The 57,403-nt window shown below is 57.9% G+C and carries 52 protein-coding genes and 1 tRNA gene (2 of these 53 running past the window's edge); 33 read left to right on the forward strand and 20 right to left on the reverse strand.

Annotated elements, in window-relative coordinates; all coding sequences use genetic code 11:
* A protein-coding gene (locus CFT68_RS10465; RefSeq protein WP_088843363.1) for a YheT family hydrolase crosses the window boundary here: on the forward strand, positions 1-868 show its 3' portion. Its footprint begins 119 nt before the window's first position; only the last 868 of its 987 coding nucleotides appear in the window; its start codon lies off the left edge, out of view; it ends in the stop codon at positions 866-868.
* 92 nt (positions 869-960) lie between these two features.
* Here the strand turns inward: CFT68_RS10465 and rsmG are convergent, their stop codons facing one another.
* The 3 genes from rsmG to CFT68_RS10480 form a co-directional block, all read right to left on the reverse strand.
* Positions 961-1,593, reverse strand: coding sequence for a 16S rRNA (guanine(527)-N(7))-methyltransferase RsmG (rsmG, locus tag CFT68_RS10470; RefSeq protein WP_088843364.1), 633 nt, complete (start codon positions 1,591-1,593; stop codon positions 961-963).
* Between the two features lie 141 nt (positions 1,594-1,734).
* Positions 1,735-2,352, reverse strand: a complete 618-nt coding sequence (locus CFT68_RS10475; RefSeq protein WP_088843365.1) for an RNA polymerase sigma factor — start codon at positions 2,350-2,352, stop codon at positions 1,735-1,737.
* Positions 2,343-3,464, reverse strand: coding sequence for a glycosyltransferase (locus CFT68_RS10480; RefSeq protein ID WP_170934763.1), 1,122 nt, complete (start codon positions 3,462-3,464; stop codon positions 2,343-2,345). Before CFT68_RS10480 ends, CFT68_RS10475 begins: the two co-directional genes overlap by 10 nt.
* A gap of 158 nt (positions 3,465-3,622) precedes the next feature.
* On the opposite strand from CFT68_RS10480, the gene tgt reads away from it, so the two are divergent.
* The 3 genes from tgt (at position 3,623) to CFT68_RS10495 (ending at position 7,013) form a co-directional block, all read left to right on the forward strand.
* Positions 3,623-4,753 (forward strand): tRNA guanosine(34) transglycosylase Tgt, encoded by a 1,131-nt coding sequence (gene tgt / locus CFT68_RS10485; RefSeq protein ID WP_088843367.1) that lies wholly within the window; start codon positions 3,623-3,625, stop codon positions 4,751-4,753.
* Between the two features lie 70 nt (positions 4,754-4,823).
* Positions 4,824-5,903, forward strand: a complete 1,080-nt coding sequence (locus CFT68_RS10490) for an LptF/LptG family permease (RefSeq protein WP_088843368.1) — start codon at positions 4,824-4,826, stop codon at positions 5,901-5,903.
* A 195-nt stretch (positions 5,904-6,098) separates the two neighbouring features.
* A complete protein-coding gene (locus CFT68_RS10495; protein WP_088843369.1) occupies positions 6,099-7,013 on the forward strand; it encodes a DMT family transporter in 915 nt (304 codons plus the stop codon).
* Between the two features lie 13 nt (positions 7,014-7,026).
* Here the strand turns inward: CFT68_RS10495 and ispE are convergent, their stop codons facing one another.
* Positions 7,027-7,839 carry a 4-(cytidine 5'-diphospho)-2-C-methyl-D-erythritol kinase gene (gene ispE / locus CFT68_RS10500; RefSeq protein WP_088843370.1) on the reverse strand — a complete coding sequence of 271 codons (813 nt, stop codon included), beginning with the start codon at positions 7,837-7,839 and terminating at the stop codon, positions 7,027-7,029.
* Between the two features lie 67 nt (positions 7,840-7,906).
* Here ispE and CFT68_RS10505 point away from each other — a divergent pair, with 67 nt between their 5' ends.
* The 3 genes from CFT68_RS10505 to CFT68_RS10515 all read left to right on the forward strand — a co-directional run bounded on the left by CFT68_RS10505 (position 7,907) and on the right by CFT68_RS10515 (position 10,568).
* Positions 7,907-8,563: a sugar transferase gene (locus CFT68_RS10505; RefSeq protein ID WP_088843371.1), complete on the forward strand. Its 657-nt coding sequence runs from the start codon at positions 7,907-7,909 to the stop codon at positions 8,561-8,563.
* Positions 8,560-9,261: an acetyltransferase gene (locus CFT68_RS10510; RefSeq protein WP_088843372.1), complete on the forward strand. Its 702-nt coding sequence runs from the start codon at positions 8,560-8,562 to the stop codon at positions 9,259-9,261. Before CFT68_RS10505 ends, CFT68_RS10510 begins: the two co-directional genes overlap by 4 nt.
* Positions 9,262-9,413: 152 nt before the next feature.
* Complete coding sequence (locus CFT68_RS10515; RefSeq protein WP_088843373.1) at positions 9,414-10,568, forward strand: DegT/DnrJ/EryC1/StrS family aminotransferase; 1,155 nt, start codon at positions 9,414-9,416, stop codon at positions 10,566-10,568.
* 109 nt (positions 10,569-10,677) lie between these two features.
* Here CFT68_RS10515 and CFT68_RS10520 read toward each other — a convergent pair whose 3' ends face one another.
* From CFT68_RS10520 to atpD, 3 genes are all read right to left on the reverse strand, one after another.
* Positions 10,678-11,802, reverse strand: coding sequence for a trans-sulfuration enzyme family protein (locus CFT68_RS10520; RefSeq protein WP_088843374.1), 1,125 nt, complete (start codon positions 11,800-11,802; stop codon positions 10,678-10,680).
* A 141-nt stretch (positions 11,803-11,943) separates the two neighbouring features.
* Positions 11,944-12,189, reverse strand: a complete 246-nt coding sequence (gene atpC / locus CFT68_RS10525) for an ATP synthase F1 subunit epsilon (protein ID WP_088843375.1) — start codon at positions 12,187-12,189, stop codon at positions 11,944-11,946.
* A gap of 81 nt (positions 12,190-12,270) precedes the next feature.
* Positions 12,271-13,776 carry a F0F1 ATP synthase subunit beta gene (gene atpD, locus CFT68_RS10530; protein WP_088843376.1) on the reverse strand — a complete coding sequence of 502 codons (1,506 nt, stop codon included), beginning with the start codon at positions 13,774-13,776 and terminating at the stop codon, positions 12,271-12,273.
* Positions 13,777-14,044: 268 nt separating this feature from the next.
* Here atpD and CFT68_RS10535 point away from each other — a divergent pair.
* The 4 genes from CFT68_RS10535 (at position 14,045) to pth (ending at position 16,813) form a co-directional block, all read left to right on the forward strand.
* Positions 14,045-14,117: transfer RNA gene (locus tag CFT68_RS10535), tRNA-Gln, on the forward strand.
* Between the two features lie 155 nt (positions 14,118-14,272).
* Positions 14,273-15,202 carry a ribose-phosphate pyrophosphokinase gene (locus tag CFT68_RS10540; RefSeq protein WP_088843377.1) on the forward strand — a complete coding sequence of 310 codons (930 nt, stop codon included), beginning with the start codon at positions 14,273-14,275 and terminating at the stop codon, positions 15,200-15,202.
* 267 nt (positions 15,203-15,469) lie between these two features.
* Positions 15,470-16,042, forward strand: a complete 573-nt coding sequence (locus CFT68_RS10545; protein ID WP_088843378.1) for a 50S ribosomal protein L25/general stress protein Ctc — start codon at positions 15,470-15,472, stop codon at positions 16,040-16,042.
* A gap of 204 nt (positions 16,043-16,246) precedes the next feature.
* A complete protein-coding gene (pth, locus tag CFT68_RS10550; RefSeq protein ID WP_088843379.1) occupies positions 16,247-16,813 on the forward strand; it encodes an aminoacyl-tRNA hydrolase in 567 nt (188 codons plus the stop codon).
* 173 nt (positions 16,814-16,986) lie between these two features.
* Here the strand turns inward: pth and metG are convergent, their stop codons facing one another.
* A complete protein-coding gene (metG, locus tag CFT68_RS10555; RefSeq protein WP_088843380.1) occupies positions 16,987-19,032 on the reverse strand; it encodes a methionine--tRNA ligase in 2,046 nt (681 codons plus the stop codon).
* A 211-nt stretch (positions 19,033-19,243) separates the two neighbouring features.
* On the opposite strand from metG, the gene CFT68_RS10560 reads away from it, so the two are divergent.
* Together CFT68_RS10560 and CFT68_RS10565 are read left to right on the forward strand one after the other, a co-directional pair.
* Positions 19,244-19,879: a hypothetical protein gene (locus CFT68_RS10560; protein ID WP_088843381.1), complete on the forward strand. Its 636-nt coding sequence runs from the start codon at positions 19,244-19,246 to the stop codon at positions 19,877-19,879.
* Between the two features lie 150 nt (positions 19,880-20,029).
* Complete coding sequence (locus CFT68_RS10565; RefSeq protein WP_088843382.1) at positions 20,030-21,151, forward strand: porin; 1,122 nt, start codon at positions 20,030-20,032, stop codon at positions 21,149-21,151.
* A 34-nt stretch (positions 21,152-21,185) separates the two neighbouring features.
* Here the strand turns inward: CFT68_RS10565 and CFT68_RS10570 are convergent, their stop codons facing one another.
* The 3 genes from CFT68_RS10570 to msrB all read right to left on the reverse strand — a co-directional run bounded on the left by CFT68_RS10570 (position 21,186) and on the right by msrB (position 23,173).
* Positions 21,186-21,539 carry a hypothetical protein gene (locus tag CFT68_RS10570; protein WP_141106515.1) on the reverse strand — a complete coding sequence of 118 codons (354 nt, stop codon included), beginning with the start codon at positions 21,537-21,539 and terminating at the stop codon, positions 21,186-21,188.
* A gap of 89 nt (positions 21,540-21,628) precedes the next feature.
* Positions 21,629-22,432, reverse strand: a complete 804-nt coding sequence (locus CFT68_RS10575; protein ID WP_088843384.1) for a DUF3050 domain-containing protein — start codon at positions 22,430-22,432, stop codon at positions 21,629-21,631.
* A gap of 165 nt (positions 22,433-22,597) precedes the next feature.
* A complete protein-coding gene (gene msrB / locus CFT68_RS10580; RefSeq protein ID WP_088843385.1) occupies positions 22,598-23,173 on the reverse strand; it encodes a peptide-methionine (R)-S-oxide reductase MsrB in 576 nt (191 codons plus the stop codon).
* Between the two features lie 254 nt (positions 23,174-23,427).
* Between msrB and typA the strand changes: the two genes are divergently transcribed.
* Positions 23,428-25,236: a translational GTPase TypA gene (typA, locus tag CFT68_RS10585; RefSeq protein ID WP_088843386.1), complete on the forward strand. Its 1,809-nt coding sequence runs from the start codon at positions 23,428-23,430 to the stop codon at positions 25,234-25,236.
* 71 nt (positions 25,237-25,307) lie between these two features.
* Here typA and CFT68_RS10590 read toward each other — a convergent pair whose 3' ends face one another.
* Positions 25,308-26,111, reverse strand: coding sequence for a class I SAM-dependent methyltransferase (locus CFT68_RS10590; RefSeq protein WP_088843387.1), 804 nt, complete (start codon positions 26,109-26,111; stop codon positions 25,308-25,310).
* Positions 26,112-26,351: 240 nt separating this feature from the next.
* Between CFT68_RS10590 and CFT68_RS10595 the strand changes: the two genes are divergently transcribed.
* Complete coding sequence (locus CFT68_RS10595; RefSeq protein WP_088843388.1) at positions 26,352-29,249, forward strand: PAS domain-containing protein; 2,898 nt, start codon at positions 26,352-26,354, stop codon at positions 29,247-29,249.
* A gap of 16 nt (positions 29,250-29,265) precedes the next feature.
* On the opposite strand, the gene CFT68_RS10600 is transcribed toward CFT68_RS10595, so the two are convergent.
* Both CFT68_RS10600 and CFT68_RS10605 read right to left on the reverse strand, forming a co-directional pair.
* Positions 29,266-29,598 carry a DMT family transporter gene (locus CFT68_RS10600; protein ID WP_088843389.1) on the reverse strand — a complete coding sequence of 111 codons (333 nt, stop codon included), beginning with the start codon at positions 29,596-29,598 and terminating at the stop codon, positions 29,266-29,268.
* A 3-nt stretch (positions 29,599-29,601) separates the two neighbouring features.
* A complete protein-coding gene (locus CFT68_RS10605) occupies positions 29,602-29,883 on the reverse strand; it encodes an acylphosphatase (RefSeq protein WP_088843390.1) in 282 nt (93 codons plus the stop codon).
* A gap of 150 nt (positions 29,884-30,033) precedes the next feature.
* Between CFT68_RS10605 and nagA the strand changes: the two genes are divergently transcribed.
* The 3 genes from nagA to CFT68_RS10620 all read left to right on the forward strand — a co-directional run bounded on the left by nagA (position 30,034) and on the right by CFT68_RS10620 (position 34,323).
* On the forward strand, positions 30,034-31,164 hold the full coding sequence (gene nagA, locus CFT68_RS10610; RefSeq protein ID WP_088843391.1) for an N-acetylglucosamine-6-phosphate deacetylase: 1,131 nt from the start codon (positions 30,034-30,036) through the stop codon (positions 31,162-31,164).
* Positions 31,165-31,328: 164 nt separating this feature from the next.
* The gene (locus CFT68_RS10615; protein ID WP_088843392.1) at positions 31,329-33,509 is read left to right on the forward strand and encodes a TonB-dependent receptor; all 2,181 of its coding nucleotides are present in this window, start codon (positions 31,329-31,331) and stop codon (positions 33,507-33,509) included.
* Between the two features lie 70 nt (positions 33,510-33,579).
* Positions 33,580-34,323 carry a YqjF family protein gene (locus CFT68_RS10620; protein ID WP_088843393.1) on the forward strand — a complete coding sequence of 248 codons (744 nt, stop codon included), beginning with the start codon at positions 33,580-33,582 and terminating at the stop codon, positions 34,321-34,323.
* Between the two features lie 5 nt (positions 34,324-34,328).
* Here the strand turns inward: CFT68_RS10620 and CFT68_RS10625 are convergent, their stop codons facing one another.
* The gene (locus CFT68_RS10625; protein ID WP_088843394.1) at positions 34,329-35,135 is read right to left on the reverse strand and encodes a TrmH family RNA methyltransferase; all 807 of its coding nucleotides are present in this window, start codon (positions 35,133-35,135) and stop codon (positions 34,329-34,331) included.
* Positions 35,136-35,318: 183 nt separating this feature from the next.
* Between CFT68_RS10625 and CFT68_RS10630 the strand changes: the two genes are divergently transcribed.
* From CFT68_RS10630 to CFT68_RS10675, 10 genes are all read left to right on the forward strand, one after another.
* On the forward strand, positions 35,319-36,833 hold the full coding sequence (locus CFT68_RS10630; RefSeq protein ID WP_088843395.1) for a sensor histidine kinase: 1,515 nt from the start codon (positions 35,319-35,321) through the stop codon (positions 36,831-36,833).
* A 28-nt stretch (positions 36,834-36,861) separates the two neighbouring features.
* Entirely contained in the window at positions 36,862-37,272 is a 411-nt protein-coding gene (locus CFT68_RS10635) for a response regulator (RefSeq protein ID WP_088843396.1), read from the forward strand.
* A 394-nt stretch (positions 37,273-37,666) separates the two neighbouring features.
* The gene (locus CFT68_RS10640; protein ID WP_088843397.1) at positions 37,667-38,638 is read left to right on the forward strand and encodes a hypothetical protein; all 972 of its coding nucleotides are present in this window, start codon (positions 37,667-37,669) and stop codon (positions 38,636-38,638) included.
* 15 nt (positions 38,639-38,653) lie between these two features.
* A complete protein-coding gene (locus tag CFT68_RS10645; protein ID WP_245815343.1) occupies positions 38,654-39,496 on the forward strand; it encodes an endonuclease III domain-containing protein in 843 nt (280 codons plus the stop codon).
* Positions 39,497-39,561: 65 nt separating this feature from the next.
* Positions 39,562-39,762, forward strand: coding sequence for a hypothetical protein (locus tag CFT68_RS10650; protein WP_088843398.1), 201 nt, complete (start codon positions 39,562-39,564; stop codon positions 39,760-39,762).
* A gap of 5 nt (positions 39,763-39,767) precedes the next feature.
* A complete protein-coding gene (locus CFT68_RS10655) occupies positions 39,768-40,040 on the forward strand; it encodes a DUF167 domain-containing protein (RefSeq protein ID WP_088843399.1) in 273 nt (90 codons plus the stop codon).
* Positions 40,041-40,188: 148 nt separating this feature from the next.
* Positions 40,189-40,986 (forward strand): ZIP family metal transporter, encoded by a 798-nt coding sequence (locus CFT68_RS10660; RefSeq protein ID WP_088843400.1) that lies wholly within the window; start codon positions 40,189-40,191, stop codon positions 40,984-40,986.
* A 296-nt stretch (positions 40,987-41,282) separates the two neighbouring features.
* Positions 41,283-42,659, forward strand: coding sequence for an ATP-binding protein (locus CFT68_RS10665; protein WP_088843401.1), 1,377 nt, complete (start codon positions 41,283-41,285; stop codon positions 42,657-42,659).
* A gap of 18 nt (positions 42,660-42,677) precedes the next feature.
* The gene (locus CFT68_RS10670; RefSeq protein WP_088843402.1) at positions 42,678-43,895 is read left to right on the forward strand and encodes a tetratricopeptide repeat protein; all 1,218 of its coding nucleotides are present in this window, start codon (positions 42,678-42,680) and stop codon (positions 43,893-43,895) included.
* Positions 43,896-43,904: 9 nt separating this feature from the next.
* Positions 43,905-45,113 (forward strand): tetratricopeptide repeat protein, encoded by a 1,209-nt coding sequence (locus CFT68_RS10675; RefSeq protein ID WP_088843403.1) that lies wholly within the window; start codon positions 43,905-43,907, stop codon positions 45,111-45,113.
* A gap of 109 nt (positions 45,114-45,222) precedes the next feature.
* Here CFT68_RS10675 and CFT68_RS10680 read toward each other — a convergent pair whose 3' ends face one another.
* From CFT68_RS10680 to CFT68_RS10695, 4 genes are all read right to left on the reverse strand, one after another.
* A complete protein-coding gene (locus CFT68_RS10680) occupies positions 45,223-46,617 on the reverse strand; it encodes an ammonium transporter (RefSeq protein WP_088843404.1) in 1,395 nt (464 codons plus the stop codon).
* Positions 46,618-47,062: 445 nt separating this feature from the next.
* Positions 47,063-48,262, reverse strand: a complete 1,200-nt coding sequence (locus CFT68_RS10685; RefSeq protein ID WP_088843405.1) for a threonine synthase — start codon at positions 48,260-48,262, stop codon at positions 47,063-47,065.
* 65 nt (positions 48,263-48,327) lie between these two features.
* The gene (locus tag CFT68_RS10690; RefSeq protein WP_088843406.1) at positions 48,328-49,233 is read right to left on the reverse strand and encodes a LysR family transcriptional regulator; all 906 of its coding nucleotides are present in this window, start codon (positions 49,231-49,233) and stop codon (positions 48,328-48,330) included.
* A gap of 385 nt (positions 49,234-49,618) precedes the next feature.
* Complete coding sequence (locus tag CFT68_RS10695) at positions 49,619-50,590, reverse strand: M28 family peptidase (RefSeq protein ID WP_245815344.1); 972 nt, start codon at positions 50,588-50,590, stop codon at positions 49,619-49,621.
* Positions 50,591-50,690: 100 nt separating this feature from the next.
* Here CFT68_RS10695 and proB point away from each other — a divergent pair, with 100 nt between their 5' ends.
* The 4 genes from proB (at position 50,691) to CFT68_RS10715 (ending at position 54,842) form a co-directional block, all read left to right on the forward strand.
* Positions 50,691-51,782, forward strand: coding sequence for a glutamate 5-kinase (gene proB / locus CFT68_RS10700; RefSeq protein ID WP_088843407.1), 1,092 nt, complete (start codon positions 50,691-50,693; stop codon positions 51,780-51,782).
* Positions 51,783-51,954: 172 nt separating this feature from the next.
* Positions 51,955-53,199, forward strand: a complete 1,245-nt coding sequence (locus tag CFT68_RS10705; protein ID WP_088843408.1) for a glutamate-5-semialdehyde dehydrogenase — start codon at positions 51,955-51,957, stop codon at positions 53,197-53,199.
* Between the two features lie 205 nt (positions 53,200-53,404).
* Entirely contained in the window at positions 53,405-54,442 is a 1,038-nt protein-coding gene (locus tag CFT68_RS10710) for a putative sugar O-methyltransferase (protein ID WP_170934764.1), read from the forward strand.
* Between the two features lie 85 nt (positions 54,443-54,527).
* Positions 54,528-54,842, forward strand: coding sequence for a hypothetical protein (locus CFT68_RS10715; RefSeq protein WP_141106516.1), 315 nt, complete (start codon positions 54,528-54,530; stop codon positions 54,840-54,842).
* A gap of 7 nt (positions 54,843-54,849) precedes the next feature.
* Here CFT68_RS10715 and CFT68_RS10720 read toward each other — a convergent pair whose 3' ends face one another.
* On the reverse strand, positions 54,850-55,176 hold the full coding sequence (locus tag CFT68_RS10720; protein ID WP_088843411.1) for a DUF6678 family protein: 327 nt from the start codon (positions 55,174-55,176) through the stop codon (positions 54,850-54,852).
* A 116-nt stretch (positions 55,177-55,292) separates the two neighbouring features.
* Here CFT68_RS10720 and CFT68_RS10725 point away from each other — a divergent pair, with 116 nt between their 5' ends.
* Positions 55,293-57,403: the 5' portion of an alpha-2-macroglobulin family protein gene (locus CFT68_RS10725; RefSeq protein WP_088843412.1), read on the forward strand. It continues 3,463 nt past the right edge of the window; 2,111 of the gene's 5,574 nt are visible here — the first part of the coding sequence; its start codon is at positions 55,293-55,295; its stop codon lies off the right edge, out of view.

Here is a 57,403-nt window from a genome sequence, read left to right on the forward strand (position 1 = left end):
GGTGGAAACCGACGACGGAGATTTCTTGGACCTGGACTGGTCACGCCTTACGCCAGGGCGTAGCGCCAGTGGCCTAGGCATCGTCTCGCATGGTCTGGAGGGTGATGCCTCTCGCCCTTATGTGCGCGGCATGGTACGCGCCCTCAACCACGCGGGCCTGGATGTACTGGCCTGGAATTACCGTAGCTGCAGTGGGGAGATGAACCGCCTGCTCCGCTCCTACCACCTCGGCGATACCGACGACCTCGATTTTGTGGTGCGCTATGCCTTGGGCACGGGCCATTACCGCCAGGTGTACCTCACGGGCTTTTCAGCCGGCGGCAATGTTACACTGAAGTACCTAGGCGAAAAACCAGAGCGGGTGCCGCAAGAAGTGAAGCGGGCCGCCGTGTTTTCGGTGCCGACCGACTTAAGGGCCAGCTCTTACAAAATCGCCCGGCTCGAGAACCGCATCTACCTCAACCGCTTCCTGAAAACACTGCGGGCAAAAATGCGCCAGAAAGCCGCCCTGATGCCCGGCCAGATTGATATTCATGATTTAGATGAGCTCCTCGACTTTCCACAGTTTGATGAGCGGTTCACGGCACCCATGCACGGCTTTAAATCAGCCGATGACTACTACGAGCACTCCAGCTCCGGGCAATATATAGGCAACATTCAGGTGCCTACGCTGCTCGTGAATGCACAGAATGACCCGTTCCTGTCGCCTTCCTGCTTTCCGCGCGAAGTAGCCGCCAGCAGCCCCTACGTGTTCCTAGAGACGCCTGCCGATGGTGGCCACGTAGGATTTGCGGAGGGCACGCCCGATGGAGCCTATTACTCAGAGCGGCGCGCTGTAGAGTTCCTGATGGCCGAAGTGCCTGCTTAAAGGCAGAAGTAGTAGATATAGGTACAGATTTTTCCTAAAAAAGCCCTTGCTTCCATAATAGAGGCAAGGGCTTTTTTAGGGGGCAGAGTGGCCTAGCGCGGCTTGGCAGAATTCGTCGGGACGAACACTACTTTTTTGGTATCGAAAAACTCCTCCTGGAAGAAGTCTTTCAACTCATATACCGTTGCTTTCAAACCTGACTCTTCGATTTCCTCAGCCAAGTCGCCGCCTTTCAGGTAGTAGAGGCCCGCGGTGGCATCGCCGTTGGGCTTGTAGCGATGCGCAATCCAGGTATGGAAGGTGGCGAGGCGAGCTACGGCGCGGCTCACTACGTAATCGTATTTGGTGCGCAACTGCTCCGCCCTGATTTGCTCGGCCGTGACGTTGGAGAGGCCTAGGTCGCGGGCCATTTCCTGCACGGCATGGATTTTCTTACCGATGCTATCCACCAGATGAAACTTCACCTCCGGGAACAGAATGGCCAGCGGCAGGCCTGGTAGGCCACCTCCCGTCCCCACATCAAGCACCGAAGTGCCGGCCGGAAACTCCACCACCTTCGCAATGCCCAGAGAGTGCAGAAAGTGCCGCTCGGCGAGATTGTCTACGTCGGTGCGGGCCACCAGATTCAGGCGCTCATTCCAACTGCGGAACTCCGTTTCGAGCTGTTGAAACAGGTGGCGCTGGTGGTCGGTGAGGTGGGGGAAGTAGTGGGAGATAATATCCATCGTGGGGCAAAGATAGAAGAGTGAAGTGGTGGCCTACAACAAAGCGTCATCCTAGAGGCAGCAAAAGAACTGGCTTCAGGATGACGGATCTGCCGGGGCTAACAGCAAAAAGCACTGACCTAGGCCAGTGCTTTTCTTCTTCTAGATGATTTCTTTTTTGTTCTTCACCATGTCATAGAGCAACTCGCGGGCGCGGTGCAGCTGGGCTTTCACGGTGCCGAGCGGCGCTTTCAGCTCCTGGGCAATTTCCTCATAGCTCAGCTCATCGAAGTAGCGCAGCGTCACGAGGCGCTGGTACTTTTCGGGCAGCCGCGATACCACGTGCTGCATGATTTCGATCTTCTGGTTTTTGATGGCCGTCTCCTGCGGGTTCAGGTTTTGGTCGCGGAAGTCGATGGTAATTTCGTCGCCGTTGTCGATTTTGATAGCCGAATCAATCGACATCGTTTTGATTTTATTCTTGCGGATAAAATCGATGCAGTTGTTGGTGGCAATGCGGAACAGCCAGGTACTAAAGGCAAACTCCGGATTGAATTTGTGCAGGTTCTTGAATGCCTTCGCGAAAGCCTCAATCGTCAGGTCCTCGGCATCATCGGGGTTGCGCACCATCTTGAGCACCACATGATACACCGGCTTCTTGTAGATCTGCATCAGCTCGGCATACGCCTTCTCATTGCCTTGCTCTACAGCCGCGCGAATGAGTTTGAAGTCGTGCTTTGCTTTAGCGGAAAACTGTTTTTCCTGATTATTTACTTCCATCGGAGAGTACGGTAGAGGAACAGCGAGATTCCCAGAGCGAGATAATAAAAAAAATACACAGCATCAAGGATAGGCAGCCACGCTACGGGCAACCGGTCATCGAGCCGGCGGCCAAGCTGCGCGTACACTACCGTGAGCAAAACGGTGCGTGTGAGCACGGCTATAGCCAAAGATACCCAATCGGGCGGGGAAAATAGCAGGCCGATTGCCGTGCCATAAAAAAGCAGGTTAGCACCTATAAAGATACCAATCCGCATACGGTCTTCCAACCGATATTGACGCCCCGCCGACAAGTGCCGACGCTTTTGTCGCCACCACGCACGCCAGGTCTGGGCCGGCTCGCTCAGCGTATGCGCGCCCGGCTCGCCCACTACCGCTACCCGCGCCCCTTGAGCTACGGCATCCTGCACCAGCAGGTCGTCGTCGCCGCCGAGGCTCCGGATGTGGGAGGCAAAACCCTTAGTAGAGTGAAAGACTTGCCGCGTGTAGGCCAGGTTGCGCCCGACGCCCATATACGGGCTGCCACGCCATGCGAAAGACAAATACTGTGCCCCCGTCAGGAAGGTTTCAAACCGGATGAGCTTATTTAGAAACCCCACCTCTGGCGCATACGCCGAGTATCCCAGCACCATATCGGCCGGCTGGCTGAAGCCACGCTGCATGTACCTGATCCACTGGTTAGTGGCCGGAATACAGTCGGCATCGGTGAAGAGCATTCGGGGGTGGCGGGCCGTTTTTATGCCGAGCGTCAGGGCATATTTTTTTGGTGACAAACCGTCAGGCGTGCTCGTGACAGTGACCAGACGCACGTGCGGGTAGTACTGCGTGAGCTGCTGCATATACAGGAACGTGTCGTCCTCGGAGCGGTCATCTATCAGGATAATCTCGAAGCCGGCCGGGTAGTCCTGCTGCAAAAGCAGTGGCAGCAAACGGCGCAGGTTCTCCAGCTCATTGTGGGCGCACACCAGCACCGAAACGGGCTCCGCATCGGGGGCATCCGATGGCTCCGGCGGGCGGCGGGCAAAGGGCCGAAAGTAGTAGGCCACATAGTAGAGCTGCACCGCTATACTGAGCAGCAACAGGCCTAGGGCCGGAGAAACAGAGAAAGACAAAATGTGGAAAGTGAAGTAGCCCGCAAAAGTAGGCATTCGGAGTACCTTTGCGGGAAGAAGCTAGGAGCTGGAAGCCAGTTGCGGGAAGGTTGTACTTGGTACAGGCTTCGATGCGCTGACTTCTGGCTTCTGGCTTCTGGCTCCTAGCTTCTTCCCGCATGACCTTCGACTTAGTTACCCAAGATCCGCATACCAAAGCCCGGGCCGGCGTGGTGCACACTGACCACGGCACCATTGAAACCCCAATTTTCATGCCCGTGGGCACGGCTGGCACCGTGAAAGCCGTGCAGCAGCGCGACCTCAAAGACGATATTCAGGCCCAGATTATTCTCGGCAACACGTACCACCTGTACCTGCGTCCTGGCCTAGAGGTGCTCAGCAAGGCAGGTGGCCTACACAAGTTCAACGGCTGGGATAAACCAATCCTGACGGACTCGGGCGGGTACCAGGTGTACTCACTCAGCGGTACGCGCAAGATCAAGGAGGAAGGCGTAAAATTCCGCTCTCACATTGATGGCTCACAGCACCTGTTCTCGCCCGAGGGCGTGATGGACATTCAGCGTACCATCGGGGCCGATATCATCATGGCCTTTGATGAGTGCACCCCCTGGCCCTGTGAGTACGACTACGCCTCCCGCTCCCTCGACATGACGCACCGCTGGCTCAAGCGCTGCATCCAGCGCTTCGACAGCACCGAGGGCCACTACGGCTACTCTCAAACTCTCTTCCCGATTGTGCAGGGCTCCACGTTCAAAGACTTGCGTGTGAAGTCGGCGGAGTTTATTGCCGAGCAGGGCCGCGAGGGCAACGCCATCGGGGGCCTGAGCGTGGGCGAACCCGCCGAGATGATGTACGAGATGACGGAAATCGTCTGCGACATTCTGCCCCAGGACAAGCCGCGCTACCTCATGGGCGTAGGCACGCCGGCCAACATCCTCGAAAACATTGCGCTGGGCGTGGATATGTTCGACTGCGTGATGCCCACCCGCAATGCCCGCAACGGCATGCTGTTCACTACGCAGGGCATCATGAACATCAGCAACAAGAAATGGGCCGATGATTTCGAGCCGATTGATGCTGAACTGGGCGGTTATGTAAGCACGTTCTACTCCCGGGCCTACGTGCGCCACCTGTTCCATAGCAAGGAGATGCTGGGCCCCCAGATTGCCTCTATCCATAACCTAAGTTTCTACCTGTGGCTGGTAAAGCAAGCGCGGGAGCAGATTCTGGCTGGCACCTTCCGTGAGTGGAAGGAGAAGATGGTGAAGCAGGTAATGACACGATTGTAGGCCACTTTCCGTTTGTCGTGTTATCCCTTGCACGACGCGTTTTTTCTTCGCCTGCCCGCGCTACGTATCCATGCTAAAGCTCCTCGATAAATATATTCTGAAGAAGTTTCTCACCGCGTTCTTCTTCACGGTGGTGTTGCTGGTGTCAGTTATCTGCGTGATTGACTTCACGGAGAAAAACGACGACTTCATTCAGCACGATCTGGGGGCGTGGCAGATTATCTCGGAGTACTACGTGAACCTGTTTCCGTACTTCGCCAACCTGCTCTCCCCCATCACGGTATTTATTGCGGTGGTATTCGTGACGGCGCAGCTCGCGTCGCGCACAGAGGTAGTGGCCATGCTGGCGTCGGGCATTAGCTTCAAGCGGTTTTTGCTGCCCTACGTGATGGGTAGCGCCATTCTAGGCCTGCTCACGATGGCCATGACGGGCTGGCTGATTCCGATTGCCAACAAAACCCGCGTGCAGTTCGAGAAGGCCTACATCAAGAACCCCTACCGTTTCAGTGGGCGCAACGTGCACATCCGCATCGGCCCCGACTCCTATGCTTTCATGGAGAGCTACGACAACGTGAACAACGTGGGCTACAAGTTTGCGCTGGAAACCGTAGATGGCACCTTGCTCAAGCGTCGCCTCACGGCCGAAGCTATCAGCTGGGACTCTACCAAACGCGCCTGGAAGCTCACGCCGCAGCTGCTGCGAACCTTCAATGGCGAAAAGGAAACCCTCAAAAGCCTGCCCGCCCGCGACACCACACTCAACCTCTACCCCAAGGATTTCGCCAGCACTTACCGCCTCGCCGAAACCCTGACACTGCCTGAACTCAACCGCTACATTCAGCAGAAAATCGACCGCGGCGCCGACGATACGCAGCTCTATCTCAGCGAGAAATATGAGCGCTACGCCTATCCCTACGCCATGTTTATCCTCACGGTGATTGGGGTAATTATGAGCGCGCGCAAAAGCCGTGCGGGTGTGGGTGGGCAGATTGCGCTCGGCTTTGTGCTGGCTTTCGTGTTCATCATCTTCGTGATTCTGAGCCGCAATCTGGCCTCCGTGGGTACCTTGCCGCCGCTGCTGGCCGCCTGGGTTCCCAGCATCGTGTTTACCTGTATCGGCCTGATACTCTACCGCGTCGTTCCTCAATAAAGGTGAAAATCTGAAGTGGTGAGTTTGCTGTTCTCTTCTGACCGCCCTTCTAAAAGCATATCATCCTGAGCTTGCGAAGGATCTTATCACGGCCGCACGAGTAGTTCTAGGCCAGTTGTTCTTGCCTGATAAGATCCTTCGCAAGCTCAGGATGACGTGTTTTTTCACCAACTCACCATTCCACCACTCCCCTCTATGCTAAAAGACTACCTCCGTTTGCATTTCATTGTGTTGCTCTGGGGCTTCACGGCCATTTTGGGCAAGCTCATTTCGGTGCCGCCGGTGGAGTTGGTTTTCTGGCGGACGCTGCTGGCCTCGGCAGGTATGGCTTTGCTGCTGGCAGCGCGGCGCCAGGAGTGGCGCATTTCGGGCGTAGAGGTGGCCAAGCTCTTAGGTGTGGGGGCCATGGTAGCGGTGCACTGGATTACCTTTTTCCTGGCGGCGCGCCTGTCGTCCGTGAGCGTGTGCCTGGCCGGCATGGCCACCCTGGCCCTCTGGACCTCGTTGCTGGAGCCGTTGCTGCTCTGGCGGCGGATACGCTTTTATGAGGTAGGCCTAGGCCTGCTCACGATGGTAGGCCTGTACCTGGTATCGCAGGCCGAGCTAGACCAGATGGCGGGCCTCCTGGTAGCCATCCTGTCGGCGGGCTTGTCGGCGCTGTTCAGCGTGCTGAACTCGACGCTGGTGAAGCGCCACCCCCCGCTGCGGCTCACATTTTATGAGATGAGCGGCGCCTGCCTAAGCATCGCGCTGTTCTTCCCGATCTATAGCCGTTATTTCACCAATGGCAGTGGCCTACAACTGGCGCTCCATGGTTTCGACTGGCTGTGGCTGCTACTGCTGGCGGGCGGCTGCACGGTGTATGCTTTCTCTACTTCGGTAGAGCTCATGAAACGCCTCTCGGCTTTTGTTATCAACCTGACCATCAACCTAGAGCCGGTATATGGCATTTTGCTGGCCGTATTGATCTTCGGTTCTCAGGAAAAAATGTCAACTGGCTTCTATCTAGGCACCGTGGTAATCCTATTCAGTGTACTCATCCATCCAGTTATCGACCAGTGGAATAAGCGCCGCCTGCGCAAGCCGGAGCCCGTGGAAGCCGTTATTTGATCATCAGATGAGGCTACAGTCGGCCGTCCCAAACCTTGTACTCTGCGGGCAGCGCGAGTTTAGGCGGCACTTCCTGGCCTGGGAACAGCCCATACACCGCCGAGCCAGATCCTGATAAACTGGCATAAGCTGCGCCAGCCGCATACAGCGCTTGCTTGATTTCACCGAGCACAGGATAAATGGGTGTCAGGGCCTCCTCAAAATCATTGCTGACCGTATCACGCCAGGTTTCCAAAGGTTGAGCCAGGGCAGTGCGCAAGTCGTGACGCGGCGGGCGGGCCGTCACGCGGCTGTAGGCCTCTGCCGTGCTGATGTGTAGGCCAGGGTACACCACCTTGCAGGCCACACCCGTTAAATCCAAGCTGATATCCTCAAACACGTCGCCTTTCTCGTAAGCGAAAACAGGTTGGTTGCGGATAAAAAAGGCACAGTCGGAACCTAGGCGCCGTGCGTAGGCCTGCAGAGCATCCGTAGAAAGTGCCAGCTTGAATAAGTCGTTGAGGGCCCGCAGCGCGAAAGCGGCATCACCGGAGCCACCGCCTAGGCCTGCCCCGATAGGCACCAATTTGTGCAGGTGCATCTGCACGGGCGGCAGGTTGAAATCGGCCTTCAATAGCTCGTAGGCGCGTAAGCAGAGGTTGGTAGCCGGTTCGCCAGGAATTGGAATGCCGGTGAGGGCCAGGCTGGTTTCGGCGGCGGGAAGCACCTCCAGCGCATCGGTCCAGGGCAGCGGCACAAACACCGATTCGAGGTTGCGGAAGCCATCGGGCCGCTGCCCGGTGATGTAGAGGCCCAGATTGAGCTTGGCGTTGGGGAAAACGAGCATACGGCAAAGCTAGCGCTCTGGCGCAATCTGCACCATGTGTACTTCTGAACCCCTAGCTTTGTCTTGCATGATTTCCGCCCCATCTGCTTCCTGGTACGCCCGCTACGGCAAGCGCCTGCTCGATGTGGCTCTGGCCGCGCCGCTGCTGGTGCTGGCCCTGCCGCTGTTGCTGCCGGTAGCGCTGGCGCTGGCCGGGCAGAACCACGGAGCCTGGCTGTTTCGGCAGCGCCGGCCTGGCCTACACGGCCGCAGCTTCGTGCTGGTTAAGCTCCAAACCATGACCTCCCAACGGGACGCGCTAGGCCACCTCCTGCCCGACGCCGACCGCCTGACGCGCCTGGGCCGCTGGGTGCGCGCCACGTCTTTGGATGAGCTGCCCCAACTTTGGAACGTGCTGCGCGGCGACATTAGCTTGGTAGGTCCTAGGCCACTCTTGGAGCAGTATCTACCGCTTTACTCGCCTGAGCAGGCGCGCCGCCACGAGGTACGGCCGGGCATTACGGGCTGGGCTCAGGTAAATGGGCGCAACGCCATTTCCTGGGAGCAGAAGTTTGCCCTGGATGTGTGGTACGTGGACCATCTCAGTTTTCTCCTCGATTTGCGTATTCTGTGGCTTACCGCTGCCCGCGTATTTAGTGCCGCTGGCGTTACGGCACCCGGCCAGGCCACTACCACGGCCTTCACCGGCTCGCCTTCGGGCACTGATCATTCTCCCTTGCTATGACGACGACTTCCGCATCAGAATCGACTGTACCTCTATCCGCTAGTCCCCTGCCGCAGCTGGTTATTCTGGGAGCCGGGGGCCTGGGCCGGGAGGTGTTGGTGCTGGCTCGCCAGATAAATGAGGTGCAGCCTACGTGGGAAATCAAAGGATTCTACGACGACCAGTCACCAGTCGCACCTACCATTCATGGCCTACCCTACCTTGGCACTTCCGCTGATCTGAATGCTATTCAAGAGCCGCTGCAGGTAGTAATAGCTGTGGGTAACGGACAGAGCCGCGCCAAACTGGTCAATAAACTCACTTCTCCCTTAATCACCTATGCCACACTGGTGCACCCTGGCGTCGCCTGCCGGCCGTATCAGCAGTTGCAGATTGGGGCCGGCTGCATTATCGGGCAGGGCTGTATTCTTACCTGTGATATTCGGCTAGGCCACCACGTACTGCTTAACCTGGGCTGTACCATTGGGCATGATGCCGTGCTGGAGGATTTCTGCTCCCTGATGCCTCACGCCAATGTGGGCGGTGAAGCGCATCTGGAAACGGGCGTGTACCTGGGCACAAATGCCACCATCATAAACCAGGTACGTGTAGGAGCGCGCACTATTATTGGGGCCGGAGCCGTAGCCGTACGTGATGTCCCTGCCGATTGCACAGCGGTAGGTGTGCCGGCCCAGGTGATTAAACGACACGCTTTTTAGGCGCTTTTCGCCTGCTGGCTTTTGCCAGTTGCCAGCCAGTTTCCGATATTTTACGGCAAACACACTCGCCACACACGCTCAGTGTCTGATATTTCTATCTTGCGGAGCTTGTCCCTTCTAGTCGGTTCGCAGCGTCCCGCTTACTCCCACCTATGCGCAGTCAGGATTACGACCGAATTTTTCTTTCCCCGCCCCATTTGGGCCGCCACGAACTAAACTACCTGCACAAAGCCATTGAAGACAACTGGGTAGCGCCGGCTGGCCCAAACCTGGATGGCTTTGAGCGCGACATCTGCGAGTTTACCGGTGCCCCACACTGTGTGGCTCTCACCTCGGGCACGGCCGCCATTCATCTGGGCCTACGGCTACTGGGCGTGGGCCCCGGCGATGAGGTGCTGTGCCCCTCGTTCACGTTTGTAGCCACGGCCAATCCCATTCTGTATTTGGGTGCCACGCCGGTTTTTGTAGATAGCGAGGCCGATACCTGGAACATCTGCCCAGAGCGCCTGCGCGAAGCCATTGAAGACCGAATGCGCCAAGGTCGCAAGCCCAAAGCGCTTATCCTGGTACACCTCTACGGCATGCCGGCCAAGCTCTCTGAAATTGTGGCACTGGCCGCTGAGTACACTATTCCGGTTCTGGAAGATGCCGCCGAAGCCCTAGGCTCGCGCTTCGATGGCCGCCCGCTAGGCACTTTTACCCAGGTTGGCGTATTTTCTTTCAACGGCAATAAAATCCTGACCACAAGTGGTGGTGGCGCCCTCGTCACCAACGACAAGCAGTGGGCACAACGCACCCGTTTCTGGGCTACGCAGGCCAAGGATGAGGCACCCTACTACCAGCATTCCGATATGGGGTACAATTACCGCCTCAGCAATCTGCTGGCAGGAATTGGCCGAGGCCAGATGGAGTTGCTGGAAGACCGGGTAAAAAAGCGTCGGGAAATATACCTCTGGTATAAGAACAACCTCCAGGATATACCTGGCCTGATACTTAGCCAGACGGAACCGACCGGCAGCCGCTCCAACCGTTGGCTTACTACCGTGCTGCTCGACCCCGCGCAAACCAGCACAACGCCCGAAGAACTACGCCTGCACTTAGAGACGCACAATGTAGAAAGCCGCCCCCTATGGAAGCCGCTGCACTTGCAGCCGCTGTATGCAACGGCTCCCATGTACGGCGGTCCTGTCTGCGAACAACTGTTTGCCCAGGGCCTTTGCCTGCCTTCTGGCTCATCTCTGAGCGAAGCTGACTTGCACCGAATAGCCAGCGCCATCCGAGAAGCAGTACAGCCATTGCCCAGCTAGAATCGGCACAAGGTTGTTGACGGCAGTATATAAAGTTCCTTTGAGGGTACTAGCCGCACAAACCATACAGTTTGCAGTACAAAATTAATAGCACAGGTATATAATCAGCCTAGTTTTCCAGCGCTTGCCGTAGGTCTTCCAGCAGTTCTTCCACCGGCTCAATCCCAACGGACAGGCGAATAAGGCCTACCGTGATGCCTAGGCCTTCCTGCTGCTCTGGTGTAAGGTAGCGGTGCGAGGTGCCCAACGGATAGGACTGAGAAGAATCGACTCCCGCCAATGAAGGCGCAAACGGGAAGCGCTGACAACGCTGCATAAACCGGTTGACTACAGCGGTATCATCAGCCAGCAGAAACGACATCATTCCCCCAAACAGGCCTATACCTTGCGCTTGAGCCAATGCATGCTGCGGATGCGTAGCTAGGCCAGGGTAGTATACCGCCCGCACAGCCGGATGTCCTTCCAGAAACTCGGCAATAGCCAGCGCATTGCGGCTGTGTTCGCGCATCCTGATTCGCAGCGTCTTGAGGCCCCGCACAGCCAGCCAGCTTTCCATGGGGCTCAACGTCAGGCCATAGATAACACCGATTTGCTTGAGCCGGGCCGCTGTTTCTGCCTCGGCGGCCACTACTACGCCCGCCGTGACATCGGAGTGGCCGGAAATATACTTCGTGACACTGTGCAGCGTAATATCAGCTCCTAGGCCTATCGGTTTAGTGAGTATGGGCGAGGCAAACGTGTTATCCACTACCAGCTTCAGGCCGTGACTATGGCACTCCGTCGCCAGCCGGCGCAGGTCGGCAACGCGCAGCAGCGGGTTGCTGAGCGTTTCGGCCAGCAGCAGGCGCGTGGTGGGCTGCACATACTGGCCTAGATCATAGAGTTGCTCAAATGGGACGTAAGTTACCGTGATGCCCATGCGGCTCAGCTCAGAGTTCAGCAAGCTGGAGGAGCCCCCATAGATATCAGCGGCACACAGCACATGGTCGCCGGCTTGGCAAAAGGCCAGCAAAGCCGCAAAAATGGCTGCCATACCAGAGCCGGTGGCAATGGCTCCTGCCCCGCCTTCTAATCGGTTTACCGCTTCGGCCAACTCATCGGAGTTGGGGTTGCCGTTCCGTGAGTAGAGGTACCGGCTCCCCGGCTCCCCGAAGTACTGTTCCAACTCATTCAGGTCCTCGAACTTAAAGACGGAGGTTTGGTAAATCGGGGTGATTTTGGGGTGGATTTCCATATAAGAGGGGATGCAAAAGCGGCAGGAAGGGTGGGAAGTGGCCTAGGCCAGTAGATGATGTTATGTAGGCCAGTCTGGAGTGGAAAACAAAAAAGCCTTTCCCGCAAAGGAAAGGCTTTTTAGCATTGTATGTGGCCTAGATTACACCGAAGCGCCTTCAGCCAGCACGATAACATTGTTGCGAAGCACCTCCACTACGCCGCCCTCAATACGGAACGACTCGCGGCCGGCGCTACCATTCACCACTACGTCGCCAGCTTTCAGGGCCGAGATAAGTGGAGCATGGTTGTTCAGAACTTCAAACAGTCCATCGGTACCCGGAAACTGAGCCGACGAAACCTCGCCTGCAAATACTTTCCGGTCCGGCGTGATGATTTCCAGATGCATATTGGTTGTCAGTTTTTAGTTGATAGCTGCCAGTTGTAGAATAAATTCTGGCAACTGACAACTAAAAACAGTCAACTAAAATTACTTGGCTTCGGCCATCAGCTTCTCCCCTTTGGCTACGGCATCTTCGATGTTACCAACCAAGTTGAAAGCCGCCTCGGGCAGGTGGTCGTACTTGCCGTCAATGATTTCGTTGAAGCCTTTGATGGTGTCTTTGATATCAACGAGTACACCTTTTAAACCGGTGAACTGCTCTGCCACGAAGAAGGGCTGCGACAGGAAGCGCTGCACGCGGCGGGCGCGGCTTACTACCTGCTTGTCCTCCTCGGAGAGTTCGTCCATACCCAAGATGGCAATGATGTCCTGCAGTTCTTTGTAGCGCTGTAGAATCTCCTTCACGCGCTGAGCGGTGTTGTAGTGCTCTTCGCCTAGAACGGCAGCATCCAGGATGCGCGAGGTAGAATCTAGCGGGTCAACGGCGGGATAGATACCCAGCTCGGCGATTTTACGGCTCAATACCGTAGTAGCGTCCAAGTGAGCGAAGGTGTTAGCCGGAGCCGGGTCAGTCAAGTCATCAGCAGGTACATATACTGCCTGTACCGACGTGATAGAACCACGCTTGGTAGAGGTAATACGCTCCTGCATGGCACCCATTTCAGTAGCCAGCGTGGGCTGGTAACCTACAGCCGAAGGCATCCGGCCCAACAGAGCCGATACTTCCGAACCCGCCTGCGTGAAGCGGAAAATGTTGTCGATGAAGAACAGGATGTCGCGGCCAGCGCCGGTGCCATCACCATCCCGGAAGCTCTCGGCAATCGTCAGACCCGACAGGGCTACACGAGCACGGGCTCCGGGGGGCTCATTCATTTGACCGAACACGAGGGTAGCCTGAGATTTTTCCATCTCATTCATGTCCACCTTGCTCAGGTCCCAGCCGCCTTCTTCCATCGAGTGCTTGAACTCCTCGCCATAGCGAATGATGTTAGCCTCAATGAATTCACGCAGCAAGTCGTTGCCTTCGCGGGTACGCTCGCCTACGCCAGCAAATACCGACAGGCCCGAGTAGGCCTTGGCTACGTTGTTGATGAGTTCCTGAATCAGTACGGTTTTGCCTACACCGGCACCACCGAACAAACCAATTTTGCCGCCCTTTACATACGGAGCGAGCAAGTCAATTACTTTGATGCCGGTGAAGAATACTTCCGAAGAAGTAGCCAGTTCTTCGAAAGCAGGAGCCTGACGGTGAATCGGCAGACGCGTAGTGCTCGTGGGCTGCGGGATGCCATCAATGGCCTGGCCAATTACATTGAACAGACGGCCTTTGATGCTGTCGCCGGTGGGCATAGAGATAGGCGCGCCCAGGTCGGTTACGATAGCACCGCGGGTCAGACCCTCGGTCGAGTCCATGGCGATGGTGCGCACGCGGTCCTCGCCAAGGTGTTGCTGGCATTCGAGAACCACCACCTGGCCGTTGTCCTTGGTAACTTGGAGGGCGTCGAGGATGTTGGGAAGCTTAGAGCTTTCACCCGCGAAGCTTACGTCCACGACGGGACCAATAACCTGGGTGATTTTGCCGGTATTCGCCATTGCGTTCTTATATAAGGGATGGGGTGCAACGTTTGAGGCCGCAAAACTACGGCTTAATCCCGGCATTGCCAAAGCCACGCAGCAGCCACGGCCATCAACTTTTTTTTCCTTCTCTGAAGAACTGAAAATCAGCGCCAAAAGGCCTTTTTCGACCCTTTTCACGGAAACTCTGACAAAAAATATTTGCCGGAATATTTGCCTTGAATAAAAGCCGTAGTACATTTGCACACCCAAACGGCACAACTGCACCGGTTACCGCGAGGGAAATTGTCCGATGGTGTAACTGGCAACACGCTTGATTTTGATTCAAGAAAGTCCAGGTTCGAGCCCTGGTCGGACAACCGACAACCCAACGCGAAAGGCGCTGATTCTTCCTCCCCGGAAGAGTCGGCGCCTTTCGCTTTTTCAGTTTCTGCCATTCCAGACGGCTAGAGTGGCCTAGGTCGCTTGCCCGTCCGGAATGGCAGCTTTTTTTCCTCCTCTTTCTTCCTACCCCATGTCACAGCAGGTAAAAATATTCGCGGGAAATGCTTCCCACGAACTGGGTGAACAGATTGCCGCCGCCTATGGCACCCAGCTGGGCGACCTGAGCATCCAGCGCTTCGCCGATACGGAGCTCGGCCCCAGTTTCAACGAGAGCGTGCGCGGCTGCGCGGTGTTCCTGATTCAGAGCACCAATCCGCCGGCCGAAAACCTGATGGAGCTGGCCCTGATGGTAGACGCCGCCAAGCGCGCTTCTGCTTACAAGGTGAATATCGTGATGCCCTATATGGGCTACGCCCGTCAGGACCGTAAGGACAAGCCACGCGTGAGCATTGGGGCTAAAGTAGTGGCCAACATGATCCAGAGCGTGGGCGCTGACCGCCTGATGACCTGCGACCTGCACGCCGGCCAGATCCAAGGCTTCTACGATATTCCGGTAGACCACCTCGACGGGGCCACCGTCACGGCGCCTTATATCAAGAGCCTGAACCTGGATAACCTCATCTTCGCCTCGCCCGACGTGGGCGGCGTGGTACGCACCCGTGCCTTCGCCAAGAAGTTCGGGGCTGAAATTGTGGTGTGCGACAAAATGCGCCTGCGGGCTAACGAAATTGCCTCTATGCAGGTAATTGGCGACGTGACGGGCATGAACGTGGTGCTAGTGGATGACATCGTGGATACGGCTGGCACCATTTGCAAAGCGGCTGAGCTATTGATGGAGCGCGGGGCCAAATCGGTACGCGCTGTTATCACCCACGGCGTGCTCTCCGGCCCGGCCCACGAGCGGATTCGCAACTCGGCTCTGGAGGAACTGGTAATTACTGATACGCTGCCCCTGAAAGAGCAGAACCCTAAAATCCGGGTCATTTCCCTGGCCAACCTGTTTGCGCAGGCCATCCACAACGTGGTGTCACACGAGTCCATCAGCTCGCTGTTTATCTAGGCCACTTCTAGGCCAGTCATTGCGAGGAGGCACGACGAAGCAATCTTTCCTTGACGAGGCGCCAAAACACTCTGATTTCAAAAGCCCTTGCGTCCGGAATGGAAGTAAGGGCTTTTGAATCAGTCAATGGCTTGCGCTCCCAGAAGGAAAGATTGCTTCGCTCCGCTCGCAATGACAATCCACTTTCTATTCCCAAACAATCCGCTTATCTTTGCGGCCCGTTTGCCTGCTTTGGGTAGACATTATTTTCCTCAAAAGCACACTTTTATGAAAAGCCTCGAGATTGTAGGGTTTAAAAGAGCGAATCTCGGTAAGAAGGATTCGAAGGCACTGCGCCTGGATTCGTATGTACCTTGCGTATTGTACGGCGGCACTGAGCAGATTCACTTCTCCGTACCGGCTATCCTTTTCCGCGAACTGTTGTACACGCCTGAAGTTCACATCGTTGAGTTGAACATTGAAGGTGACATCCGTCGCGCTATCGTGCAGGACTCTCAGTTCCACCCCGTGAACGAAATGCTGCTGCACGTTGACTTCTTGGAGCTGGAAGACGGCAAGGAAGTGAAAATGGAAGTGCCCGTGAAGTACGTAGGCGTTTCGCCAGGCGTTCTGGCTGGTGGCAAGCTCGTGAGCAAGCTGCGTAAGCTGAAAGTGAAGGCTACTCCTGAGAACCTGCCCGATTCTGTTGAAGTAGACATCTCGGACCTGGAGCTGGGTAAATCAGTGAAGGTGAGCAAGGTTGAGCCAAAAGGCTACACCATTCTCACCAACTCAATGGCTCCCATTGCTACTGTAGCCATCCCACGTGCCCTCAAAGGCCAGATGCAGGCCGACAAATAGATCACGGATTAAGACGGATTGGTCAGATTACACGGATTTCGTGCCTGATTCAGTCCGCCTACCGAAAGAGCCGTCCTGCTTGCAGGGCGGCTCTTTTTTGTGGCCTTACTGGCCTAGGCCACTCCCCGATACTTCATCGGAGGTAAAATACCTGCCAGCAAGCCAATCTGTGCAATCCAAATACGCTGTCTAAATCCTGATTTTATGAAGTTTCTTGTTCTGTGCCTGGGCAACATCGGGCCGGAGTACGCTGATACGCGGCATAACGTGGGCTTTATGGTGGGCGACTACTTGGCCAAAAAGCACGAGGCAGCCCCCTGGGCGCTGGGTCGCCACGCTTTCACAACCGAAATCAGGCACAAAGGCCACACCTTCGTGCTGGTGAAGCCAACCACTTATATGAATCTGAGTGGCAAGGCCGCCGCGCATTGGCTGAGCACGCTCAAACTCACCAAAGAGCAGATGCTGGTAGTAACCGACGATTTGGCCCTGCCCTTCGGTAAGTTGCGCCTCAAGGGCAAAGGCTCGGCCGGTGGGCAGAATGGCCTAAAACATATCCAGGAAACGATTGGCTCAGATGAATACGCCCGCCTGCGCTTCGGCATCGACTCCAGCTTCTCGAAGGGCCGGCAGGTAGATTACGTGCTAAGCCCTTTCTCAGCCGATGAAAATATCGACCTGGATGGTCGTCTGGAAAAAGCTGCTGAGGCGGTTTTACTGTTCGGCACCGTAGGCCTAGAGCGCGCCATGAACGTGGTGAACGTAAAGTAGGAAGTGGCCTAGGCAACTGGATACAAGCAGCCCGTCATCCTGAGCGCAGCGAAGGACATTATCACGTAAGAACGATTGACGTAACAACGTCTTGTTCTTGCGTGATAAGGTCCTTCGCTGCGCTCAGGATGACGGGCTGTTTTCTAGTACAGATTTTCTTGTTCAAGAATGGCCTAGGCCACTCCAGAGCCGGGGCGTACGGGACTGCTGGGCTGCATGAGACTCAGGACGCCGTCAGCGTTTTCGGCCATCAGGAGCATGCCTTGGCTTTGGATGCCTTTGATTTCGCGGGGCGCCAGGTTGAGTAGCACCTGCACCTGCTGGCCTACGAGAGCTTCGGGCAGGAAGTGCTCAGCAATACCGGAAACGATGGTGCGCGCCTCATCGAAACCCAGGTCCACGCTGAGCTTGAGGAGCTTCTTGGTTTTGGCCACCTTCTCGGCGGCTACGATGGTACCGATGCGCAGGTCCATGGTCTGGAACTCCTCGAAGCTAACGTCCTCCTTAGCGGGGGCTGCTACGGCGGCGGCCAGCTCGTTGGCTTTCTTGGTGTCGAGGAGCTTCTGCACCTGGGCTTCCACAGTAGAGTCTTCGATTTTGGTGAAGAGCAGCGCGGCTTCGCCGAGTTGGTGGCCAGCAGCCAGCGCGTCGGGGCGACCGGCGCTAAGCCAGGTACCGGGCTCCAGATTCAGCATGTGGCCTAGCTTCACGGCCGAGTACGGCAGGAAAGGCTCCATCAGCGTTACGAGGCTGGCAGCCAGCTGCAGGGCCACGTGCAGCACGGTGCCAGTGCGCGCCTCGTCAGTTTTGATGAGCTTCCAGGGCTCAGTATCGGCGAGGTACTTGTTGCCGAGGCGAGTCAGGTTCATCAGTTCATTGAGGGCGTCGCGGAAGCGGTAGGCCTCTATCAGGTCGCCTACTCGCTGCGGGAATCCCTGGAGCTGGCTTAGCACGTCTTCGTCCTCGGTGGTGAAGCCTACCGCGGCAGGTACTTTGCCCCCGAAAAACTTATGCGTGAGCACCAGTGCCCGGTTAACGAAGTTGCCGAGGTTGGCTACCAGCTCATTGTTGTTGCGGGCCTGGAAGTCCTTCCAGGTGAAGTCGTTGTCCTTGGTTTCGGGGGCGTTGGCGCAGAGTACATAGCGCAGCACATCGGCCTGGCCGGGGAAATCCTGCAGATACTCGTGCAGCCACACGGCCCAGTTGCGGCTGGTGCTGATCTTGTCGCCTTCCAGGTTCAGGAACTCGTTGGCAGGCACGTTATCGGGCAAGATATAGTCGCCGTGGGCCTTTAGCATCGTGGGGAAGATGATGCAATGGAACACAATGTTGTCTTTGCCGATGAAGTGCACCAGCTTGGTGCCGCTGTCTTTCCAGTAGGTTTCCCATGTATCGGGCAGCAGGTCTTTGGTGGCCGAGATGTAGCCGATGGGCGCATCAAACCACACGTAGAGCACCTTGCCTTCGGCGCCGGGCACCGGAACAGGCACGCCCCAATCCAGGTCGCGGGTTACGGCGCGGGGGTGCAGGCCTTGGTCGATCCAGGACTTGCACTGGCCGTACACGTTGGTTTTCCAGTCCTGCTTGTGGCCTTCCACAATCCACTCGCGCAGCCAGGGCTCGTACTGATCGAGGGGCAGATACCAGTGCTTGGTTTCGCGCAACACGGGCTGGTTGCCGGAGAGCATGGAGCGCGGGTTGATGAGCTCTGTGGGGCTCAGCGAGGAGCCGCATTTCTCGCACTGGTCGCCGTAAGCATTTTCATTGCCACAGTTCGGACAGGTGCCCACGATGTAGCGGTCGGCCAGGAACTGGTCGGCCTTCTCATCATAGTACTGCTGCGAAGTCTGTTCGATGAACTTGCCTTCCTCGTAGAGTTTCTTGAAGAAGCCGCTGGCTACCTCGGCGTGCGTTTTGGAGGACGTGCGGGAGTAAATATCAAACGACACACCAAAATCCTGGAACGAGTCGCGGATGATGGCGTGGTACTTATCGACTACTTGCTGGGGCGTGACGCCCTCTTTCTGGGCCCGGATGGTGATGGGCACGCCGTGCTCATCGGAGCCGCAGATGAATTTCACATCACGCTGCTGGGCGCGTAGGTAGCGCACATAAATATCGGCGGGCAGGTATACGCCGGCCAGGTGGCCGATGTGGACGGGGCCATTCGCGTACGGCAACGCGGCCGTGACGGTATAGCGTTGGGGAAGGCTGGACATACAGAAGAATTCGGAAATTCAGGAAGCGGACAGCTCACTGGAGGCGAGCAATCCAAGCGCAAAGGAACGAGTAAAAAAGAGGAAAGGTGCGGTGCACGCACGCATAAACAACGGAGTCTAGAAATCCCACTATATTTAAACAGACACCTACAGGGTTTCTCCGTATTAATTAGACCTGAACAGTACTTTCCTATCCATAGCTCTTCACGTCATGAAAAAAAGCAATCAGGAATCTGGCTCCAAAAAGGCCAAAAAGGAGAAAAATCCGGCCGACAAAGCGCAACGCAAGGCAGCCAAAGCGGCTCAGGCAGCAGCCAGCACGCTGACGGAGGCACACAACGGCAAAAAATCCAACCAGAAGAAAGCGCTGAAAACAGCCGCCAAGCAACTCCAGAAAGAGTTGGACGGGCGCATGAAGGAGATGGTGAAGCGCATCCGGGAAGAAACGAAAGCCAAGCTGAAAGAGGTAGTGAAGGAGGCCACGCGCCGCCTCGACTCTGATACGGAGCGCTTGTTCGAACAGGCATTGCACTCCATCGTACAGAACCACGAAAACGGCACTCCAGGCGCTTCGGACAGCATTTCGCCCGACTCAGAGGCTACCGTGATTGTGGCAGCTGCGCCGGCCCGGTCTAGGCCAGTATCCCGGCCTGCCGCCGCACCAAAGGCTCCAGTAGCGCCCCGTTCCCGACCTGCCGCAGCCACTCCGGCAGTTAAACGGCCTACGGCGGCTGCCACCTCCGCTCCTGCTCGCAATCGTTCGTCGGCCAGCCGCCGGCCTGCGGCCCCGCAAGCCCCGAGCAATAACGGTACGGCCACGCCTTCGTCCGACAACAACAACCAGTAGGCCAGTAGCGCTTGCCCACGCATCACACGGCCCGTTGCCTTTGCAGGCGGCGGGCCGTGTTGCGTACCATACCAGAGTGGCCTAGCTCCGGCCGCCACATCGTCCTGTATCGTTGCGTTTCTTTGCTACTCGTTACTTACTCCTATCCTCATGGCTCAACGCTACTGGCTTATAGCAAAAGTGCTTGTTCTCGTCGCCTTCGGGCAGCTACGCGCACCTGCCGTAATGGCCCAAGCCGCTTCTCCTGATTCGGCTGTAGCCGCCAAGCCCTTAACCTTCTACGGGTTTGTAGATGGCTATTATGGCTATGATTTCAAGCACGTTGATACCAACAACCGGCCAAGTTTTCTGTACTCGCACAACCGGCAAAACGAGTTTGCGGTGAATAATGCCATCCTGGGGTTGCGCTATAATGATGGGAACGTCCGTGGGGCGCTAGGCCTGCACGCGGGCACTTATGTAGCTGCTAACTACGCTAACGAAGACCCAGCCCTCCGCCATCTGTATGAGGCCTACGCGGGCTTTCGGCCGCTCCGGAAGGCCTGGCTCGATGTAGGCATCTTCACCTCACACATTGGGTTTGAGTCGGCCATCAGCAAAGACAACTGGACCTTGACCCGCTCGCTGTCCGCCGAGAACTCGCCGTATTATGAAACTGGCGCCCGGCTCATTTATGAGGTTGCGCCTCAGCTCACGCTTACGGCGTTGGTGCTGAACGGCTGGCAAAACATCCGCGAAAACAACCAGGGTAAGGCACTGGGCACCCAAATTCAATGGAAACCCACCGATAAGCTCCTAATAAATAGCAGCACATTCTACGGCAATGATCAGCTACAGGACGTGCCCAAACGCCGCCGCTACTTCCACGATTTCTACGTGACCTATGCCGTTACGGACCACTGGAGTGTAGCAGGCGTATTTGATGTGGGCAAGCAGGAGCAAGCCACGCGCGGTAGCCGCCCCGATACCTGGCACACGGGAGCAGCATTCGTGCGCTACCAGCCAACGCCTCAATGGGCCATTGCAGGCCGGGCAGAATATTACTACGCCAAGCATGGCGTCATCATCAACGCGGTTACGCCCGCCATGATAGATGCTGATTTCAATACCAAAGCCGCTTCACTGACCATCGATTACCTGCCGACAAGCCACGTAACTGCCCGTCTGGAAGGGCGTACGTTCTACTCGCGCAGCGCCTTTCTACTCGACCGCAACAACCAACCCACCAACAACTACGGTAACCTCACTTCCAGTATCGCTATTTCCTTCTGATTCGGCCGGCTTGGGGTATTTCTGCTGGTCTTTGCTAAGGAGTGGGAACGCGCACCGTATCTACCGGGGCTCCGTTGAGGCGACGCAGGCGGGTTTCGGGCGTAGTGGTGTTGTTGTCGTTGGTGTTGAGGCTCTCGGGGCGCTTGCGGGAGTTGATGCCGCTGGCCTGCTCACGGAGCGGCACCCGGCCGGGCGTGGCGTCGGGCACAGCACCGCCGTAGCCCGCGCCGCTATTGTAGGCCGCCTGGCGGTCGGCATCCGTCCGGATGGCCGTGGGCACACGAGCGGGCCGCTCCTCGGCGCCTTCCTGCGAGGCCGTGCAGGCAGAAAACAGGCCTAGCAGCGGCAAAAGCACAACTAACGGGTGATATAGAACGCGGGGTCTCATCAGGAGCCAACTAGCAAGAGCCAGCCCGACAGTAGGCTGGCTCTTGCTACAACGCACCGAAGCTATTGGAAGTTGACAAAAAGCCCTGGTTACATGGAAGCCAGTTCCGACTGGCCTAGCGCTTGGCGAATTCCATCCCAGAGGCTTACACGGGCCTGCATGCAGTGCGCGGCTACTTCGCGGCTCTCCTGCCAGCGCTGCGCATCATCACCACATAGCTCGCGCACCATTTGCTGAGCCAGCGGCGTGTGCACTTCCTCATCCAGCTGAATGTGACGGTTGAGATAATACGTGAACGTATCGAGCTGACCTGGAAAGCGGCGCCCCAAGTCGCCTACTAAATGGCGGAACATATCGGGAATCACGTCTTCGCGGCCGAAGGTGAAGGCTGCGGCCACAGCGTGCGGCTTGCCCGACTCGATAATGCGGAACGTATCCAGCACAAACTCCCGAACCGAGGCGGGAGCCTGCGCCTGCTCCAGCGCCTGGCCTACAGAAGCGCCCTGGGCCAGTGCAGCCAGCAAGGCTTCAATGGGAGCGGTATTGGCGCCGCACTCGCGCATGGAGCGCAGGTACAGCTCGAAATGGCTGGCGGGCCGGCCCTCAGAGTCAACGTCGGTTTCCTCTTCCAGCACAATATCATTGATGAGGCGGCGGGTGGCGGGGTTGCCGCGCGGCACCCACGGCACCTCTACGCACGTCAGTTCCCGCTGCAAGGCCTTCAGCAACGACATGAAATCCCAGACGGCAAACACGTGGTGCTCCATAAACACGCGCAAATCGGCCAGGGAGTGCAGCGCCTGATACACGCCGTGTGCCACGAGCTGCTCACGCGCTGGCGCCAGCGCCTGCTGCAACTCAACTATAGGATCAGATTGAACTTGGGTTGACATAAGCAAAAGAGAAAAGTATGGTTGAGCTTCCGCCCTAGGCCACCAACAAACGAAACGGCCCACTGGCTTGGATTGCCAATGGGCCGTGCGCAAAAGTAAATCAGTTGCCGGGTGCGAGTTGCCGGTTATCAGTTGTTATGATACTCACAACCGACAACTGGCAACTCACTTCGCTTTCTCGAAGATCATGCCATCCGAGTCCATGCAATAGCGCTGGCCGGTAGGCTTCGGGCCGTCGTCGAAGACGTGGCCTAGGTGGCCGCCGCACTTGGCGCAAACCAGTTCGTCGCGGCTCATGCCCAGGCTGTTGTCGGCGGTTACTTTCAGGCTGCTCTCGGTTGCCGGGGCCCAGAAGCTAGGCCACCCTGTGCCCGACTCAAACTTGGTTTCAGAAGAGAAAAGCAGGTTGTGGTCGGCGGCGCAATAGTAGTTGCCCTTCTCGTGGTTGTTGGCATACTTATTCACGAAAGGCCGCTCTGTGCCTTGCTGGCGCAGAATAAAGTATTGGGCGGGCGTAAGCTGGGCTTTCCACTGCGCGTCGGTTTTGCGCACCGGAAACTCGTCGGGCTTGCCTGTTACCAATTTGGGCTTGGGGTAAGATTTGGCGGCAGCCGACGGGTTGGTTACTGGCCTAGGCGAATCAGCCAGATCCATTTTGGCGTCGCGGGCGCTTTTGTTCTGGGAGCAGGCCGTGTTGAAAGTTGCTACAGAAAGCAGCAGAATAAGCAAAGAAGAGCGCATGAGAGCAGGAAGAGGAGAATAGATGAGAAAGCAGCCCAAACTAGTGCAGTGGGCCGCTGAAATAACATACGCAGTAAGGCTACGGTTCGGCTTTCGCCCTACAGAAAGTTCTAGGCCACTCCATTCTGGAACCTCAGGTGCCCAATGAGTTGTCTTGCGTATCGGCCGCTGCCGCTTCCTCTCTCAGTAACAATTCTTTACTGCAAGTTTTTGCGCTAAACATTCCGTACCTTTGCAGCCGGAAAACCCTTTGTATGCAGAACATCCGTAATATCGCCATCATCGCGCACGTTGACCACGGCAAGACCACGCTCGTGGACAAGATCATCCATGCTTCCAAGCTGTTCGACGAACACCAGCAGTTCGACGACCTGATTCTGGACAACAATGACTTGGAGCGTGAGCGAGGCATTACCATCGTCTCGAAGAACGTATCAGTTCGTTATAAAGACGTAAAAATCAACATCATCGACACCCCTGGTCACGCCGACTTCGGCGGCGAGGTGGAGCGTGTACTGAAGATGGCCGACGGCGTATTGCTGCTTGTCGATGCCTTCGAAGGTGCCATGCCCCAGACTCGTTTCGTACTGGGCAAAGCCATTGACCTGGGCCTGAAGCCCATCGTGGTGGTGAACAAGGTCGACAAAGAAAACTGCCGCCCCGACGAGGTGCACGAGCAGGTGTTCGACCTCATGTTCAACCTGGGTGCCAACGAAGACCAGCTGGACTTCGTGACCCTGTACGGCTCTTCGAAGCAGGGCTGGATGAGCACCGACTGGAAAGAGAAGACCGATAGCATCATTCCGCTGCTTGATGCCGTGGTAGCTTCTATCCCGCCCGCTCCTACCTTGGATGGCACGCCCCAGATGCAGGTTACTTCGCTCGACTACTCGTCGTTTGTAGGCCGTATCGCTATTGGCCGTGTACACCGCGGCACGCTGAAAGAAGGCGCTAACATGAGCCTGGTGAAGCGTGATGGCACTATCAAAAAAGTAAAAATCAAAGAACTGCAGGTGTTCGAAGGCTTGGGTCGCACCAAAGTTTCGGAAGTTAGCTCCGGCGAAATCTGCGCCGTAACCGGCATCGAAGGTTTCGATATCGGCGATACGCTGGCCGATGCCGAGAATCCTGAAGGATTGGCGGTTATCAGCATCGACGAGCCGACGATGAACATGCTGTTCACCATCAACAACTCGCCGTTCTTCGGTAAGGAAGGTAAATTCGTGACCTCGCGTCACCTGCGTGACCGTCTGTTCAAGGAAACCGAGAAAAACCTGGCCCTGCGCGTTAAGGAAACCGATAAGGAAGACACGTTCCTCGTGTACGGCCGCGGTATTCTTCACTTGTCGGTTCTCATCGAGACCATGCGTCGTGAAGGGTTTGAGTTGCAGGTAGGCCAGCCGCAGGTACTGTTCCGCGAGGATGACAACGGCAACCGCACCGAGCCCATCGAGCACTTAGTGGTTGACGTACCGGAGGAAACTGCTGGTAAGGTTATCGAGCTGGTGACGATGCGCAAAGGCGAGCTGACCATCATGGAGCCTAAGGGCGACTTGCAGCACTTGGAGTTCAATATTCCTGCTCGTGGTCTGATTGGTCTGCGTAACAACGTGCTGACCGCCACCGCTGGTGAGGCCATTATGAACCACCGTTTCGCTTCGTACGAGCCTTACAAAGGCGTAATTCCTGGCCGTATCAGCGGTTCGCTGATTGCTATGGAAACTGGTCCCGGTACTGCTTATACCATCGATAAGATGCAGGACCGCGGTGAGTTCTTCGTAGAGCCCGGTGAGGAAGTGTACGCTGGCCAGGTTATCGGTGAGCACACTCGCCCCAACGACTTGACTATCAACATTCAGAAAGGCAAGAAGCTCACGAACATGCGTGCTTCGGGTACGGATGACAACGTGAAGATTGTACCGAAGCGTCAATTCTCGCTGGAAGAAGCCATGGAATACATCCAGAAGGATGAGTACCTGGAAGTAACCCCGAAATCGGTGCGGATGCGTAAGATCCTACTCGACGAGAACGAGCGTCTGCGTTCGGCCAAGAAAGTAGACTAGTTTTTAAACTGTCTGAATGAAAAGGGGCGCGACTTAGGTCGCGCCCCTTTTTTGTGTTTAGGCCTGACAGGTTAGCGTTTCTGCAGTAGCCACACATCCTGCATGGCGTAGCCGGCTTGGCGCTGGCCTGGCAGATGCTCTAGGATGTCGGCCTGCTGCCCAAACAGCCCGCGCAAATACGCTGGCGGCTGAAACGCCGCAAACAACCGGTGCCCCTCCTCTACCTGTCTCCGGATAACCACCTGATCGGCATCGAAAGTAGCACGCTCAGCCTCGGTCATTACTTCCCGAAATACGGCACCGTGCGTGGTAAACAACAGTACGCCGCCCGACCGTGTGACGCGCATCAGCTCATCATACCACTTCTGGTGGCCTAGCGCAGAGAGATGTGTAAAGATGGAGATGCCGTACACCGCATCGAAGGTGTGGGCGGCCGCAGCCAGGGGCGGCTCCATGGCGTTCAGCAGAAACTCAATACCGGGCAGATGCTGGCGGCACCATTCAATAGACTGCGGGTTGTAGTCGGTGGCGGTGAAGCGGCAGCTTTCGCCCAGCAAGGCAGGCATATGGCGGATAACCCGGCCAGGGCCACAACCCCAATCGAGGATATGCTTATTGCGCAGCTCCAGGTGTCTGGCCAGGTGCTCTTGCACCCACTGCGCCGTGTCTAGGCCATCTTCGTAGTACTTGCGGTAGTTGAGTTGAAAGGCCTCGTACATCAACCCATCCGGTGGTAGTGCTACGGTGGGGTTTGCCACCCGGAAGGCTCGGTTTGCGTGGCGGTTTCGGTAGCGCATGATAGCAAACCGCAGGCGGTCGGCGGCATGCATCAGGCCAGCTTGGCGAAGGAAGTGCGTGAGGGTACTCTTGTTCATTGCGACAATATCCGCATTGCCCGGCAATGCCTCACTTTGGTGGCCTACTGACAGCGCTTGGCAGTAGCGTTCAGTTCTGTTAAGCCACGTGGCTCAGAGAGGTTTCTGGGTGCTTAATGTGCTATGTCTGTAGTATCTTTATATTTCTAAGGGCACACATGGGAGCCGCTCACTAGTTGCCTTCCGGTTGATTTACTGCCGCTTTTATCCAGTTGCTATCCGCTCTATTTCTCCTTGTTCATGCTAGCAACTTCTGCCCTGCTACCCATTTTCAACGCGCTGCCTGATGCCTACCTGCTCCTCTCCCCTGCTCTGCTGGTAGAAGCGGCCAGCGACGCGTATTTGGCCGCTACTCTCACGAAGCGCGAGCAGTTGGTAGGACAATATATTTTTGACGCTTTTCCTGATAATCCGCAAACCCCTGAAGCGCGGGCAGTAGAAAACCTGCGCGCCTCCCTGGCCAAGGTACTGGCCACGGGCCAGCCCCACGAAATGGCCCAGCAGCATTATGATGTGCCCAATCCGGAACTTCCCGGCCAGTTTGTGGAGCGCCACTGGCTGCCCCGTAACATTCCCATCCTCGATGAGCTAGGCCAGGTAGCGCACATTTTGCACGTTGTAACCAACGTGACGACGCAGGTGCATGATGCGAAGGAGCTGCGCGCAAGCAAGGCGCGTGAAATGGCGGCTCTCACCGAGGCCGAAACCCAACGCAACCGACTGCAGGCGCTTATATCGCAGGCCCCTGCTCTCATTGCCAGTCTTAGAGGTTCGGCGCATGTTATAGAGCTAGCCAACGAGAGCTTTAAGCAGATGTTCGGAAACCGTGAGTTAATCGGTAAGCCGTACAGCGAAGCGGTGCCGGAATTAGGCGAGCAGGGCTTCATCGACTTGCTGGATAAGGTATACCAGACCGGCGAAACACACTACGGCAACGAAGTACTGGCCTACATAGACCGCACAAATTCCGGGCAGCGAGAACCCCTGTATTTCAACTTCACTTATCAGGCAACCCACACTCCGGCCGGAGAGATAGAAGGAGTATTATTGTTTGCCTACGATGTCACGACTCAGGTGGTAGCCCGGCAGCAGGTACAACAGCTTAATGGGGAGCTGGAAGCCCGCGTGACAGAACGCACCCAAGCCCTCCAGCAGGCCCAACTGGAAGCGGAGCGCCAGCGCACCCGTCTGCACCGGTTTTTCATGCAGGCGCCGGCCGCTATCTGCATTCTGGATGGGCCTGAGCTGGTGTATGAGCTGGTGAATCCTGGCTATCAGGAGTTATTTCCGGGCCGCGAACTGCTCGGTAGGCCTATTGCAGAAGCCTTGCCTGAAATTGTAGGCCACTCGGTATACCAAACGTTTCGGTCGGTATACGAAACCGGGGTGACGCACGAGGAGTATTCCCTGCTTATCCCGATAGCGCGCCCCGAAGATGGCGTGCTGGAAAACCGCTACTTCAACTATATCCAGCAGGCCCGCCACGACGAGCAGGGCCTTATTGATGGAGTATTGGTGTTTGCCCTGGAAGTAACGGAGCAGGTATTGGCCCACCAGCAGGCAGAGGCGGCCCAGACCAGCGCCCTGGCCGCCGCCGAGCTACTGGCCGCCCAGCGGGAGAATTTTCACCGAGTATTTGAACAAACGCCGGCCAGTATTGCCATTCTGCGTGGCCCCAACCACCAGTTCGATTATGTAAATCCGGGCTACCAGCAGCTTTTCCCGGGCCGGCAACTCGTTGGGCGGTCTATGGTGGAAGCCCTCCCCGAAACCATCGAATTTGGTTTTGTGGCGTTGCTGGATCGGGTGTTTCAAACCAGAGAGCCTTTTTTTGGGGCAGAGATGCCCCTGCGCGTAGCAGATGAAGCTGGCCATCTGCTACCCGAGGCCTACTTCACCTTCACCTACCAGGCCTACCAGGAGCAGGGCCAGACGGCGGGGGTATCTATTTTCGCCTTTGAAGTAACGGAGCAGGTGCTGGCGCGGCGAGAAGCGGTGGCCCAGCAGGCCCAACTCCAGACCCTGTTTGAGCAGGCGCCCGTGGCCATAGCCATCTTCCAGGGGTCCGAGCAGGTCATAGCCGTAGCCAACCCCCGGATGGCCGCCCTCTGGGGCCGTACGCCAGAACAGGTGGTTGGCAAGCCCATGCTGGAAGCGCTGCCCGAGATACGCGACCAAGGCTTTAAGGAGCTGCTTGATCAGGTAGTGACAACAGGAGAGGCATTTGTGGCGAATGAGGTGAAAGCGGTGCTACAGCGCAACGGGCTACTGGAAACAGTATACTTCAACTTTGTCTACCAGCCCATGCGCAACCTGGAGGGTAAAATCACCAGCGTGGCCGGGGTGGCCACCGAAGTAGGCGAGCAGGTGAAAGCGCGGCAGCAAATGCAGGCCCTCAACGACCAGCTACAGGCCTCCGTGGCCGATCTGGGGGCATCCAACAAGCTCCTTACGCGCACGAACCAAGACCTCGACAACTTTGTGTACGCGGCCTCCCACGACCTCAAACAGCCAGTAAACAATTTGGCTGGACTCTTTGGTGAGTTGCAGCGCAATGTGGTTTTCACTGATAAAGCGGAGGAAGAATTGCTGCTCCCCCTGATTCAAGAGGCTCTGCAACAGCTCAGCATCACGATTGATGATCTGGCGGCCCTGGGGCAGGCGCAGCAGGTCAGGGAGGTGCCGGCAGAGCTGGTATCACTGGAGGAGCTAACGGAAGAGGTGCTTAGCTCTCTGGAGCCGCAGGCGCGGGCGGCGCGGGCGCGCGTCACCACCGATTTTACGGCCCGGCCTACTGTTTCCTTTGCCCGCGCCAACCTGCGCACGGTGCTGCAAAATCTTCTCGCTAACTCCTTCAAATACGCAGACCCAACCCGACCGGCGCGCATTCATCTTTCCGTTTGGCTGGATGAAGGCCAGCCGGTATTGGTGGTTGATGATAACGGTTTGGGCTTCGATGCCGAAAAATACGGGGCGGAGCTGTTTCATCTGTTCCGGAGGTTTCACCACCACACAGCGGGCACGGGCGTAGGCCTGTATCTGGTAAACCGCATTGTGCAAGCCAACGGGGGCAGCATTGAAGTAGAAAGCCAAGAAGGAGAAGGCGCCACATTCCGCGTGAGGCTGGGGCCCGCCTAGGCCACATAACCGGCTCTTATGGCTGCGGCATTTTGGAGAAGAGGTTGATAACCAGAATACCCGCCAGAATCAGCAATAGGCCTAGGGCCGCCGGCCAGTCGGGTATTTGCCGGTAAAGCACTACGCCTACCAGCGTAATCAGCAGAATGCCCACCCCCGACCACACGGCGTAGGCAATACCAATCGGGATGACCCTGAGCGTAAGGCTGAGGCAGTAGAACGACACGCCGTAGCCCACCACCACGATGATGCTGGGCATCAGCCTGGAAAACCCAGCCGAAGCCTTCAGGGCAGAGGTGGCAATGGTTTCGGCCACAATGGCCAGCAGCAGGATAAGCCAGTGTTTCATGCGCTAGGCCTCTCGCTTTACCTCAAAAGCCGTGTAGCCCTCCACTGGACCGGACGCGGACTCCACTTTCGTTACGTGGGCAGCGGGTGGGCCTTGCTGGCACCACGCCTGCAAGGCATCGAGTGCTTCCGCAGGGCCTTCGGCTTCAATGGAAACAGTGCCGTCGGGATTGTTGCAAACGGTGCCCCTGAGGCCCAGGCGACGGGCTTCGTGGCGGGTGCTTTGGCGGTAAAATACGCCCTGCACCTGGCCATGGACGCGAATAGAACGGTGTTCGATGGACATAGTGCCTCTATCTTTGATTGCTGGCTTGTACGAAGCTCCCCGGAAAAGTGGCTGTTAGACGCCGCACTGGCCTAGGCCACTCTGGCACCCAACCTGGCTCGGTTGCGTACACGTAGCCCTTGCTTTCTGCCGCCTATCTCTCCCCTCTCCATGCGCTACCTGCTCCGCAACTGCACGCTCTACACTGGCACCGCCGTACTCCCACAGCACGCGCTTCTCCTCCACGAAGGCCACATAGAAGCCGTGCTGCCCGATACGGGCTCGTGGCCTGCAGATGTGCCCGTAGTAGATGCGCGCGGCCTGAACGTAGCGCCGGGCCTGCTGGATCTGCAGATATACGGCGCGGGCGGGCACCTCTTTTCCGTGTCACCTGGCCTAGAGGCGCTGACGGCGCTAGAGCAGCACACGTTTCGGCATGGCACCACCGGTTACCTGGCCACCATGCCCACCAACTCCTGGCACATGATGCGCACGGCGCTGGAAGTAGGCCAGGAATTTCAACAGCGCCACCCTGCATCGGGTCTGTTGGGCATTCATCTGGAAGGGCCGTACATCAACCCCATCAAGAAGGGCGCCCATCAGGAGGAGTTCATTCATGCGCCTACTGTGACAGAAGTGGAGGAACTCCTGAAGCTAGCTGATGGCATCCTGAAGATCATGACGCTGGCGCCGGAAGTTGCTACGCCGGAGGTGGTAGCGCGGCTGCGGGAAGCGGGCGTGGTACTTTCGGCGGGGCACTCCAATGCCACGTATGCGCAGGCGGCAGCGGGTTTTCGGGAGGGCTTTACGGCCGCTACGCACTTGTTCAATGCCATGTCGGCGCTGCAGGGCCGGGAGCCGGGCATGGTGGGCGCTATTTACGATGCCGAACAGGCCTACGCCAGCATCATTGCCGATGGCATTCATTGCGACTTCGCCTCCGTGCGCATCAGCCAGAAAATCATGGGGGAGCGGCTTTTCCTTATTACCGATGCCGTAACCGACAGCCAGCACGGCGCCTACCGTTTCCAGTTGCGCCACGACCATTATGTGGATGAACAGGGGATTCTGGGTGGCTCGGCCCTGACCATGCCTCAGGCCGTGCGCAACTGTGTGGAGCACGTAGGCCTCTCCCTGGAAGAAAGCCTGCGGATGGCTTCCCTCTACCCCGCCCGGGTGGCGGGCCTGCAGCAGCTAGGCTTGTTACAAGCCGGCCACCAGGCCGATTTCTTTCTGTTTGACGCTAACCTGGAGGTGCACGCCACTGCCCGCATAGGCGAGCTGCACTGGCACCTGGCCTAGCGCTGGAACTTGCCGAGCCACAACGGTATAGCGTTTCACAACTGGGGATAGTAACTTAAGAAGTGACGCCGGACGAGCGCTAAGCCACCTGTAACGGGCGGTCTGGGTGATCTTCAGCAGACCTTCAGAAAGCGCTAGGTTCTTGCCCCGAACTTCCCCTCCCTATGCGCTATCTTCTTCTCGTATTGCTGTTGCTGGCTGGTCCGGCTGCCTGGGCTCAATACTCGGTTCGTGCCATTGTGCGCGATAGTCTGACCCATGAAGTACTGGTGGGCGTGAGCGGAGCCGTGCGCGGCACTCCCAATGGCGGCGCTACGGATGTGCAAGGCCAGCTCACGCTTGATAACCTGCCCGGCCCCACGGCGGAGCTGGTGTTCAGCTACCTGGGCTACCGCGTGAAAACCGTGACAGTAACCCTGCCGCAAACCGGTGAGCCTCTCACCATTTTGCTAGGCCAGGATTCCAATGCGCTGGAGGAAGTGGTAGTTACCAGCACGCGCACCAACTCCCGCATCGAGGATTTGCCTACACGCATTGAGGTGCTGGGCGCCGAGGAGCTGGAAGAGGAAAGCGGCATCAAGCCGGGCAACGTAGCCAGCATTCTGGGCGATGTGGCCAGCATCCAGATTCAGCCGACTTCCGCCACCACCGGCAACGCCGACCTGCGCATACAAGGCCTGCAGGGCAAATACACTCAGATTCTGCGCGACGGACTGCCGCTGTTCGGGGGCTATGCGGGCTCCTTCGGGATTCTGCAGATTCCGCCCCTCGATTTGCGCCAGGTAGAGATTATCAAGGGCGCCAGCAGCACGCTCTACGGAGGCGGCGCCATTGCGGGCATGATCAATCTGATTTCCAAGGAACCTCAGCTCAGCGGCCCCGAACGCACCGTCCTGGCGAACATCAGTACCCTGCGCGAGTCCAACCTCAACGGTTTCTTCGCGGGTCGAAATGAGAAGGTGGGCTACACCCTGTTTGTGGGCGGCACTCGCCAGCAAGCCGTGGATGTGAATGGCGACGGCTACTCCGATGTGCCGCGCCTGGGCAGCGTGCTCGTACACCCCCGCCTGTTCCTGTACCCTACCTCGCAAAGCAAACTGGTGGTGGGCTACACCGGCACCTATGAGCGGCGACGCGGCGGCGATATTCAGGTGCTTAAAGAGCGCCCCAATGCCACCCACCAGTTCTTCATCAACAACGACAGCTGGCGCCACACCGCCGATGCCCGCTACGACCACAGTACTGCCGAGCGTGGCGACCAACTGGTGCTGAAAGGCAGCCTGAGCAGCTTTCAGCGCGATGCCACCACCAATACCACCGGCCTCAAGGCCCGCCAGATTTCCTATTATACGGAGGGCAGCCAGCTCCTGAAACTTTCCCACCACGATGTAGTGCTGGGGGCCAACGTCACGGGTGAGTCGTTTCGGCCTACGCTCAGCCAGGGCCTGCAGCTGCGCGCCTACGACTATGTGACGCCCGGTGTGTTTGCCCAGGACGACTGGAAGCCGACTCCCGCTTTCACCCTGCAAACTGGCCTACGCATAGACCACCACAACCGCTACGGCACGTTTGTGCTGCCGCGCCTGAGTGCGCTCTACAAGTTCGGGAGTCACTTCTCGTCGCGGCTGGGAGGTGGCCTAGGGTACAAGGCGCCGTCGTTTTTCGTGAACGAGCTGGATGAGCGGGATTTTGTGCGGGTGCTGCCCTTCACGGATGCCAACCAGGCGGAGCGCTCTGCGGGCGCCAACTGGGATGTGAACTATGAGACCGTAGCCGGCCAGGGCGAAGAGGCGATGCACATCACCGTCAATCAGTCGTTTTTCCTGACCCAGATCCAGCACCCGCTCCTGCTCAACACGGATTCCCGAACGGGCTTTATCACCTTCTCCAATGCCGCGCAGCCCTTCCTGACGCGGGGCTTTGAAACCTACGTGCGCGTGCGGCAGGATGAAACCGAGCTGTACCTGGGCTATGTGTTCACGGATGCGCGCCGCCAGGATTTGCCCGGCCACCCGCGCCTGAGCCTTATTGCCCGCAACAAGCTGGCCAGCGTGCTTTCCCGGGAGTTCAATACCCACTGGCGCGCCGGTCTGGAAGCGGCCTACACCGGCAGCCAGCAGCGCGACGACGGCCCTTCCACGCCCGGCTATGTGTTTCTGGCGGGCATGGTACGCTATAGCACCGGCCCCATCAGCTTTGTGCTGAACGGCGAAAACCTGCTCGATTATCGCCAGACGCGCAAGGAAACCATCTGGTCCGGCGACCGAACCAACCCCGCTTTCCGCCAGCTGTGGGCCCCCATTGAAGGCCGGGTAATCAACCTCTCGGCCACGGTGAAGTTCTAGGCTCACGAAGTCCGTCCTTACTTTACGTCCTTCAACTCAGCCCAAAACCCAATTGAGTTGTTGACTTGCTATGCCCGTAGCTCATCCTCCTCGTCCTTCTCGCCTCCCGTTACTACATCAGCGCTGGAGCGAACTGCTCTTTGCGCATTGGCCTACTGCACCGGAAGTACTGCGCCCCTACCTGCCGCCGCGCCTGGAGCTGGATCTGTTTGAGGGCCAGGCGTGGCTAGGCGTGGTGCCGTTTTCCATGAGCCGGGTGCGGCCCCCGGGCTTGCCGGCTATACCTGGCCTACGGACGCTGCATGAGCTGAATGTGCGCACCTATGCCACACTCGATGGTATTCCGGGCGTGTGGTTTTTGTCTCTGGATGCCGATAGCGCCGTAGCGGTGGAGCTGGCGCGGGCGCTGTTTCATCTGCCCTATCTGCACGCCCGTATGGCATTTCGGCAGGAAGCAGACCGGCTACATTTCCAGGCCACGCGCACCCACCGCCGTATGCCGCCCGCCACATTTGAAGCCCGCTGGACGCCGGGTGCCGCGTTGCCCCGCTCCCAACCCGGCACTTTGGAGTACTTCCTCACGGAGCGCTACCACCTGTATACCGCCGGCCCCAACCTGATGCAGGATATTCAGGGGCCTAACCTGTGGCGCGGTACACTGTGGCATGAGCCCTGGCAGCTGCGCCAGGCCACCCTACACCATTGGGAATCGAACTTGGTGGAAAGCCACGGCCTGCCCACGCCTGTAGGAGCACCGCATTTGCTGGCCGCTGATCCGGTAGATGTGCGGGTTATGGGCCTGAAGCGCGTATAGGTGGCCTAGGCCTGCCGCTGGCGCACGGCCTCAAACGTGAGAATAGCGGTGGCTGTGCTCACATTAAGCGAGTCGATGGCCCCGCGCATCGGGATGATGATGGTTTGGTCGCAGGCCTGCATGAGCTCGGGGGTGAGGCCGTCGGCTTCGGTGCCCATCACGAGGGCCATGGGGCCGCGGAAGTCGCAGGTGGTGTAGGCCACTGCCCGGTCGGTGAGGGCGGCGGCATAGGTCCGGATGCCGTGCTGGCGGCACCAGGCCAGCAGCTCCTCGCGGGTGGTAGCAATGGTGGGCACCGTGAACGAGCACCCGATGCTGCTGCGGATGGCGTTGGGGTTGAACAGATCAGTGCGCGGGTCGCAGACGATAACGGCCGTGGCTTGGGCGGCATCAGCGGTGCGCAGAATGGCGCCCAGGTTGCCGGGTTTCTCTACGGCTTCCAGCACCAGCAGCAGCGGCGCGGCGGGCAGCTGCAACTGGCCTAGCGTGAGGTGAGGCGGCTTGGCCAGGGCCAGCACGCCATCTGAGCCTTCGCGGTAGGCGACTTTCTCAAACACCGCCTTCGATACCTCAAACCATTCCGTGTCGCCGCTCCCGAATAAGGCCCGCAGCTCCTGCTGCCGGGCTTCGCCGGCCAGCTCTGCGCACACAAACAGAGCCGGCACAGCCACGCCCGCGCCGTGGGCAATGGTCAGTTCCCGCTGGCCCTCAATGATGGTGAGCCCCTGCGCCCGGCGCTCCGATGACTTTTGCTGGAGCTTGAGCAGGTTTTTGATGCGCGGATTCTGCGGGCTGGTAATCGGGTCGGGCATGGATGGTGCAATAACGGCTGGAGAAATCGGGGCATTTTCGGCAGCAGACAGCCGCGCCGGGCGTACTACCGGGCCGCGAAGATACGCACCCAAACCCGCCGATGCGGCCACGCTGCCTAGGCCACGTTGGCGCGCCAGCTAGTATCATTGTGGCTTCATCTCTCTTCCCCTCCGCACCGGCGCATGCAATTGAAACTTAACACCAAAATCATTCTGGGTTTTGCCATTGCCTTGGGCGTGCTGCTGCTCACGTCGGTGGCGGCCTGGTATAGCATTCAGCAGCTCAGCTACTACACCCAGCGCGTAGAGCACACCTACCAAGTGCTGCAGCTCACTTCCGATCTGCGCATGCGCATGCGCGATGCCCAAAGCCAGGTTCGTGGTTATCTGCTGCTCAATGACACCACGCAAAAGCAGTCTTTCGGGCAAGTAATGAAGGATGCCCGCACCGATTTTGGAAAGCTGCAGCAGCTCACCCAAGATAACTTTTCCCAGCAGGCGCGCCTTGATACGCTAGGCCTCATCATATCCGATGAAATGGCCTATCTGAACGAGTTCCGAACCGAGCAACCCTCCGCCGACGCTACCCGTCGCCTCGTCATCGGCGACCGGAAAATGCAGGAGAGCATTAAGCAGGTGGTTGACCGGATGAAGGCTGAGGAAGAGCACCTGCTCAAGATGCGCCGCCAGCGCCAGGATGTGTATGAGCACACCACGCCCGCGGCCATTATCACGTCGGCGGTGCTGGCCGCTATCATTGTGCTGTGGCTGTTCAACAAGATTTATCGGGAGCTGAACGCCAACGCTCACCTGCAGCAGCAGCTCACCCAGGCTAATGCAGATGTAGCGCACCGCATTGAGCTTATTGAGGGGCTGGCCGAACGCGTGGTGCAGGGCGACTACAAGGTCAAGATCAAGGACTCGGGCCAGGATAGCCTGGGCAATCTGGCCACCTCACTCAACCGCATGACCAAAACGCTGGATGAGAACTTCAGCATCCTGGAAACCCGCAACAAGGAGCTCGACCAGTTTGCCTACGTGGCCTCGCACGACCTGAAAGCGCCACTGCGAGGCGTCGTGACGGTAGTAAAATGGATTGAAAACGAGCTGCAAGGCGAGCTAAGCCAACAGATGCGCCAGTATCTGGACATGATGAAGGGCCGTCTGCACCGCCTCGAAGACCTCATCAATGGCCTCCTGGCCTACGCCCGCGTGGGCCGCACTGAGCAGAAAGTGGAAGAGGTAAACGTGGCCCAGCTGGTGAGTGAAGTAACGGAAATGGTGGTACCAGCCGGCTTTCGGGTAGAAACGCCCACGCCGCTGCCCACGCTGCTTACAGACCGCCTCAGCCTGCAGCAGGTATTCACCAACCTGATGGGCAACGCCGCCAAGTACCACCATAAACCCGAAGGCACCATCCGGGTGAGTTGCCAGGAGCTGAAGCGCGAGTACGAGTTCACGGTCCAAGACGACGGGCCGGGCATCGCGCCGCAGTTCCATGAAAAGGTGTTTCTCATGTTCCAGACCCTGCGCGACCGGAACACGGCCGAAAGCACCGGTATTGGCCTAAGCATCGTGAAAAAAATACTCGACGAACAAAAAGCAAGTATTCGTATCGAATCGGAGGAAGGCAAGGGTGCTGCCTTTATCTTTACGTGGCCGAAGCAGCCACCAGCGGCACTGCCGCTTCCTCTCTAGCTTCTCTCGTCTTACTCTGCTTGCTGCTATGCGTTCTGTTTTACTGATTGAAGACGACTTTTTTGATACCATGACGGCCCAGAAGGCTTTCGAGCGTTTTAGTGTGCCGCATAAGCTATACACCGCTTTCAACGGCATTGAAGCGCTGGACTTGCTGCTGGGTCGCAACAACGTGGAACCCATCCGGCCCCTGCCCGAAGTGATTCTGCTGGACCTGAACATGCCCAAAATGAACGGGCATGAGTTTCTGGCCGAGCTGCGCACCATGCCCGAGTTCAGCGATATTCCGGTGTTCATCACCACCACCTCCGGCATGGATGTAGACCGCCTGAACGCAAAGAATCTGGGCGTGAGCGGCTACATCATGAAACCGCTCGATTTCGAAACCAGCACCGATATGGTGGACAGCATGAACCTGCTGGAAACGCTGCTGAAATAGCCCTAGGCCACTCTTTTTGCCCTTACCGGCGAAGCATCGACAACCCGATGCTTCGCCGGTTTTTTTATAGATGTTTTTGCCCTCTGGGCACTGGAATTTCCCGGAGCGTTTTGGGGTTTCTCTCGCACTAGCCTAAGCCTTGTCGGCGTTAAGAAAAGGCCACCTACTTCCTTGTCTTTCTAGGCCACCCGGCGCGGCATTTTCAGCGGCACTAGTTGTTCTTTTTCGGGCAACGGCGGTAGATGCGCCCCGACGACTTATACTAGCGCTGCCAATTGGATTGTACCGCAACCGGAACTGCTCCTACTGGCCGTCAGACTAGTTCGTTCTACTCTTCATCCAAACCCCACTTGGCATCTGCCTTTTTTGGTTTCTTGCTACCTTAATTCCCTATATGCAGCTCCGCTCTCTCCTATTAGCCGTGCTCTGCACGTTCTCTGTTCCGGCTCTGGCCCAACAGACGCCCCGCCAGCTCAATACCTTACCCGGTGCGCCGGCTCCCACGCCGCCTGCCCCGGCACCGGCCACCTCCCCCACGCCGGCTACTACCGTTGTGCCAGCCGCCGCTGCCCCTCCCGACACGGCCCGTCGTGCCACGCAACCGCAACGGGCGCTGGCCGTGCCGCCCACGGCGCCCGACTCGGTACGCCAGCAGCGCCAGCAGATGGCGTTGCCACCCGTTAATACCACCCGCTACGCCGTAGGCCTCAAAACGGGCCAGGTAATTAAGGGCTACGATGTGGAAATAAAGCAGCCTGTGTTTGGCCGCAGCTTCCTGCTGGTTGATGGGCAGCAGCGCCTCGATCTGGACCAGGTGCGGTATTACGAGGACGAAACCGGTTTTTATGTGCGCACCACATTGCCCGGCCGCTCCAAGCGCGAATCGACGCTGCGCCGCGACCGGGTGGGCCGCATCAGCCTGTACTCCATCACGAGCACCCAATACATGAGTAACCCCTATGGCATGGGTGGCTACGGGATGGGGCGCTACGGCTACGGCGGGTACCCCTACGGCGGCGGCTACGGTGGCTACCGCACCGTAAAAACCGAATATTTCAGCAAGGATAACGGCCCGATTGAAAGCCTTTCCATCCGGACGCTGCAGTTGGCTACCGCCGATAACCCCGGCAGCGTGAAGCTGCTGCAGGATGCGCGTAAGTTCCAGACAATTACCACCCTCAGCTACGTGGCAGCGGGTGGCCTACTGCTGGCCGGCACGCTCTCCAGCTTCGGTGGCAGCACAGGCTTCAATGTGTCGCCGCTGATGTATGCGGCTATTCCGCTGGCCATTGTGCCATTGGTGATTGGCAGCAAGCAGCAGAACAACATCAAGCAAGCCATTCTGCTCTACAACCGGGGGCAGTAGTTTCGCTGCGCTGATTTGTATTCGAACCCCACCTGGCCTAGCCGCCGGGTGGGGTTTTTATTTGGGCCTGAGTTAATCTCAACTGCCACCCTGCGCGTAGGCCACTCTGTGAAGCCTGCCCCTACCTCCCCCGCCGACCTTGATGCGCGCCGCGAACTGGCCCTCTGGACCCACGAGCTACTGTGCGCCGAGTACGGCGCGCCGTTTCGGTTTTTCAGCACCAAAGACCCACTCAGCGAGCTGATCAGCGCCCTGCTTTCGCACCGCACCCGCAACCAGGATTCGCATAAGGCCTACCAGCAGCTGCGGGCCCGATTTGAAACCTGGGATGCCGTGCGCGACGCACCCACCGAAGAGGTGCAGGAAGCCATCAGTCCGTGCACGTGGCCCGAGCAGAAGGCGCCTCGCCTGCAGCTGGTATTGCGTGAAGTAGGTCAGCGCTGTGGCGGCCCCTGCAACCTGGAGTTTCTGGCCGATATGCCCATTCCGGAGGCCCGCGCCTGGCTGGAAGCGCTGCCGGGCGTGGGGCCCAAAACCAGTGCCGCCGTGCTCCTCTTCAGCACCCTGCGCCGCCCGGCCATGCCCGTAGATAGCCACCATCACCGGGTGGCCCAGCGGCTGGGCCTCATTGGGCCGAAAGTAGGCGAAGCGGCGGCCCACGCGCAGCTGGAGGCCCTGTTGCCACCCGGCTGGGATGCCCAGCAGGTCTACGACCACCATGAGGCCTTCATGTTTCATGGGCAGAAGTGCTGCTACTTCCATACGCCGGCCTGCGGACGCTGCGTGCTGCTGGAGCGCTGCCCTACTGGCCTAGCTCGCACCGCCCGAGCTCCGGCGCCAGCGCTGTCGTTATTTTGAGTAGTTTGGCCCCTGCCAGCTGCCTATAGCGGGTGTTTACTTTCTCACTTTTCTGCTTTTCAACCATGCAAAAGACCTATGGCCTGCCGGCACTCCTTTCCATCTTCGTCCCTGGCCTGGGCCAGTTGATAAAAGGACAAATCCTGAAGGCCTTTCTGATTTGGGCTGTGGGCGGGGTGTTGGGCTTTCTATTGGCCTGGACGATTGTGGTGCCCTTCCTGATTTGGGCCTGGAACGTGTACGACGCCTACAACTCGCCTTCCTAGAGTCTGTGCCGGTTCTGCACCTGAAGGCCAAACCCAACGCCCGCGCCAACCAGCTTCTCGTAGCCCCCGATGGCACCGTTACTATCCGGCTGAAAGCACCCGCCCAGGATGGCAAAGCCAACGCGTGTTTGCTGGGCTACCTGGCGGAGGTGTTTGGCGTGGCCAAATCCAGCCTGACACTACTTTCCGGCCACACGGCCCCGTTCAAGAAAGTGGAAGTGGCAGAGCTTTCGGAAGAAGAATTCAGTCAGATTCTGGCGCAGTTTCAAGTGGCCTAGGCCACTATAGAGCTATTCTGCAAGCAGACGCCAGATGAAGCTTGATGGTTTGTTTGCTGTCCGCAATGGCCTACGGAGTATGAACTCCCCCGACTAGCTTCCGTACCTGAGGGCAAGATCTTCCTTTCTCCCCTCAATTCTCTTCTGTATGCATTTTCCAACCTGGGCCATAGCGGGCTTCTGGGGTCTGATATCGGGCTCTGCTTTGCTGATAGGTGCAGCCCTGGGCTATTTCACGCGGGTACCGCAGCGGCTGATTGCGGCCATCATGGCGTTTGGCAGCGGCGTCCTGATTTCCACACTTTCGCTGGATTTAATGGAAGAGGCCTACGAAAAAGGCGGCTTCGATGCCACTGCCATTGGCTTTGTGGGCGGCGCAGCGGCTTACACCCTCGCCAACTGGGTGCTGGCCCGCTACGGCGCCAAGCACCGCAAACGCTCCGGAGAGCACCAGAATGAGGAGCGCCAAGCCGTGCAAGCGGGCAAAACCGAAAGCAGCGACTCCGGCGACGACAACGGCATGGCCCTGGCCATTGGCGCCCTGCTTGATGGCATCCCCGAGAGCATTGTGATTGGCCTGAGCATGCTGGCGGGCGGAGCCGTAAGCACAGTGGCCGTGGTGGCTATCTTTCTCTCCAACCTGCCCGAGGGACTTTCCAGCGCCGCTGGCATGAAAAAAGCCGGCCGCTCGCCCCAATACGTGCTGCTGCTGTGGGCTGGCATCATGGTTATTTCGGGCATTGCTTCGTTGCTGGGCTACACCGTTTTCAGCGGTTTCTCGGCCAATGTGGTAGCTGCTACCACGGCCGTAGCGGCCGGCGCTGTGCTGGCCATGATTGCAGATACCATGATTCCGGAAGCCTTCGATGTAGCGCACAACTTCACGGGCCTGATTACGGTGCTGGGCTTCTTGGTGTCGTTTGTGCTGAGCAAGCTGGGCGAGTAGCACGGTGAAGTGGTGAGTTTGCCGTTCGACTGACCTATCTGTCATGGCAAGGACGAAGGACGACGCCATCTTTCCTTCTGGTCGCGCCAGACCTTAAAGAAACTTGACGCTCTTATCCCCAGGCTGGAAGTAGGGTCTTTTCAGTATACTAACGGCTCGTGCAATGAGGAAGAAAAGATGGCGTCGTCCTTCGTCCTTGCCATGACATGTTCTAGGCCACAGTTCATCACTTCACAATTTCACTAAATCACCACTTCACCTTTGTAGCTTGCGGTATCTGATATATCGCATCTGCTATGGCCCTCCCTCCCGACCCCGCTGCTATTCAACCTTTGCTGGAAGCCCTGGCTTTCTCGCCCGATAACCTGGCCTTGCGCAAGCACGTGGCGGGCTTGTTGTTGCAGGCAGAGCGGCTGCCGGAGGCCGAGGAACTGTACCGGACTGGCCTACGACAGGCCCCGCAGGACGCCGACTTCCAACTCGGCCTAGCGGAAACGTATGCTGGCCTGCGCAAGACATCGGCGGCGTTTGTGGTGGTGGAGGAGCTGCTCGGCTCGCGCCCCGACCACGCCCGCGCCCACCTGCTCCACGCCCGCCTCCTGGCCGATACCGACCAGCTTCCGGCTGCCCGCGATGCCTACCAAACGGCCCTCGACCTCAACCCCACGCTGGAAGACGCCGAGCTGGCAGCCCGCCTGCGCGGCAGGGCACCGGCTCAGCCGGCCCACGGCGGGCCCGCCACCGACTATAACTTCGATCAGAATGAGGTTATCGATGAGCAAATACTGTTTAGTGGCCTAGAGCGCCCCAGCATCAACTTTTCGGATGTGGGCGGCATGGAAGCTCTGAAGGAAGAAATCCGCCTGAAGATTATCCACCCGCTCCAGTACCCCGATCTGTACAAGGCCTACGGCAAGGCAACCGGCGGCGGACTGCTGCTCTACGGCCCGCCTGGCTGCGGCAAAACCTACCTGGCCCGCGCCACGGCTGGCGAGGTAAAAGCCTCCTTTATCCACGTCGGTATCAACGATATTCTGGATATGTGGCTGGGCAACAGTGAGCGGAACTTGCACCAGATTTTCGAGCAGGCCCGCCTGCAGGCGCCGTGCGTGCTATTTTTTGATGAGGTAGATGCCCTGGCCGCCAACCGCCACGACCTACGCCAGAGCGCGGGCCGCACCGTCATCAACCAGTTTCTTTCGGAGCTGGATGGCGCCACGCGCTCCAACGAGGGCGTGCTGATTATGGCGGCCACCAACGCGCCCTGGCAGCTGGATGGCGCCTTCCGTCGCCCCGGCCGCTTCGACCGCATCATGCTCGTGACACCGCCCGACGAGCCCGCCCGCACGGCTATTCTGGAGCTGTTGCTGCGCGAAAAGCCCGTAGGCCAGTCTATCAATTACCCGAAGCTAGCCGCCCAAACCGCCGGCTACTCCGGCGCCGACCTGAAAGCAGTGGTAGATGTGGCCATTGAAAGCTGCCTGCGCGAATCGATGAAGGCCGGCAAGCCGCTGCCCCTGGAGCAGCGCACCCTGCAGGATGCCATCGGGAAAGTGCGGCCCAGCACGCGCGAGTGGTTTGCTACGGCCAAAAACTATGCGCTCTACTCCAACGAGGGTGGCCTCTACGACGACATTCTAGTGTACCTCGGTATCAAGAAACCCTCAGCCTAACCGGCTCTGAAACTCCGCATGAACCACGCTGAACACGACCGGTGGCAGGAGGCGGCGCGACATCTGCTGGATGTGCGCCGCCCGGAGCAGGCCGAGCATCTGGTTCGGCGAAGGCTGGCGAAGCATCCGCAGGAAGCCGAGGCCCACGAGCTGCTGGGCCTAGTGCTGATTAACCAACCCGGGCGCACGGCAGAAGCCCTGACGGAAATTCAACAAGCTCTGGCCCTCGACCCACAGAGCAGCGACGCGCATTACTTTCATAGCGTGTTGCTGCTCCGCGAAGGCCAGCCGTTTGCGGCCCTGCAGTCCATTGACGAAGCCCTGCACCACGATAGTCTCAACGCAACGTACCTGGGCTTCAAGGCCGTTATTCTGAACACCCGCCGGCAGCCGGAAGCCGCTCTGGAGGTTGCTACAACTGGCCTACGGCTGAATCCAGGCCACATTGAATGTCTTTTCCAACGCATCCTGGCACTCCAGCAGCTGCGGAGTTATGAGGCAGCTTCGCTGACGGTAGGCCAGTTGGCGCGCTGGCACCCAGGCCTGGCTCTCACGCACGCGTTGCTCGGCGACGAGGCCATGCGGGCGCAGCAGTTTGCTGAGGCGGAAACGCACCTTCGGGAAGCCATTCGCCTGCGCCCCACCGATGAGCGCACGCAGCGCAAGCTGCTGCCGCTGCTCCTTCAGCTCGGGCAGGAAGCGCAGCGCCAGCAAAAGCCCACCGAGGCCCGACGGTATTTTCTGGAGGCATGGCACCTTTCGCCTGGCAACAGCGCCGCCCGCCATGGCCTAGAGCAGCTGGCGCAGCAACGTTTCTGGCTGAAGCGCCAGTTGCGCCGCCTCGATGCCTGGTCGGAGCAGGTGCAGTCGGAGGTCAAGCGCGGACGACTGAGGGCTGTGCTCCAGCTATATTTGGTGCTGGTGCCGCTGGTAAGCCTACTTTGCATCCCGCTGATAGTGGCCTACATCTGGGCAGCCGTGCAGTGGCGCCTGCACCCCGATGTGCGTATGATGCACCAACGGCCCGCTTCCTGGCTGGCCACGCTAAGCCCCGTGGCCATGGCCATCGTATGTCTGGCATCAGCTATTCTGGCCATTGCCCTGGCCATCTGGCTGTATAGCTTGGGGGTGGTGGCATCTGCCCTAGTTCTCCCAGTGGTGCTGCTGGTTGCCAAGTTGATTGACTATTATTTCCGACATGTGGCACGGCTAAAGCGGCGTCATTCTTCCCGATAGATTTCTCTGATGGAACAAGCCAACTGGCCCGACCGAATTCTGCTGCTGCTCCGGCAGGGCCGCGCCGTGCAAGCCGAGCAGGAACTGCACCGCGTGCTCCACTCCGACCCCAACGATGCGCACGCCCACGCCCTGATGGCGCTGGCCCTGCTGGAGCAAAGCCGGCCCGAAGAAGCCCGCACGCATGCCCATACCTCCGTAGGCCTGTCGCCGGAGCACGACTTTGCGTATTACCTGCTGAGCCTGACCCACCAGCGCCTGCAGCAGCCCGAAGAAGCCCGCCAGGCCATTGAGCAGGCCCTGGCCCTCGACCCCACCGACCCCAACTATCACCATACACTAGGCATTCTGCGCTTCACGCAGGGCCAGTGGGCCGCCGCCCTGCGCGCCGCCGAAATGGGACTTGCTTACGACCCCGAACACGTTGATTGCCTGGGCCTGCGGGCGCGCTGCCTCACCCGCCTCGGCCGCCCCGAAGATGCTGCCAGCTCCCTCTCTCAAGCCCTGCTCTACGACCCCGACGATGCCGGCACCCACGCCGACGCCGGCTGGGTAGCCCTGGAAAGTGGCCGACACAAGGAGGCGCTGGAGCATTTCCGCAATGCCCTGCGCCTCGCCCCTACCTCGGAGTATGCCCGTAGTGGCCTGGTAGAAGCCCTAAAGGCTCGTTATTGGCTGTATCGGGCGTTTCTGCGGTTCACCGTCTGGACCGAGGGGCTAAGCAGCATGTCGCGCCGCCTGCTGTTCATTGGTCTGTACATTCTGGTGCGCTTCGTGCCGGTGTTGCTGCCGCTGTATCTGCCGTTTGTATTCATGAGCTGGTTTGCCGACCCCCTGTTCAACGGTTTGCTGCTGCTGAATCCCTATGGCCGCCATGCCCTCTCCAATGCCCAACGCCGCCAAGCCCTGGCCTTTATGGGAATGCTGGCGGCGGCTACCGTGCTGTTCACTTCCGCTTCCCTCTTCAGCCAGGGCTGGCTGGGCTCAATTGGGCTAGGCCTGTTGGCGGCCATTTTTCCGGCAATTGTGGCCTTGCGCCCCCGGGTAACGGTGCGGGCCAGGCGCTGGGCCCTGGCAGCTATGGTAGTGATGGTGCTGCTAGGCCTGGTAGGCGGCGCGCTGCACTTGCTCTACCCCGCCTCCGATACCTTCCAGGGTGCTATGGGTCTGTTATTAATTATCTGGGTGATTTTCATCTGGTCGATGGCGCTCAGTTGAGGCACGGCAGTTTCTATAGCTGATACCACATAAAAAGGCCATCGGACTTCCCTCCCGATGGCCTTTTTTCCCACACAAAGCTTTTTCTTCCCAAGTGGCCTAGCGGCCCTTACACCAGCTGGTTGGCGTTTTCTGTCATAGGGTCGCGGCGGTACGTGCGCTCGAACTCCTCATCGATGTGGTATGTGGATTCCTCGTGCTGGCTGAGGTCGAGGCCCAGTTCCTCTTCCTGCAGCTTCACCCGCAGGCCAAAAATGCGGTCCGTGACTTTGAGCAGCACCCAGGCACCCACAAAGGAATAGGCCACCACAATAAAGAGGCCGAGCACGTGGTAGCCAAACAGGCTGGTTTTGCCATAAATCAATCCGTCTTTGGCCGCGAAAACACCCGTCAGCAGCATGCCCACAATGCCACCGAGGCCGTGGCAAGGAAATACATCCAGGGTATCATCAATGGTAGTGCGGCTGTTCTGCCAGTGCACGGCAGCATGGCTAACCAGAGCGCCAATTACTCCAATCAGGATGCTCTGCCCATAGTCAACGAAGCCGGCGGCGGGTGTAATGGCCACTAGGCCTACTACGGCGCCGGTGCAGGCACCCACGGCCGTAGGCTTACCGCCCCGCACAATCTCCACCAGAATCCAGGCAATGAGGGCGGCACCGGAGGCCAGGTTGGTATTCACGAAGGATACGGCAGCCAGCTCATTCGCCCCCAGCGCCGAGCCTGCATTAAACCCGAACCAGCCAAACCACAGCAGGCCAGTTCCCAGCATTACGTAGGGCACATTTGGGGTTGAGAACGAGGATGGCCGCAGATGCGACGATCGGCGGCCGAGCACCAGTGCGCCCGCCAGCGCCGCCACGCCCGCTGAAATATGCACTACCGTACCGCCCGCAAAATCCAGAACGCCCCACTTGTGCAGAAATCCCTCGGGATGCCACGTCCAGTGGGCCAAGGGGCAGTAGATGAACAGGCTAAACAGCACCATAAATGCCAGATAGCCCTTAAACCGAACCCTCTCCGCGAAGGAACCCGTGATGAGGGCTGGGGTGATGATGGCAAATTTGAGCTGAAATGCGAAGTACAGCACGAACGGAATACTAGCCGCAAAGGCCGGATTGGGGGCCGTGCCCACGTTGCGCAGCATGGCAAACGTAAGCGGGTTGCCAATCAGCCCGTGCCAAGAGTCGCCGTAGCAAAGCGAGAACCCCACGAAATAGAACAGCACGGTAATAACGCCCAGGGCGACAAAGCTCTGAAGCATGGTGCTGATAACGTTTTTGGGCCGCACCATTCCGCCGTAGAAAAACGACAGCCCCGGCGTCATGATCAGTACAAAGGCGGTGGCCGTCAGCATCCAGGCTACATCCGCTCCATTCAGGGAGCCGGGGGCCGCGGCCGGATGCGGCACCTGCACGAAGGCAGCCAGTAAAGCCAGCCCAATCAGCAGGATCAGAGCAAACACGCTATATCCGGGCCGAAAGACGGGTGCATCGGATTTCATAAGAGGCTATTTTAATGAACTACCCTATTTTCTAAGGTCAATATAGAGCAAAATATACATTAATTGAAAATAGTCCATCTAATTCAATAGCCATTTCCACCATTTACCATATCATTTCTTTGAATACACCCCCAAATTTCAACCTCCTTTCCACTTAAAAGCAAGGTTTGTGTTAGAGCGGCGGCCTCCGCTGGTAGATTCTCCATGTGATTCGAGGTTTACAGCAACTACACCACAGTTTTTGCCCCGGTTTATCTTGGCACGAACCCCTGCCCTTCTCCTGATTGGCCTAGGCTGTAAGTCAATATGGGTTTCGGATAATGAAATGCCGCCACGCAGAGCGCATACAAAAAGGAGTGGCCTACACCGTGTAGGCCACTCCTTTTTGTATGCGCTTCTGTAATTCTATCCTGGGCAGGAACTCTGCCTGTCGTTCGAAGAGCTGCTAATACTGCCCTTCCACGTTATCAAGGTACTTCTGGCCAGAGCCTGTGTTCAGCAGCAGAATTTGCTCCTCGGGCCGCAGCCACCCGGTTTCGAGCAGGTGGCGGGCAGCCATCCAGACGGCCGCCCCTTCGGGCGCTACAAACAACCCTTCTAAGCGGGCCAGCTCGCGCATGCCTTCCAGCATCTGCTCATCCGTGATGGCCAAGGCAAGGCCCTGCGATTCATCCAGGGTCTGCAGCATTAGCGGCTCGCCGAGGGGGCGCGGCACAGCTAGGCCATTGGCAATGGTAGGCTGGCCTACGTAGCTATGGCAGTTGGCTTGGCGACCAGCGCGGGTTTCTACCAACGGGCAGCAGTTGGCCGACTGCACCGCCACCATGCGGGGCAATTTGGCCTCTTTCGGCAACCAGCCCAGCTGCTGCATTTCGCGCAGGGCTTTCCAGATACCGATGAGTCCGGTGCCGCCGCCAGCCGGGTACAGCAGCACATCGGGGAGGGTCCAGTTGAGCTGTTCGGCCAACTCGTAACCCATCGTTTTTTTGCCTTCGAGACGATACGGCTCTTTCAGGGTAGAAATATCGAGCAGTTCGCCATTGGCATTGAGCTCCCGCACTCGCGCGGCGCAGTCGTTGATGAGGCCATCCACGAGGTGCACTTCGGCGCCGTACCAGTAGCACTCCTCCTTGAAGGCCTTGGGCGTATGCCGAGGCATCACCACCACGGCGCGTAGGCCGGCCCGGGCACAATAAGCCGCCATAGCCACCCCGGCATTGCCAGCCGTTGGGATGATACAGCCCGTGACGCCCAGCTCTTTAGCTTTGGAAATGGCCATACTCAGGCCGCGGGCCTTGAAGGAGCCTGTGGGATTTTGCCCCTCGTCTTTGAGGCGCAGGTCGCGGAGGCCGTAGCGGTGGCCTAGGCGCTGGAGGGTAAGCATAGGCGTCCAGCCCTCACCTAAGCTCACGCGGTTGGCCTCATCAAGCAGGGGCAGCAGGGAGTGGTAGCGCCACATGGAGTTCTCGGCCAGATCAATGCCAGCGGTGCGGGAAATTGGCTCCCGCAAATCGTAGCGGGCCACGAGCGGCTGGCCGCAGCACTCGGATACGCGCTGCAGCTGGAAGGCAGAGTGAGGGGCATCGCAGGCGGCGCAGTGCAGCTCCTGGAGGCGGGTAGTGGTGTCGAGGAGAGTAGAAGTCATAACGAGGAGTTCAACGCAAAACTCCTCGACTGCTATTCCTGAAACAAACAGCAATTTGGAATAGGCTATTCCTGTTTGGAATAATAGCGCCGGGCAAACTGCACGAAGCTCCTGTAGGGCACATTGTTTTCGGTGCCCTTCCGCTGCACAAAATCAAAATGACGCACTAAGTTCAAGTCGCGCACTTTCACCTCCATCAGCTCCCCCGAGGCCAGCTCATTCATGACGGATTGCCGCGGCAAAAAGGCCAAGCAGGTATCTACACGCACAAAGTTTTTGAGGGCCTCCGTGCCCCCCAACCGCACTTTCACGGATAAATCGGTGAGCTTGATGTGCTTTTCCGCTAGCGCTTCTTCCAGTACCGCCAGCGTACCCGAGCCCACTTCCCGGAGTGCCACCGGCACGCGCAGCAGGTCGCGGGCATCCAGCTCCTGCCGGTGCAGGGGGTTGCGCGCGGAGCACACGGCCACCACTTCGTCCGTCAGCAAGGAGGTGTAGGTCACGTTGCTGACTTTGTGAATCCCTTCGATGATACCGAGGTCGATTTCGTGGTCGAGCAGTGCCTTCAGAATGTTCTCGGAGTTGCGGTTTTTGAGCGTGAGCTGGGTGTTGGGGTACTGGCCCAGGTAGGCCGAAAGCACCGGCGGAATGACGTAGAGCGAAATGGTGGTGCTGGCTCCAATGACCATGTGCACCTGAGGCGAGAAGTCGGGGCTGAGCTCCGTGAACTCCTGATGCAACTCATGCTGCAGCTGTTTGGCCAGCAGCAGCTTGCGGTAGAGCAGCTCGCCGGGAGGCGTGAGCACAATGCTGTTGCCGAGACGCTCGAACAGGCCCGTTTTGTAGTGCTCTTCCAGGGCTTTCACCTGCTTGCTCACCGCCGACTGGCTCAGGAACAGCGTTTGCCCGGCTTTCGTGAAGCTGAGCTGCCGGGCTACTTCCAAGAAGATTTCGTGCGGGTGAGAAAGCATGGCCTAGGCCAGTTCAGAGGTAAGTGAAATCGAACGAAGGTAAAGGAACATGATTAGTTGGGAGTTTAGTAAACCAATAATAGACTGTCCTGCTGAGCAGGTGGCGCATCTTGCGTGCTGACGTTACAATGGTAATTAAACTGGCCTACTACCTAAAGCACGTCATCCTGAGCTTGCGAAGGATCTTTTCAGGTCAGTACGATTGGCCTAGAACGACTCGTTCACGCGTGAAAAGATCCTTCGCAAGCTCAGGATGACGTGCGGGTGTTATTTATGACCTAGCAACATCAGCACGCGAGAGGCTTCAGTCCTTTGGCTTGATGCGCCACCTGCTCAGCAGGACGGTCTATTTCCCTAAGCTAGTTCTTACCAATGGCCTACCGGCCTAGAGGCCCAGAACTACGGCGTATGTGCCGTTTACCACTTCGGCCATGCGCTTGAAATCCAGCGTTTCGATGGTGTCGGAAGCCAGGTGGTAATGGGGGTTGCGCAGGAAGGACGTGTCGTTGATCATGAGAGCCTCGTAGCCGTATTTCCAGTAGTTGCGGTGGTCGGAGAGGCCCGCCAGGCCCATTTCGGCGGGCAGGTTAATGCGCTGCACATCAATGGTGGCCTTGGTTTGCATGAGTTCCTGCACGCACTGCGTAAACTCTTCCTGCCCGGTGCGGCCTACTACTATAATGAAGTTACCGGTGTCAGGGTACCGCGCGGCCAGCTGCTCATTCGGGAAACGCTGGGAGCCCGGCTCATCCCGGAAGTAGCCAATCATTTCGTAGCAAAGCATGGCCCGCACGGCGGCACCCGCATCGTGCAGCGACTTGGCGTGCACGGCGCTGCCCATGTACTGCGTGGCGAAGTAAGGCGGCTCCTCGTTGGGGTAGGCTACCAGCTCCACCCGGTATTTCAGGTTAGAGCCGTAGTGGTGTAGCAGGCGTGCTGTTTCCAGCAGGCCTGCCACGGCGCTGGCGTTGTCGTCGGCGCCCGGATACTCGCCATACACATCGTAGTGGGCCCCTATTATCAGGCGCGGCGCCTCCTCAGAACCAAACGAAAGGATGAGGTTGCGGTACTGTCGCCCATCGGCCCGAAACACTTGCTCCTCTACCCGACTGTCTTCCGCCTGCAGCTTCTCGAACTCCGCCTTGATATAATCGGCCGCCTCGTTCAGGCTCCGCAGATTGCGGTAGTTGCGCGCGGGCTGCAACGACGTCAGGAACTTCACATCGGCATACAATCGGTTTTGGTCGGCGCCCATACGGTTATTGGGTTGAGTGGAAACAGAGGTTGCAGGCAGGCGGCGCTTAGAGCCGGCCGGCTCACAGGCCAGCAGGATTGGGGTAAGGAGCAGGCCGTGCAAGTAACCTGGCAAAAGCTACATACACCTAAACGGGCCGCGGGCTAATGTGGCTAACCGATTCTCTCTCCCTACCTTACGGCCCAGAACCTACTGGTCAGCTATGGCGCTTCCTTACCACCGGATCATTGTCAAAATCGGTTCCAACGTCCTGACCCAGGAGAACGGCTTGCCCGACCACGCCCGCATAAGCCACCTGGTAGAGCAGATTGCCGGCCTGAAAAAGCAGGGCAAGGAAGTGATTGTAGTATCATCGGGGGCGGTGGCTTCGGGGCGCAGCCTGGTGCAGGTTCCCGAGAAGGCCGATGCCGTTACAAGCCGGCAGGTGCTGGCCGCCGTAGGCCAGGTAAAGCTGCTTGCCACCTACGCCGAGCTGCTAGGCCACTATGCGCTGCTATGCGCGCAGGTGCTCGTCACGAAAGAAGACTTCCGCGACCGGCAGCACTACCTGAACATGCAGAACTGCTTCCGGGCGCTGCTCCAGAACAACATCATTCCCATTGTAAATGAGAACGATGTGATTTCCGTGACGGAGCTGATGTTCACCGACAACGACGAGCTGGCCGGCCTGGTGGCGTCTATGCTCAACGCCGATGCCTTACTGATTCTGAGCAACGTAGATGGTATTTTCAACGGCGACCCGAAAGACCCGGCTTCGGAGCTGATTACGGAAATCGAGCCCACTACCACCAGCTTCTCCTCTTTCGTCACCACGCAACGCTCCCAGTTCGGGCGCGGCGGCATGATTACGAAGTGCCACATGGCCCACAAAGTGGCGCAGCTGGGGATTGCGGTGCACATTGCCAATGGCAAAACCGAGAACGTACTGCCGCGCCTGCTCAATCAGGAGGTGCCTAACACGCGCTTTCTGCCCAACAAAACGGCCTCCAGCAAGAAGAAATGGATTGCCCATTCTGACCTTGCTGCCAAAGGAGCCGTGCAAATTAATGCGGGCGCTAAAGCCGCGCTTACGGCCGTCGGCAAGGCAACTAGCCTGTTGCCCGTGGGCATCCTGGGCATTATCGGCTCGTTCCAGAAAGGCGACATCATTCGGATCCTGGATGAAACCAGCAAGGCCATAGGCCTAGGCCTGGCGGAATACGGCTCCGAGAAAGCGTTGGAACGGCTAGGCCACCAGAACCAAAAGCCGCTGGTCCATTATGATTACTTGTTCCTGACGGCAGATATTAGCTGATGCTCAGCTATCCGGCGGGCAGATAAAAAAGAAAGTCATGCTGAGCGCAGCCGAAGCATCTCGCGTGCTGATGTTGTAGCAGTAACTAATTACTAACGAGCGAGATGCTTCGACTGCGCTCAGCATGACGGGCGGTAGAAGCTGTTAAGAAATCTTACACGCTTAAAACGCTATGCACCTTCAAGATACTTTCCGAGCCACCCAACAAGCCAGCCGGGCGCTAGGCCAGGTTCCGGCCGAAACTATCCGGGCTCTTCTGTTGGATTTGGCTACCGAGGCAGTAGCCTCCACACCCTTCCTGCTGGCAGAAAATGAAAAGGATCTGGCTCAGATGGCGCCGGAGGACCCCAAGTACGACCGACTCAAACTCAGCGCTGCCCGCATTGAAAGCATTGCCGATGATATCCGCAATGTGGCTGCGCTGCCCTCGCCGCTAGGCCAGGTGCTGCAGCAACAGACCTTGCCCAACGGCCTTCACCTCTCCAAAGTGCGCGTGCCGCTGGGTGTGTTGGGCGTCATCTACGAGACTCGCCCCAACGTGACCTTCGATGTGGCGGCGCTGTGTCTGAAAACCGGCAACGCCTGCCTGCTCAAAGGCGGCTCCGATGCCGCGCACTCCAACCAGGCCATCAGCACCGTTATTCAGCGCGTGCTAGGCCACTACAACCTCGATGCAAACAGCGTAACGCTGCTCCCCCCCGACCGCCAAGCCACGGAAGCACTGCTGCAGGCCATCGGCTACGTAGATGTATTGATTCCGCGCGGCAGCCAGCAGCTGATTGATTATGTGCGCCAAAACGCGAAAGTCCCCGTCATTGAAACCGGTGCCGGCATCGTGCACACCTACTTCGACGAAACCGGCGACCTGGAGAAAGGCCAGGCCATCATTGCCAACGCCAAAACCCGCCGAGTCAGCGTTTGCAATGCCCTGGACTGCCTGCTGGTGCACGTGGCCCGGCTGGCGGATTTGCCCGCGCTGCTGGCTCCGCTAGGCCAGTCGGGAGTACTGCTCTACGCCGATCAGCAGGCCTACGCGGCGCTACATGGCACTTACCCCTCGGAGCTGCTGCAACCCGCCACCCCAGAGCATTTCGGCACCGAATTTCTCTCCCTGAAGATGGCCGTGAAAACCGTAACTGGCCTAGCCGAAGCCCTAGGCCACATTGCCGCCCACGGCTCCAAGCACAGCGAAGTCATCATCTCGGAAGACGCCGCCCACATCGAGCAGTTCCTAAATGAGGTAGATGCCGCTGCCGTGTACGCCAACGCCTCCACCGCCTTCACCGACGGCGCCCAGTTCGGCCTCGGCGCCGAAATCGGCATCAGCACCCAGAAACTCCACGCCCGCGGCCCCATGGGCCTGGAAGAGCTAACCAGCTACAAGTGGCTGGTACGAGGCACCGGGCAGGTGCGGTGACCCCAGCCCCTCCCCTCCGGGAGATGGGTGTCAGACGCAAGCTGTTCCAGAACGCACCCCTCTCCCGGAGGGGAGGGGCTGGGGGTGGGGTCACGCGAGCATCCAGTGGCTGCGCAATTGGCTACATTTGCCGGCCCTGAAGCTCTAACTTATCCTGTAGCAGCTTCAGCTTCTCAACGCTGACTCAGATTCCATTCCTTTCCTCGTGAATCATCTCGATAAACTCTACGCCGCTTACCAGCAAGCCCCCGAAATCTTTCACGTTTCGCGCTATTGGCGCGCTTACGAGCAGCGCATTATTGAGGAAGTAAAAACGGCCGACATCCAGGAATTGCGCAGTGGAAAATATCCGTTGTTTTCCACTTTTGGGTTTAATGATCTGGTATATCATTATCACCCAAACATGCCTTCCTATGTAAAAAGCGCCCGAAAGCTTATCCGAAAATTATTTATCGACAACCGCGCCTCTCTCCCCTATTCCCTAACCCTGAATGACATCAGGGAAATGGCCGTTAAACACTGCATGCTCGAAGGAATACTAGCCGGCGCGCAGCCAATTACGGAGCTAGAGGCCAGCGAGTTTGGCAATCCACAAGACGTATTTCTGTTCCAGAACAAGAAATACACGATGAATTTTCTGAACTATTATATCCGCTATTGCTACGCCCAGCAATACATTAAGCTACAAGGCGACGAAGTAATAGTAGAACTCGGTTCGGGCTCCGGCTATCAAACAGAAATTCTAAAAAAGGCTTACCCAAACCTCACTATTCTCTGCTTCGACTTACCGGCCCAACTGTATTTGTGCGAAAAATACCTGACGGGTGTATTCGGCCCCGATGCCATCGAAAGCTCAGAAAACACCCTACACATCACCGATTTATCAAACATCAAAAAGGGCAAAATCAACTTCTTAGGCAACTGGCAAATGCCACTGCTCAAAGGGTTTGCGTTTGATGTATTCTGGAATGCGGCCAGCTTCGGGGAGATGGAGCCACACATCGTAGAGAACTACCTGAGCTACATCCAAGAGGAAGCAGCTTGGGTTTACCTGCTCCAAGCTCGCAAGGGCAAAGAAAGCACCGAGTCGAAAGGAGTGCAGCAGCCCATCCGTTTCGAGGATTACAATGCCATGCTGAGCAGCTCCCATGCCCTAGTACACGAGGGAGATGCCTACGAAGCCAACCGACGAATGGCCAAAACCGGCGGCTATTTCCAGGCCGTGTGGAGTAATAAGGCTTAATGACTCCAGTTGTACACATTGACGGAGTTCAATAGCGAGTAGACAAAGGTGGGGGTATAGTAGCTACAAACTACTTATGAATCGTGTGAATAAGTATAAATTGGAGAAAGCTCAAGCTTGGGTTGAGGCAGGCAAACAGATTGGCAAATCCCAGTTTTTGCTTAAAGGCCAGCATTCTTATTATGTAGCTGCAGCCGTTCAAAAATGGCGAGGCATCTACAAAGTATCAATTTGTGAAATTGAAGAAACCCAAATGGCGGGTGAAGTATTTGAACGTGATGAAGAGCTAGATTTCGAAAGCTTCGAGCAAGTCATAGCTTTTTTTCAGAACAGTTCTTTAATCCTATTTTCTGAATTAAAACCTTTAAAAGGGCAGAAATTATTTAATCCAGAATTTTAAAATCTACCTACTGCAGCTGCTGACCATATATTCTGACTATACCTCTTACTATTTTATAGTTAATTACTTCTTTATATAACGTCTGAACAATCTCATCTGTAATTACCGTCACTTCAGGTGGCATCAGTCTGCCTATGTGGGTTACCACAATAGGGTCGAGTTCTATCCATTCTACATCTTCTATTCGTTCGGGGCCAACTACTTCAATGTAGCCTTTAACAGGTAAGCCAAAACCACCGCGCCATTCAGTTGCTAGGTCTTCGTGATAGACTTTAAGCCTGACCTTACAGCATGTTCTTTTTATTAAATATTGTATTGCTATTAGCTTATCCATCTGGCTACTACTTCAATCGTTACTTGTAATTATTCTCTCCCTCGAACCTATACATAACATAGCAAAAACGCCGTTTTTCTATACCTTCCGGCGTCTATCTAAGCTCCTCACTATCCATGCTATTCCGTTTCGTTTCTCGCCTGCCGCTGCTGGTGCTGCTGGCATTGCTATGCGCCTGCTCTAAGTCGGGCTCCGATGCCAGCCAGGACCCTAACGGCGAGGAAATTGACCCGTACCAAAACTTGGTGTTTCAGTTTGCTGATGCAGTGGCGAGCAAGGACCAGCAGGACCGCTGGGATACGGTGCAGGTAGTGAGGTTCGAGCCGGCTATGCGCGGCAAGTTCAAGTGGACTTCCGATAGAGAGCTGATATTCTCGCCTAGCACGCCCTTCCGGCCTAGCACCGCCTTTACCGCTACCCTGCGCAAAGAGGCGCTGCCGGAAGGTAAGCGCAACGTGGAGCTGCCCGAGAACCGCCATAAATTCCATACGCCCTACCTGCAACTGCAGGAGCCGCAGGCATTCTGGGGCCGCTCGGAGCGGGCGGCAGGTACCGCCGAAATGCGGGTGGAGCTGCCTTTCAATTATAGTGTAAAGCCTGCCGACGTGAAGCCCTTGCTGCGCGTGACGCAGGACGGGCAGCCCGTAGCCTTTGAGGTAAGCGGGGAGCCGGGCCAGGTCGTGCGCGTGAGCCTCAACCAGCAGGTGCGGCCCGGAAGCCCGCTCACGGTAGCGCTTGGCCAGGGTCTGCGCGCCCAGGGCAGCGACCAGGCCTCCACTTCCGAGTACGAAAAGCAGGTACAGGTACCCGCCCCAGAGGCGCTGGAAGTGCGCTCCATCACGGGCACGCTACAATCCGCTGACCCAATAATCACTATCCTGACCAACCAGCCGGTAACAACCGGTGACTTACGCAATGCGCTGTCGGTTTCGCCGCAGGTGGCCTACGAGGTGGAGGAACTGGAAAGTGGCTTCCGGCTCAAGGGTGGCTTCGAGGTGGGCAAGAGCTACCGGGTGAGCTTGCGCCAAGGGCTGCGAGGTAGCCTAGGCGGGCATTTGGGTGAAGATTTTACTCAGACAGTAAGCTTCTCCGACGAGCGGCCGACCATCAGCTTTGCCAGCGCCGAGAAGGCCATGTACCTCGATGCGCTGGGCTCCCGCAACCTGGGCGTGCGCATCAACGAGGTAGGGCAGGTGAAAGTGACAATTGCCAAGGTCTATGCCAACAACATTCAGCAGCTGTTGCGCGGCGGCATCCAATACGGCTACGACGGCGAAGAATCGGGTGAGGAAGAGGAAAGTGAGGAAGGCGGCTACGTGGACCACTCCTACCAGTACTACGACGTAGAGACGTTGGGCAACGTGCTCACGGAGCGCACCTACACCGTGTCGGGCTTGCCGAAGGCGCAGGGGCTGCGGCTGCTGAATTTGAACCTGAAGGACCTTGAGTTTGCGGGCGGGCTGAAAGGCCTCTATATCATCAAGGTGCAGGATACCGAGCGCCAGTGGCTGCAGGTGAGCAAGCTGGTGGCCGTGTCGGATATCGGGCTGATTGTGAAGCAGGGTAAGGCCGGCAGCACGCTGGTGTTTGCCAACTCTATCCGTAACGCCAAGGCGCTAAGCGGCGTGGAAATGCGCTTTATCAGCACCAACAACCAGGTGATGGGCACCGGCCTTACCAACCGCGAGGGGGTAGCGAAATTCGACAGCACCGCCCAGAATGGCCGCTTCCGGCTGGGCATGGTGATGGCCCAGCAGGGCAACGATTTCACCTTCCTCGACCTAAGCCGCAGCCGCGTAGAAACTTCCCGCTTCGAGGTGGGTGGCCTACAGAGCAACACCGCCCGCTACCAGGCCTTCCTCTACGGCGACCGGGACCTGTACCGCCCCGGCGACACCATCCAGACCAACACCGTTATCCGGACCGAGGACTGGCAGGCGCCGCCCAAGGGTCTGCCAGTGAAGATCAGGCTGCTGCTGCCCACCGGCAAGGAGTACGCGAGTCTGCAAAAAACACTGAACGCGGCTGGCTCCTTCGAGGCGCGCTTCCTGCTGCCTCCGGCCGTGATGACTGGCCTTTACACCCTGGAAGTGCTGACCGGCAACGACGTGCTGCTGACTTCGCGCAAGCTCTCGGTGGAAGAATTTATTCCGGACCGCATGAAGGTGACCGTGAAAGCCTCTAGGCCAGTCGTGAAGCCCGGCCAGACGGTGGAGGCGCAGATTAC

The organism is Hymenobacter gelipurpurascens, assembly GCF_900187375.1.
Taxonomy (GTDB): Bacteria; Bacteroidota; Bacteroidia; order Cytophagales; family Hymenobacteraceae; genus Hymenobacter; species Hymenobacter gelipurpurascens.

Coding starts and splice junctions, on each gene's coding strand:
- rsmG (WP_088843364.1), bottom strand. CDS start 1,593: ATGGATATTATCTCCCACTACTTCCCCCACCTCACCGACCACCAGCGC.
- CFT68_RS10475 (WP_088843365.1), bottom strand. CDS start 2,352: ATGGAAGTAAATAATCAGGAAAAACAGTTTTCCGCTAAAGCAAAGCAC.
- tgt (WP_088843367.1), top strand. CDS start 3,623: ATGACCTTCGACTTAGTTACCCAAGATCCGCATACCAAAGCCCGGGCC.
- CFT68_RS10490 (WP_088843368.1), top strand. CDS start 4,824: ATGCTAAAGCTCCTCGATAAATATATTCTGAAGAAGTTTCTCACCGCG.
- CFT68_RS10495 (WP_088843369.1), top strand. CDS start 6,099: ATGCTAAAAGACTACCTCCGTTTGCATTTCATTGTGTTGCTCTGGGGC.
- ispE (WP_088843370.1), bottom strand. CDS start 7,839: ATGCTCGTTTTCCCCAACGCCAAGCTCAATCTGGGCCTCTACATCACC.
- CFT68_RS10505 (WP_088843371.1), top strand. CDS start 7,907: ATGATTTCCGCCCCATCTGCTTCCTGGTACGCCCGCTACGGCAAGCGC.
- CFT68_RS10510 (WP_088843372.1), top strand. CDS start 8,560: ATGACGACGACTTCCGCATCAGAATCGACTGTACCTCTATCCGCTAGT.
- CFT68_RS10515 (WP_088843373.1), top strand. CDS start 9,414: ATGCGCAGTCAGGATTACGACCGAATTTTTCTTTCCCCGCCCCATTTG.
- CFT68_RS10520 (WP_088843374.1), bottom strand. CDS start 11,802: ATGGAAATCCACCCCAAAATCACCCCGATTTACCAAACCTCCGTCTTT.
- atpC (WP_088843375.1), bottom strand. CDS start 12,189: ATGCATCTGGAAATCATCACGCCGGACCGGAAAGTATTTGCAGGCGAG.
- atpD (WP_088843376.1), bottom strand. CDS start 13,776: ATGGCGAATACCGGCAAAATCACCCAGGTTATTGGTCCCGTCGTGGAC.
- CFT68_RS10540 (WP_088843377.1), top strand. CDS start 14,273: ATGTCACAGCAGGTAAAAATATTCGCGGGAAATGCTTCCCACGAACTG.
- CFT68_RS10545 (WP_088843378.1), top strand. CDS start 15,470: ATGAAAAGCCTCGAGATTGTAGGGTTTAAAAGAGCGAATCTCGGTAAG.
- pth (WP_088843379.1), top strand. CDS start 16,247: ATGAAGTTTCTTGTTCTGTGCCTGGGCAACATCGGGCCGGAGTACGCT.
- metG (WP_088843380.1), bottom strand. CDS start 19,032: ATGTCCAGCCTTCCCCAACGCTATACCGTCACGGCCGCGTTGCCGTAC.
- CFT68_RS10560 (WP_088843381.1), top strand. CDS start 19,244: ATGAAAAAAAGCAATCAGGAATCTGGCTCCAAAAAGGCCAAAAAGGAG.
- CFT68_RS10565 (WP_088843382.1), top strand. CDS start 20,030: ATGGCTCAACGCTACTGGCTTATAGCAAAAGTGCTTGTTCTCGTCGCC.
- CFT68_RS10570 (WP_141106515.1), bottom strand. CDS start 21,539: ATGAGACCCCGCGTTCTATATCACCCGTTAGTTGTGCTTTTGCCGCTG.
- CFT68_RS10575 (WP_088843384.1), bottom strand. CDS start 22,432: ATGTCAACCCAAGTTCAATCTGATCCTATAGTTGAGTTGCAGCAGGCG.
- msrB (WP_088843385.1), bottom strand. CDS start 23,173: ATGCGCTCTTCTTTGCTTATTCTGCTGCTTTCTGTAGCAACTTTCAAC.
- typA (WP_088843386.1), top strand. CDS start 23,428: ATGCAGAACATCCGTAATATCGCCATCATCGCGCACGTTGACCACGGC.
- CFT68_RS10590 (WP_088843387.1), bottom strand. CDS start 26,111: ATGAACAAGAGTACCCTCACGCACTTCCTTCGCCAAGCTGGCCTGATG.
- CFT68_RS10595 (WP_088843388.1), top strand. CDS start 26,352: ATGCTAGCAACTTCTGCCCTGCTACCCATTTTCAACGCGCTGCCTGAT.
- CFT68_RS10600 (WP_088843389.1), bottom strand. CDS start 29,598: ATGAAACACTGGCTTATCCTGCTGCTGGCCATTGTGGCCGAAACCATT.
- CFT68_RS10605 (WP_088843390.1), bottom strand. CDS start 29,883: ATGTCCATCGAACACCGTTCTATTCGCGTCCATGGCCAGGTGCAGGGC.
- nagA (WP_088843391.1), top strand. CDS start 30,034: ATGCGCTACCTGCTCCGCAACTGCACGCTCTACACTGGCACCGCCGTA.
- CFT68_RS10615 (WP_088843392.1), top strand. CDS start 31,329: ATGCGCTATCTTCTTCTCGTATTGCTGTTGCTGGCTGGTCCGGCTGCC.
- CFT68_RS10620 (WP_088843393.1), top strand. CDS start 33,580: ATGCCCGTAGCTCATCCTCCTCGTCCTTCTCGCCTCCCGTTACTACAT.
- CFT68_RS10625 (WP_088843394.1), bottom strand. CDS start 35,135: ATGCCCGACCCGATTACCAGCCCGCAGAATCCGCGCATCAAAAACCTG.
- CFT68_RS10630 (WP_088843395.1), top strand. CDS start 35,319: ATGCAATTGAAACTTAACACCAAAATCATTCTGGGTTTTGCCATTGCC.
- CFT68_RS10635 (WP_088843396.1), top strand. CDS start 36,862: ATGCGTTCTGTTTTACTGATTGAAGACGACTTTTTTGATACCATGACG.
- CFT68_RS10640 (WP_088843397.1), top strand. CDS start 37,667: ATGCAGCTCCGCTCTCTCCTATTAGCCGTGCTCTGCACGTTCTCTGTT.
- CFT68_RS10650 (WP_088843398.1), top strand. CDS start 39,562: ATGCAAAAGACCTATGGCCTGCCGGCACTCCTTTCCATCTTCGTCCCT.
- CFT68_RS10660 (WP_088843400.1), top strand. CDS start 40,189: ATGCATTTTCCAACCTGGGCCATAGCGGGCTTCTGGGGTCTGATATCG.
- CFT68_RS10665 (WP_088843401.1), top strand. CDS start 41,283: ATGGCCCTCCCTCCCGACCCCGCTGCTATTCAACCTTTGCTGGAAGCC.
- CFT68_RS10670 (WP_088843402.1), top strand. CDS start 42,678: ATGAACCACGCTGAACACGACCGGTGGCAGGAGGCGGCGCGACATCTG.
- CFT68_RS10675 (WP_088843403.1), top strand. CDS start 43,905: ATGGAACAAGCCAACTGGCCCGACCGAATTCTGCTGCTGCTCCGGCAG.
- CFT68_RS10680 (WP_088843404.1), bottom strand. CDS start 46,617: ATGAAATCCGATGCACCCGTCTTTCGGCCCGGATATAGCGTGTTTGCT.
- CFT68_RS10685 (WP_088843405.1), bottom strand. CDS start 48,262: ATGACTTCTACTCTCCTCGACACCACTACCCGCCTCCAGGAGCTGCAC.
- CFT68_RS10690 (WP_088843406.1), bottom strand. CDS start 49,233: ATGCTTTCTCACCCGCACGAAATCTTCTTGGAAGTAGCCCGGCAGCTC.
- proB (WP_088843407.1), top strand. CDS start 50,691: ATGGCGCTTCCTTACCACCGGATCATTGTCAAAATCGGTTCCAACGTC.
- CFT68_RS10705 (WP_088843408.1), top strand. CDS start 51,955: ATGCACCTTCAAGATACTTTCCGAGCCACCCAACAAGCCAGCCGGGCG.
- CFT68_RS10720 (WP_088843411.1), bottom strand. CDS start 55,176: ATGGATAAGCTAATAGCAATACAATATTTAATAAAAAGAACATGCTGT.